Here is a 54,234-nt window from a genome sequence, read left to right on the forward strand (position 1 = left end):
GTCAGGTCCTCGACGAGGCCTGACAGGAACGCCGGCATTCCGCAGGCAACGATCCCGAGAATGCTGCCGGCGATCGTCGGATAGCGCCGGGACAGGATCAGCGCGGCAATGACGACGCCCGCGAGGATCCCGATGCCCCCGACCCGCGGCACGGGCCGCACGTGGAATTTCTGCACACCGGCCAGATCGCTGTCGATCGAGAATTTCTCGTGAAGGTGCGCATAGCGCACGATGAACAGCGTGACGAGCAGGGAAACGATGAAGCCGGACGCGAAGCTGAGCATGGGATCGCTCGAAAAATGGACAGCGGATTATACAAAACCGCGCGGGTTCCCCTCCTGCCATCGCCAGTGGTCGGCACACATTTCTTCGATGCCGAGCGCGGCACGCCAGCCGATGATGTCGGCCGCGGCCTGCGGGTTCGCGTAGCACTCGGCGATGTCGCCCGGGCGGCGGGCGACGAGCTCGTACGGCACCGGGCGGCCCGACGCCTTCTCGAACGCGCGCACGACTTCCAGCACGCTGTAGCCCTGGCCCGTGCCGAGGTTCACGACGAAGCTCGCGTCGCGCTTCGCGAGCGCGTCGAGCGCGGCGATGTGCCCCTTCGCGAGATCGACGACATGGATGTAGTCGCGCACGCCGGTGCCGTCCGGCGTCGGGTAGTCGGAGCCGAACACGCGCAGCTTTTCCAGCTTGCCGACCGCGACCTGCGCGACATACGGCATCAGGTTGTTCGGGATGCCGGCCGGGTCCTCGCCGATCAGCCCGCTCGCGTGCGCGCCGACCGGGTTGAAGTAGCGCAGCGTCGCGATCCGCCACGTCGGGTCCGAGGTTTCGAGATCGCGCAGGATCTGCTCGGCGATCAGCTTCGACTGGCCATACGGGTTCGTCGCGGACAGCGGGAACGATTCGTCGATCGGCGAGCGCTCGGGCACGCCGTATACGGTTGCGGACGAGCTGAACACGAACTGCTTGACGTTGCGCTCGCGCATGACCTTGAGCACGGCAAGCAGGCCACCGATGTTGTTCTGGTAGTACTCGAGCGGCTTCTCCACCGATTCGCCGACGGCCTTGAGCGCGGCGAAATGGATCGTGCCGGTGATCGGGTGTGCGTCGAACACCTTCGCGAGCGCGGCTTCGTCGCACACGTCGACCTGGTGGAACGCGGGCGTCTTGCCCGTTATCCGCTCGATGCGGCGCACGGATTCGGCCTTGCTGTTGACGAGGTTGTCGACGATCACGACGTCGTAGCCGTTGCCGAGCAGTTCGACGGTCGTGTGCGAGCCGATATAGCCCGCTCCGCCGGTGACGAGGATGGTGCCTTTCGCGGTCATTGCTGATGCGCTCCTTCAGAGGGTGATACCGGTTAACGAATGGATAGTACGCCGGTAGCGTTCGACGACCTGCTGTTCGTCGAATTCCGCCGTGACCTTCTGCCGGCCGCGCGCGCCCATCGCGTCGCGGCCGGCCGTTCCGAGTTCGATCATGCGGAGCAACTGCTCCGCGAGGCTCGCGCTGTCGCGCACGCGGCACAGAAAGCCCGTTTCGCCGTCGGCGACGACGTCGCGGCAACCCGGCACGTCGGTCGCGACGATCGGGCGGCCCATCGCCGATGCTTCCATCAGCGTGCGCGGCACGCCTTCGCGGTACGACGGCAGCACGACGCAGTCGGCCGCCGCGATATGCGGGCGCACGTCGTGCGCTTCGCCGAGATATTCGATCACGCCTTCGCCGGCCCACGCATCGACATCCGCGCGGCCGATTGCGCTTGGATTGTCGACGCCGAGCGGTCCGAGCAACTGGAAGCGCGCATTCGGCAAGCGCGCGCGCACGATGCGCGCGGCCTCCACGTATTCGCGCACGCCCTTGTCCCACAGCAGCCGGCCGATCAGGATGAAGACGGGTGCGTCGCCGGCGGGCAGCGGCACGGGCGCGAACTGTTCGAGATCGACGCCTTCGCCGTGCAGCAGCCGCGCGCGATCGGGATGCGCGAGCAACTGCTCGTCGGTGAAGGTCGCGAGATCGTCGCGGTTCAGGAACCACACTTCACGCGGGAAGCGGAACGCGAACCGGTACAGGCGCTTCGCGACGCTTGCCGCGCGGCTCTTCTGGATGAAGACGTAGCCGAGCCCGGTCGTCACCGCGATCGACGGCACGCGCGCGAGCCACGCGGCGACCGAGCCGTAGATGTTCGGCTTGATCGTGTAATGGAACACGAGATCGGGCTTCAGCGCGCGGTAGTGACGCACCAGCGCGGCGAGCGTGCCGAGATCCTCGCGCGGGCTCGTGCCTTTCGATGCAACCGCCAGCGCCACGTAGCGGCAGCCCATCTGCTCGAGCAGCGGCACCGTGCGGTCGTGCGGCGCAATGACGATGACCTCGGCGCCGCGCGCGACGAGCGCCCGGATCAGCCCGTGGCGATACGTGTAGATCGCCCAGGCCGTGTTGCAGACGAGCGCGATGCGCAGCGGGGAGGTGGCGGACATGAAAAAAAGAATAAATAAAGCGTCGTAAATGCCGGATACGCCGAATGGGCGTCACGCGGACGGCCGCGCGGCGAACAGCGTCTGCTTGATCCGCTGCAACGTCCGGTACGGCGTCACGAAATGCAGCAGGTTCTTGGCGAGGCCGGCCCAGTCGTACGGGTTCAGCGCGTTGAAGTGGCTCAGCAGCAGTGTGAGCGTCGACACCAGCTGGCGCCGGCGCTTGGTCGCACTGATCCCGCCCTCGTTCAGTTCGTAATAGAGACCCAGTTCCGGCAGGTTCGCGCAATCGTAGCGTTGCATTAACCGTAAAAAAAGATCGAGATCCTCGGCCGCACGGTATTTCGCCCGATAGTTCCCCACTTCCCGCACGGCGTCGATGCGCAGCATCACCGACGGATGCACGAGCGGCGAGCGCAGGAAGCGCGTGCGGCGCAGCGTGCGCGGATCGGCGGGCGGCGTCAGCATGAAGCGCGGCTCGCCGGCACGCGACACGACTTGCGTCCACATGCCGACACAGGCCACGCGCGGGTGGGCGCCGAGGTACGCGCGCTCTTTCGCGAGGCGCTGCGGCGCGGCGAGATCGCCCGCGTCGATGCGCGCGGCATAGCGGAAGCCGCGCGCGGCGAGCGCGTCGATGCCGGCGGCGAGCGCACGCTCGATACCGCCGTTCTGCGGCATGCGCAGCACGTCGATCGTGAGGCCGGGCAGGTCGGGCGCGACGATCGGCGGCGTGCTGCCGTCATCGACGATCAGCACGTGCACGGGCGTGTCCTCGCGAAACGAGGCGAGGGTCCGAACGACGTCGTCGTGCCCGTTGTAGGCCGGCATCAGCACGGCCACGTCGTCGAGCGGGGTCGGGCAATCAGGGGACGTCATGGTCGCAGCTTGAAACGGATGTAATAAAAATTGACGGCGGCGGCGGCCAGGTAGCCGGCCGCCAGCCCGACGAGCGCGCCGTACAGGCCGAGCCGCGGGATCGCGAACAGGTTGACGAGCGCCGCGATCGCGAGCGCGAGCAGCCATTTCGACAGCAACACGAATTTTGCTTGATATTTGAGAACGATAAGATTGCCTATCGCCTCGATGCCGGCGGGCACCGACAGCCAGACCGCCCAGCGGAAGATGTCGACCGAGGCCTCGTAGCCGTGGCCGAACACCTTGCCGACGATCAGCGGGGCGGCGGCGTCGAGCACGAGCGCGCCGGCCGTCATCAGGCAGGCCGTCATCGCGATCAGCCGGACGATGTTGCGGCGCAGCCGCGCGACGTCCTGCACGCGGTAGACGAAGGCGGGCGCGATCGTCTGCGCGAGCATCAGCGCGAGCGTGATCCAGTTCTCGTTGAGCTGCTGCGCGGCCGAGTAGCGGCCGAGATCGGCGAACGAAACATGACGCTCGAGCATCAGGCGGTCGAGCTTCAGGAACAGGTACATGCAGATGAGGCCGAGCCAGAACACCGTGCCGGCCGTTGCAAAGTGCCTGAACAGCGGTTTGTCGAACGTCCAGCCGAGCGCGCCGCCGTTGCGATGCCGGTAGTACAGCAGCAGCGCGAAGCCGATTGCGGCGGCCTCGAGCGCCCACAGCCACGCGAAGCGGGCGGGGCCTGCGGCCGCGCGGACCAGCAGCCAGACGAGCAGCGCCTTCACCAGCGCCGTGACCATGCTGGTGACGAGCTGCGGCTTGCTGTAGGTCATGCTCTGCAGCCACGCGTTGATGACGCCGACGAACGGCTCGCGGAACACCATCGTGACCGCGAGGCCCGCGAGCATCGCGCCGACCAGCGGATCGAAGGCGCCCGCGGCGATCGCGATCCAGGTCGCGACGAGTGCGGCGACGGAGACGGCGATGCGCAGCGCGAATGCGCTGCCGAGCACCGCGCCGAGCTGGGCGGGCGGGCGCTGGACGATGGTCGGGACGAGGATTTCCGCGCCGCACACCCAAGTGAGCGGCGCCAGTACCAGGAGGAGCGTATTCGCATACTGCCATTTGCCGAACACATCTGGCCCGAAATAACGGGCCAGCAGGCCGCTGATCGCGATCGCGACGCCGATCTGCGTGAGCCGTTCGAGCCCCAGCCAGACGAGATTCGCGACGGCCTTCGCGACGTCCGGATTGCCGAAGCGCTTCAGCATGCGCGGCAGCGGCGTGCGCGCGAGGCGGCCGGCAGGGCGCCCGGGGGCTGCAGGTTGGCGGCGACGGGACAGCTAGGCATTAAAATGGGCGGTATGCGAGTCATCAAAACCCGCGATTATAAGTGGGATCGGGGTCGCTCCCGCCGTTCGGCGCCAGCGGTTTCGCTCCGTGCCGGGCCAGCATGTATCATGCGCGGCACCGGCGCGCGGCGGCCAGGCAAGCCAGACAATTTTCCATGCACGCAACTGAGAGAAGTGAATCGATGATCTCCCAATCCATCTTCAAGGCTTATGACATTCGTGGCGTGGTCGGCAAGACGCTCGACACCGACACCGCACGCGGGATCGGCCGGGCATTCGGCAGCGAAGTGCGTGCGCAGGGCGGCGATGCGGTCGTCGTCGCGCGCGACGGCCGCCTGTCCGGGCCGGACCTCGTCGGCGCGCTGGCCGACGGTCTGCGTGCGGCGGGCGTCGACGTCGTCGACGTCGGCATGGTGCCCACGCCGGTCGGTTATTTCGCGGCGAACGTCCCGCTCGCGCTGAAGGGCGGCGAGCGCCGCGTCGATTCGTGCATCGTCGTCACGGGCAGCCACAACCCGCCCGACTACAACGGCTTCAAGATGGTGCTGCGCGGCGCCGCGATCTACGGCGAGCAGATCCAGGCGCTGTACCAGCGCATCGTCGACGAGCGTTTCGAGACGGGCAGCGGCACGTACGAACAGTTCGACGTGGCCGATCAATACATCGCGCGCATCGTCGGCGACATCAAGCCGGCCCGCCCGATGAAGCTCGTCGTCGACGCCGGCAACGGCGTGGCCGGCCCGCTGGCGACGCGCCTGTTCAAGGCGCTCGGCTGCGAGCTCGTCGAGCGCTTCACCGACATCGACGGCACGTTCCCGAACCACCACCCGGATCCTGCCCACCCGGAAAACCTGCAGGACGTGATCCAGGCGCTGAAGGACACCGACGCCGAGATCGGCTTCGCGTTCGACGGCGACGGCGACCGCCTCGGCGTCGTCACGAAGGACGGCAAGATCATCTATCCGGACCGCCAGCTGATGCTGTTCGCGGAAGAAGTGCTGTCGCGCAACCCGGGCGCGCAGATCATCTACGACGTGAAGTGCACGCGCCACCTCGCGCAATGGGTGAAGTCGAAGGGCGGCGAGCCGCTGATGTGGAAGACGGGCCACTCGCTCGTGAAGGCGAAGCTGCGCGAGACGGGTGCGCCGCTCGCCGGTGAAATGAGCGGCCACGTGTTCTTCAAGGATCGCTGGTACGGCTTCGACGACGGTCTCTACACGGGCGCGCGCCTGCTCGAGATCCTCGCGAAGACGGCCGATCCGAGCGCGCTGCTGAACGGGCTGCCGGACGCGATGAGCACGCCTGAACTGCAGCTGTGGCTCGACGAAGGCGAGAACTTCCGCCTGATCGACAAGCTGCAGAAAGAGGCGAAGTTCGACGGCGCCGAGGAAGTCGTGACGATCGACGGCCTGCGGGTCGAGTATCCGGACGGCTTCGGCCTCGCGCGTTCGTCGAACACGACGCCGGTCGTCGTGATGCGTTTCGAGTCGGAGACGCAGGAAGGGCTCAAGCGCATCCAGGAGGACTTCCGCCGCGTGCTGACGGCCGCGAAGCCGGACGTCAAGCTGCCGTTCTGAGCATCGGCGGCCTCGGGCCGCCACCGGCGCGACGGTGAGTCCGATCGTCGCGCCATCCCCGAAAAGCGGCGCACGCCAAGGGCGTGCGGCCGCTTTTTGTCTGTCTGGCCCGCCGGGCGAGATAAAATCCCCCCTTTATGCTTGTCGCCGGCTGCCTGCCGGCGTTTTTTCAGCGTGCAAAAGATCCTGATCGTGCGCGTGTCGTCGCTGGGCGACGTCGTGCACAACATGCCGGTGATCGCCGATATCCGGCGCCGCCACCCCGATGCGCAGATCGACTGGCTCGTCGAGGAAAGCTTCGTCGACCTGGTCAAGCTCGTCGACGGCGTGCGCAACGTGCTGCCGTTCTCGCTGCGCCGCTGGCGCAAGAAGCCGTTCTCGGGCGCCACGTGGCGCGAGATCCGCGCGTTTCGCCAGCGCCTCGCGGCCGAGCAGTACGACCTCGTGATCGACTGCCAGGGCCTCATCAAGACGGCCTGGGTTGCCAGCTGGGCGCACGGCCCGCTCGTCGGGCTCGGCAATCGCACCGACGGCGCCGGCTACGAGTGGCCCGTGCGCTTCTTCTATCGCAAGCGCGTGCCGATCGCGCCGCGCACGCACGTCGTCGAGCGCTCGCGGCAACTCGTCGCGGCCGCGCTGGGCGACCCGGCGCCGACGCCGGCCGACCCGGTCGAGTTCGGCCTCGACACGCGCGCGGCGGCGCTCGCAGTGGCCGCGCTCGGCCTGAACCTGCCGGTGCCGTACGTGGTGTTCGTCCATGCGACGTCGCGTGCCGACAAGCAGTGGCCGGACGCCGCGTGGATCGAGCTCGGCCAGGCCCTCGTGCGGCGCGGCGCGTCGCTCGTGCTGCCGTGGGGCAACGACGCGGAGCGCGCGACCAGCGAGCGGCTGGCGCAGGCGTTCGGCGCGGCGGCGATCGTGCCGCCGAAGCTGTCGCTGCCGGCCGTGGTCGGCCTGATCGACGGCGCGGATGCGATCGTCGGGGTTGATACAGGTCTGGTTCACATCGCGGCCGCGCTGAAGCGTCCGACGGTCGAACTGTACAATTTCGCGACGGCCTGGCGGACCGGCGGCTACTGGTCGCCGAACGTCGTCAATCTCGGCACGGCGGGGCAACCCCCGTCGATCGCGCAGGTGAAGTCGGCGCTCGCGGGCTTCGGTCTCCTGTAACGCAGTCACACGCGCGAACCCACGCGAACCGAACATGAGCGAATCCCAGATCATCGAAGTCCCGTCCGCCGATTGGAGCGGACACAACCTGTCGGCGCCGCGCGAGCAGCTGCTGGCCGCCGTCGAGGAAGGCAAGGTGCTGTATTTCCCGCACCTGCGCTTCGCGATCGAGGGCGGCGAGGAAGCGTTGCTCGATCCGGCGCTCGCCGACCCGAAACGCAAGAACATCAGCCTCGCGCCGAACGGCGGTGCGCTCGCCGGCGTGCTCGGCGACAGCGTCACGCAGTCGGCGGTGCGCGCGCTCGTCGCGCGCTTCCAGCAGCAGGCCGGCACGCTCGTCGACGGCCTCTTTCCCGAATACCGCGGCAAGCTGCGCGTCGCGCCGACGAGCCTGCGGCTGATGCAGGTCGAGACGCGCCAGACGTCGTGGCGCAAGGACGACAGCCGGCTGCACGTCGACGCGTTTCCGTCGCGGCCGAACTACGGCGAGCGCATCCTGCGCGTGTTCACGAACGTGAACCCGGCCGGCGTGCCGCGCGTGTGGCGCGTCGGCGAGCCGTTCGAGGACGTCGCGAAGCGCTTCCTGCCGCACATCAAGCCGCAGCTGCCGGGCGCCGCATGGCTGCTGAACCTGCTGCACGTGACGAAATCGCCGCGCAGCGCGTACGACCACCTGATGCTGAACCTGCACGACAGCATGAAGGCCGATCTCGACTACCAGAAGACTTGTCCACAGCAAACGATGCCGTTTCCGCCGGGCAGCGTGTGGATATGTTTCTCCGATCAGACTTCGCACGCTGTGATGTCCGGCCAGTTCATGCTCGAACAGACCTTCTTCCTGCCGGTCGACGCGATGGTGCGCCGCGAATGCGCGCCGCTCGGCATTCTCGAACGCCTGAAGGGCAGGGCGCTGGTTTGAGCGCGCCTCTTCTCCGTTGCAACATGAGGATCGCCGCATGCTGAGGGTGATCTACCGCGCGCTGTGGTGGCTCGTCGCACCGATCGCCGTCATCCGGCTTTATGTGCGCTCGCGCAAGGAGCGCGGCTATCGCGAACACATCGGCGAACGCTTCGGCCACGTGGCCGGCCGCTCGCGCGATGACCGTGCGCCGCTGATCTGGGTGCATGCGGTATCGGTCGGCGAGACGCGCGCGGCGCAGCCGCTGATCGACGCGCTGATGCACGTCCGTCCCGATGCGCGCATCCTGCTCACGCACATGACGCCGAGCGGCCGCGCGACCGGCGAACAGATCTTCGGCGATCGCGTGCTGCGCTGCTACCTGCCGTACGACATGCCTGGCGCGGTGCGACGTTTCCTGCGCGCGTGGCGGCCGACGCTCGGCCTCGTGATGGAAACCGAGGTATGGCCCACACTGATCGACGAGTGCCGGCGTGCTGACGTGCCGCTGGTGCTGACCAATGCGCGCATGTCCGCGCGTTCGTTCCGGCGGGCATCGAAGTTCGGCGCGGCGACGCATGACGTGTTCGGCGGCTTCTCGCGCGTGCTCGCGCAGAGCCCGGCCGATGCGGAGCGGCTGACGTCGCTCGGCGCACGCAACGTGACCGTGCTCGGCAACCTGAAGTTCGACATGACGACACCGCCGGAACTCGCGGCGCGCGGCCATGCGTGGCGCGAGGCGATCGGCACGCGGCCCGTGTGGGTCGCCGCGAGCACGCGCGAGAACGAGGAGGCGCTGGTGCTCGACGCATTCGCGGCGATGCGCACGCCCGGCGCGCTGCTGGTGCTCGTGCCGCGTCATCCGCAACGTTTCGCCGAGGTCGAGGCGCTCGTCGAGCGCAGCGGGCTCAAGTGCGTGCGACGCTCGGTGTGGGCGGCAGACACGGCCGCGCTCGCGTCTGGCCAGCCGGCTGCCGAGCCGCTGCCGGATGACGTGACAGTGCTGCTCGGCGATTCGATGGGCGAGCTCGGTGCGTATTACGCGGCGGCCGACATCGCGTTCATCGGCGGCAGCCTGCTGCCGCTCGGCGGCCAGAACCTGATCGAAGCGTGCGCAGTCGGCGTGCCGGTGCTGATCGGCAAGCACGTGTTCAACTTCACGCAGGCGACCGCCGACGCGGTCGCGGCCGGCGCGGCGCTGCAGGTCGAGGATCCGCTCGATCTCGCGCACGTGCTCGACGCGCTGTTCGACGACAAGGCGCGGCGCATCGCAATGGGCGCGGCCGGCGCGGCGTTTGCATCGCGTCATCGCGGCGCGACCGCACGCACGGTCGACGTGCTCGCGGCACTGTTGCCGCCCGCCGAACGCGGCGTGCGCGCGCTGCAGGACACGCAGGACCCTTCCGACGACTAGGCGAAGGCGGCGCCATGCCGCCACGAGCAGGCGTGGCGGCACCGGATGATGCCGCCGCGTCGCTCAGACCGTCAGCAATCCCTTCTTCTCGATGAACGCGATCACGTCCGCGACGCCTTCGAGCGCCTTCAGGTTCGTCATCACGTAAGGCCGCTCGCCGCGCATCTTCTTCGTGTCGGACGCCATCACGTCGAGGTTCGCGCCGACCAGCGGCGCGAGATCCGTCTTGTTGATCACGAGCAGGTCGGACTTCGTGATGCCGGGGCCGCCCTTGCGCGGAATCTTCTCGCCGCCCGCGACGTCGATCACGTAGATCGTCAGGTCCGACAACTCGGGGCTGAAGGTCGCCGCGAGGTTGTCGCCGCCGGATTCGATGAACACGATGTCGGCGTCGGGGAAGCGCGACAGCATCCGGTCGACGGCCTCGAGGTTGATCGACGCATCCTCGCGGATCGCCGTGTGCGGGCAGCCGCCCGTCTCGACGCCCATGATGCGTTCTTCGGGCAGCGCGCCCGCGACCGTCAGCAGCCGCTGGTCTTCCTTCGTATAGATGTCGTTGGTGATCGCGACGAGGTCGTATTTGTCGCGCATCGCCTTGCACAGCATTTCGAGCAGCGTGGTCTTGCCGGAGCCGACGGGGCCGCCGATGCCGACGCGCAGCGGCGGCAGTTTCTTCGTGCGGCGGGCGGAGGAGGGAGCAGGTGCGTTCATGGCGGGTAGCGTCGGATTCAGGAGCGGAACAACCGCGAGTACTGGGTTTCGTGCCGCGCGGACAGGATGCCGAGCTGCGGCGCGAACGTGTTGACGGCGTCGGGCGGCGTCGCGAGCGCGCGGCGGACGGCCGCGTCGATCGCGCCGCGCAGCGCGACGATGATGCGTTGCCCGGCGAGCTGGCCGAGCGGCACGGCCTTCAGCGCGGCGGACGTCTGGTTCTCGACCCAGCCGAATGCGTACGCGGCGAGCACCGCATCAGCGCTCGCGTCGTGCGCGGCGGCCGCGTACGCGAATGCGGTGGGCAGCGCGATCGGTGTGATCGCCGCGAGCGTCGCGCGGCGCCCGGCATCACCCCATTCGAGCGACGCGCAGAGCTGCGCGAGCGACCAGCCCATCTGTTCGGTCTCGCGGCGCAGTTCCGCCGATTCGCGGCTCGCGATGAACCACGCATTCTCGGCGACGAGCGCCGGCGCGTCGTGCGCGTGCCAGCGCGCGAGCTGGTGCGCGAGGAATGGCAGCTCGCCGTGCGCGAGCACGTCGGTCAGGCCGCTCGCGATCCAGTCGCGCGCGGTATCCGCGTCGTGGATCAGGTTCGCGTCGAGCGCCGCTTCGAGCCCCTGCGAATAGCTGAACGCGCCGATCGGCAGCGCCGGCGATGCAAGGTGCAGCAGCGCGACGAGTTCAGTGGTGGTCATGGCCGTGGCCGTGCGCGCATCCGGGACCTTGCTGATGGTCGTGGTCGTGGTCGTGCGAATGCGAATGCGCGTGGCCGTGATGCTCGCCGAACACCTGCTGCGCGAGCGCGTAATCCTCGGCGAACGTCGCGTCGTGCCCGTGCTTGTGGCCGCCGCCGTACGCGCCGGCTTCCGGCTGGAACGGTGCAAGGGTCTCCTCGACCTGCGTGCCGAGCCGGCGCAGCATGTCTGCGAGCACCGGGTCGGCTTCGAGCTTCAGGTAGCCGTCGCCGATCTCGACCGGCGTGTGACGGTTGCCGAGGTGATACGCGGCGCGCATCAGGGTGAGCGGGTCGGCCGCGCGCACGCGCAGCACGGTCTCCGGCGCCGCGGCGATACGCACGAGCGCGCCGTCGTCGGCGACGAGCACGTCGCCGTCGCGCAGGATCGTGCCGCGCGGCAGCAGGACCGCGACGTCCTCGCCGGTGTCGAGTGTCGCCGCGAGGCGGCTCTTGCAGCGGGCGTCGTAGGCGAGCGTGAGCGTCGGCGCGCGCGCGACGAGCGACGCGGCGAGTTTCACGTTCGGGGCAATGCGTTTGTCGAGGGTGCGCATGAATCGAAAACCGGCAATCAGGTCAGAACAGGAAATAGCGCTGCGCCATCGGCAGCACCGTGGCCGGCTCGCAGGTGAGCAACTGGCCGTCGGCGATCACGTCGTAGGTTTCGGGGTCGACGCTGATCGACGGGCGCCACGCGTTGTGGATCATGTCGGCCTTCGTCACGTTGCGGCAGTTGCGCACCGGCACGATCCGCTTCGCGAGCCCGTAGCGTTCCGCGATGCCCGCATCGGCGGCCATCTGCGACACGAAGGTCAGCGACGTGCGCGCGAGCGCGCCGCCGCGGGTGGCGAACATCTCGCGATAGTGGACCGGCTGCGGCGTCGGAATCGATGCGTTCGGGTCGCCCATCTGCGCCATCGCGATCATCCCGCCCTTCAGGATCATCGACGGCTTGATCCCGAAGAACGCCGGCTCCCACAGCACGAGGTCGGCCCACTTGCCCGGCTCGATCGAGCCGACTTCGTGCGCGATGCCGTGCGTGAGCGCCGGGTTGATTGTGTACTTCGCGACGTAGCGCTTCGCGCGGAAGTTGTCGTTGCGCGTGCTGTCTTCCGGTAACGCGCCGCGCTGCACCTTCATCTTGTGCGCGGTCTGCCAGGTGCGGATGATCACCTCGCCGACGCGGCCCATCGCCTGCGAATCGGACGATAGCATCGACAGCGCGCCGAGATCGTGCAGGATGTCCTCGGCCGCGATCGTCTCGCGGCGGATCCGCGATTCGGCGAACGCGAGGTCCTCGGCGATCGACGGATCGAGGTGATGGCACACCATCAGCATGTCGAGATGCTCGTCGAGCGTGTTGATCGTGTACGGGCGTGTCGGGTTGGTCGACGACGGCAGCACGTTCGACTCGCCGCACACCTTCAGGATGTCGGGCGCATGGCCGCCGCCCGCGCCTTCGGTGTGGTACGTGTGGATCGTGCGGCCCTTGAACGCGGCGACCGTCGATTCGACGAAGCCGCCTTCGTTCAGCGTGTCGGTGTGGATCGCGACCTGCGTATCGGTGTCGTCGGCGACGGACAGGCAGTTGTCGATCGCCGCGGGCGTCGTGCCCCAGTCCTCGTGCAGCTTCAAGCCGATCGCGCCGGCCGCGATCTGCTCGACGAGCGGCTGCGGCAGGCTCGCATTGCCCTTGCCGAGAAAGCCGAGGTTGATCGGCCAGCCGTCGGCGGCCTGCAGCATCCGCTCCATGTGCCACGGGCCCGGCGTGCAGGTCGTCGCGTTGGTGCCGGTGGCCGGCCCCGTGCCGCCGCCGAGCATCGTCGTGACGCCCGAGGCGAGCGCCTCGTCGATCTGCTGCGGGCTGATGAAGTGGATGTGCGTGTCGATGCCGCCGGCCGTCACGATCAGCCCTTCGCCGGCGATCACTTCGGTCGCGGCGCCGATCGCGATCGTCACGCCCGGCTGGATGTCCGGGTTGCCGGCCTTGCCGATCGCGGCGATGCGGCCGTGCTTGATCGCGATGTCGGCCTTCACGATGCCCCAGTGATCGAGGATCACCGCGTTCGTGATGATCGTGTCGGGCACGTCGGCGGCCACGCGCTGCGACTGGCCCATCCCGTCGCGGATCACTTTCCCGCCGCCGAATTTCACTTCCTCGCCGTAGGTCGTGAAATCGCGTTCGATCTCGATCAGCAATTCGGTATCGGCGAGCCGGACGCGGTCGCCCGTCGTCGGCCCGAACATTTCCGCGTACGCGCGGCGGCTCAAGCGTAGTGTCATGGTGCTGTTCCTGAAGAGCGGGGCGCGGCTTACAGCGGCCCCATCACCTTGCCCTGAAAACCGTAGACGGCGCGATCGCCCGCGAGCGCCACCAGCTCGACGGTGCGCGTCTGGCCCGGCTCGAAGCGCACCGCGGTGCCGGCCGCGATGTTCAGGCGAAAGCCGCGCGCGGCCGCGCGATCGAACGACAATGCGTCGTTGACTTCGAAGAAGTGGTAGTGCGAGCCGACCTGCACCGGGCGGTCGCCGGTGTTCGCGACGACGAGCGTCAGCGTCGCGCGGCCCGCGTTCAGTTCGTGTTCGCCGTCGTCGGTGAGGATTTCGCCGGGGATCATGCGGGGCCTCACGGAATCGGGTGATGGACGGTCACGAGCTTCGTGCCGTCGGGGAAGGTCGCCTCGACCTGGATGTCCGGAATCATCTCCGGCACGCCGTCCATCACGTCGTCGCGCGTGAGCAGCGTCGTGCCGTAGTGCATCACCTCGGCGACCGTCTTGCCGTCGCGCGCGGCTTCCATCAGCGCGGCGGTGATGAAGGCGACCGCCTCCGGATAGTTGAGCTTCAGGCCGCGTGCGCGACGGCGCTCGGCCAGCAGCGCCGCCGTGAAGATCAGCAGCTTGTCCTTCTCGCGGGGAGTCAGTTTCATGAAGGCAAACGTTCAGGAAAACGTAATTTTTATCGGTGCGCGCGCAATGGGGCGAACGCGCGGTTCATCGTAGCACCGCGCTGTTTTGCGTGCGTCGTGTATCGGTTATGTAAGGAGCAAGGCGCGTGCCATGTGCATCAGACGCAGTGCGATGCGCGCTCGTGGTGCGCGATGCATGCGCAGCGTGCAGCACCGACTGCGGCGCTGCGCCGAAACGGTGCGTGGTGTGCCGTGCTCAGGTTTGCCAGAGGCGCAGCGGCCGTGCGTCGACGCCGTGCACGATCGGCCGTAGGTGCAGCCAGCAGTCGGTGAAGTGCCGTTGCAGCGCTTCCATCGACGTCGACAGCGCGCGAACCAGTACGACGCCCGGCGTCACGCAGGTCGCGCCGGCGCGCAGCGTGGCATCGAACGGCATCCGCGCGGCGAGCGACTCGGCGAGCGCCGCGTCGCACGCGGCGCCGGCGGCCCACAGCGTGCCGTACGCCGGAAAGCCGGCCAGACCCTGCAGCGCGCCGCGCAGCGGGTCGTGCGCATCGAGCAGCGCGCGTTCGGTCCACAGCGGCGGGCCGTCGGCAGCGACGAGCGCCGACGTCGACGCGATGCGGCCCGCCGACCAGGTTTCGCCGGCCGCTTGCCGGCCGAGCTGCGTCGCGTCCCAGCCGATCGCGCTGGCGCCCGCGCCGAGCTTGACCGTGAAATCGAGCGAAGCATGCGCCGCGTCGAAGAACAGGTTGTTCTGCGGCAGCCAGTCGAGTTTCGCGTGTTCGCCGACCGTGATGCCGATGCGCTGCGTCGCGTCCAGTCCGTTCGACTTGTACCACTTGGTCGCGCCGGGTGTCGTCAGCACCGCGTGCGTGCCGTCGCCGAGCGCGATGTCGATGTCGAGCCGGTCGCCGCCCGCGACGCCGCCGGGCGGGTGGACGATCACCGCGTGGCAGATCGCGTCGCCTTCCGGATACAGCGGCCGCTGCACGCGCAACGGGCCGTCGTGCAGCCGGTGCGCGAGCGTCGTGCGCGCGCCGTGCCGCTCGAAGCCGAGTTCGAGGCGGCCGCGCCACGACTTGGCGACGGCGGGGCGGGACAGCGGGGCATGGGAATCGGGGGCGGACATCGGCGGGAAGCAGGGGACGGGCGCGGGGAACGAGGATGCTACCGCAACAATATACGCTTCGGTACCCGCGTTGCAGCGCTTGGCAACGCCGGTCCCGCGCCGTGCCGCTTCGCCGGCGCGCGCCCGACATGTGCCGTTCGACGAGGCGCCGAATCGATGGCCGGGGGCGACGCCGCGCCGAGCCACCTTCCCGGCTACACCGCGATCAGCTCACGCACGCCGTTCGCTTCCATCTCGTGCGCGTCGCCGCCCGCTACGATCTCGCCGCGGCTCATCACCCAGTAGCGGTCGGCGATCGATTGGGCGAATTCGTAATACTGTTCGACGAGCAGCACGGTCATCTTCGATTCGTCGACGAGCTGGCGCAGCGTGCGGCCGATGTCCTGGATGATCGACGGCTGGATACCTTCGGTCGGCTCGTCGAGGATCAGCAGCTGCGGCTCGCTCATCAGCGCGCGGCCGATCGCGAGCTGCTGCTGCTGGCCGCCCGACAGGTCGCCGCCGCGTCGCGCGCGCATGTCCTTCAGCACCGGGAACAGGTCGTAGATGCGGTCGGGCACTTTCGACGGCGCCTTGCGGCTCGCCGCGCCGACGAGCAGGTTTTCCTCGACCGTGAGCCGCGGAAAGATATCGCGGCCCTGCGGCACGTAGGCGAGCCCGGCCGCGACGCGCGCATACGGCGGCATCGCGCCGAGCGCCGTGCCGCGCCACGACACGCTGCCGCTCTTCGCGGCGACGACGCCCATCAGGCAGCGCAGCAGCGTGCTCTTGCCGACGCCGTTGCGGCCGAGCAGCACGGTGAGCTTGCCGTCCTCGGCGGCGAGGTTCACGTTGCGCAGGATATGGCTGCCGCCGTAGTACTGGTTCAGTGCATCGATCTTCAGCATCGCATCATCGTCCAAGGTAAGACTCGATCACCGCGTCGTCGCGCTTGACCTGGTCGAGCGTGCCTTGCGCGAGCACCGCGCCTTCGGCCATCACCGTCACGCGGCCCGTGTCGCCCGCGAGTGCCGCGACGAATTCCATGTCGTGCTCGACGACCATCATCGAGCAGGTGCCGCGCAGCGTGTTCAGCAGTTCGGCGAGTTCCATCGTCTCGTGGTCGGTCATCCCGGCCGCCGGCTCGTCGAGCAGCAGCAGCGCGGGGCGCTGCATCAGCAGCATGCCGATCTCGAGCCGCTGCTTCTGCCCGTGCGACAGCTCGCCGGCCGCGCGAAAGGCCTGGCTTTCGAGGCCGATCAGCGCGAGCGTCTCCTCGATCTTCGTCTGCGCAGTGCGATCAAGCTTTGCACGCAGCGACGCGAGCCAGCCCTTGTCGGTCTGCATCGCGAGCTCGAGGTTCTCCCACACCGGATGTTGTTCGAACACGGTCGGCTTCTGGAACTTGCGGCCGATGCCCGCGCGTGCGATCTCGGGCTCGTTCATCCGCGCGAGGTCGATCGTCTGGCCGAGAAACACCTTGCCCGCGTCGGGACGTGTCTTGCCGGTGATCACGTCCATCATCGTCGTCTTGCCCGCACCGTTCGGGCCGATCACGCAGCGCAGCTCGCCCGCGTCGATCGCAAGCGACAGCTTCTTCAGCGCGCGGAAGCCGTCGAAGCTCACCTCGATATCCTCGAGGTAGAGGATCGTGCCGTGCGACGTGTCGATGCCGGGCGGCACCACGCGCCCCATCGACGCGGTGCCGCTGACAGCAAGCAGCTCGTCTTCGGGCGGCGGCGGCGTGAACTGATAGAGGGCCGTTCCGTTCATGCGCGTTTCCCCTTCGCGAGCACGGTTTCGACGAGGCCCATGATCCCGCGCGGCAGCAAGAGCGGCACGAGCACGAAGATCAGGCCGAGGAAGAACAGCCAGTATTCGGCGAAGTACGCGGTAAACAGGCTCTTCGCGCCGTTCACCGCGAACGCGCCGACGATCGGCCCGATCAGCGTGCCGCGCCCGCCCACCGCGACCCAGATCGCCATCTCGATCGAGTTGCCGGGCGACATCTCGCCGGGGTTGATGATGCCGACCTGCGGCACGTACAGCGCGCCCGCGATGCCGCACAGCACGGCCGACACGGTCCACACGAACAGCTTGTACGCGAGCGGGCTGTAGCCGAGGAACATCAGCCGCGTCTCGCCGTCGCGCACCGCGGTGACGACGCGCCCGAGCTTGCTCGTGACGATCGCGCGCGCGGCGATGAACGCGAGCACGAGCGTCGCGAACGTCAGCAGCAACAGCACCGTGCGCGTGCCGGGCGACGTGATCGCGAAGCCGGCGATGCGCTTGAAATCGGTGAAGCCGTTGTTGCCGCCGAAGCCCGTCTCGTTGCGATAGAACAGCAGCATCGCGGCGAACGTCATGGCCTGCGTGATGATCGACAGGTACACGCCCTTCACGCGCGAGCGGAACGTGAAGAAGCCGAACACCCACGCGAGCACGGCCGGCACGAGCACGACGAGCGCGAGCGCCCACGCGAGATGCTGCGTGCCGCTCCAGTACCACGGCAACTGGTGCCAGTCGAGGAACACCATGAAGTCGGGCAGGTCGCTGCCGTACTTGCCGTCGCGGCCGATCTCGCGCATCAGGTACATGCCGATCGCATAGCCGCCGAGCGCGAAGAACAGCCCGTGGCCGAGGCTCAGGATCCCGCAGTAGCCCCACACGAGATCGAGCGCGAGCGCGGCGATCGCGTAGCACATCAGCTTGCCGGTGAGCGTCATCGCGTACGCGGACAGATGGAACGCGCTCGACTCGGGCGCGACGAGCGCGGCGAGCGGCACGCCGATGCCGATCGCGAGGCACAGCGCGATCAGCGCGAGCCACGCGCGCCGCGACAGCAGCGCGGGGCGGGGCGGCAGGCCGAGCGCGAAGCGCTCTTCCGCGCGGGCGGCGGCAGCGGGCTTCGGCGCATCGGCGGCCGGGTTCGACAGGGAATGGGTGAATGAAGTCACGTCAAGCCTCCGCACTGCGGCCCTTCGGGGCGAACATGCCCTGCGGACGTTTCTGGATGAACAGCACGATCATCACGAGCACCGCGATCTTCGCGAGCACGGCGCCCCAGAACGGCTCGATCGCCTTGCTCGCGAGGCCGAGCCCGAAGCCGCCGAGCACGGTGCCGGCGATCTGCCCGACCCCGCCGAGCACGACGGCCATGAACGAATCGATGATGTAGTTCTGGCCGAGGTCGGGGCCCACGTTGCCGATCTGCGACAGCGCGCAACCGCCGAGGCCCGCGATGCCCGCGCCGAACGCGAATGCATACGCGTCGACGCGCGCGGTTTTCACGCCGACGCACGCGGCCATCCGGCGGTTCTGCGTGACCGCGTGCACGAACAGGCCGAGCCGCGTCTTCGTCAGCACGGCCCATGCGACGAATACGACTGCGAGCGCGAAGGCGAGGATCGCGAGCCGGTTGTACGGCAGGATCAGGTTCTGCATCACGGTCACGCCGCCGCTCATCCACGACGGGTTCACGACCTGCACGTTCTGCGCGCCGAACAGCATCCGCGTTGCCTGGATCAGGATCAGGCTCACGCCGAAGGTGGCGAGCAGCGTCTCGAGCGGGCGGCCGTACAGGTGTCGCAGCACGAGCCGTTCGAGCACGATGCCGACGAGCGCGGCCGTCACGAACGACACCGGCACCGCGACGAGCGGATACCAGTCGAACGCGCTGGGCGCGTAGCGCTGGATCAGCGTCTGCACGACATAGGTTGCGTACGCACCGATCATCAGGAATTCGCCGTGCGCCATGTTGATCACGCCGATCAGCCCGTACGTGATCGCGAGGCCGAGCGCGGCGAGCAGCAGCACGCTGCCGAGCGACAGGCCCGCGAACAGCGTGCCGACGATCTCGCCGCGGCGCTGCAACGCGTGCAGCGTGTCGAGACCCTGCTGCGCAGCGTCGCGCACGCGCGCGTCGGGCTCCGCGTAGCTGCCGTCGGCGTTCTTCGCGACGAGCGGGCGCAACTGCTCGATCATGTCGAGGTCCTGGCGCGCGGCCACCACCTGCACGGCTTCGAGGCGCTTCGCCGGATCGGCATCGTGCAGCGCGGCAATCGCCCACAACGCATCGAGGCGGCGCTTCAGCGCGGGATCGGTTTCCTTCGCACGCGCGCGGTCGATCATCGGCTTGAGTGCCGGGTCGGGCGATTTCAGCAACGCATCGATCGCGTCACGGCGTGCGGCGACGTCGGGCGACGCGAGCGCGAGCCCCGACAGCGCGCCCGCGATCTTCGTGCGCAACAGGTTGTTCAGCATCACGGGCTGCGCGTCGCCGGCCGGCGTCGCGGCCTGCGTGAGCGCATCGTGCGCGGTGTCGCCGGTCTGGATCAGCAGGCGGCCGTCGCCGGTGGCGAGCGCGTCGCCGGTCGACAGCGCGTTGAGCAGCGCGACGGCGCGCGGATCGGAGTCGGCGGCGAGCCGTTCGATCGCGGCCGTCTTCGCGTCGAAGTCGTCGCCGGCGAGCGCGGCGGTATCGGTGGCCGTCAGCGCGAACGCGGCGCGCGGCAACCCGCCCGCGAGGGCAGCGCACGCGACGATCGCGGCGGCGGCTCGGCGAAAGCGTGTAGGCATCGGGAAATCCTGTCGGGCGTGGGGAAGCGGATGCGGGCGGCGACGCGCGGGCGCGTGCGGTTCATCACGGCAAGCGCGGCCGGCGCATCGGGTTCGGCGTCGGCGTGCGAGCGGCACGTCGCGTGTGAAGCGCGACGTGCCGCCCTGCATCAGGCGAGCGCCGCGCGCTGCCGGCGCAGGAACGCCGGGATCGACGTGACGATGTCCGGCTTGCCCTGGTTGCCCGCGATGAACGGGCTCCACGGTTGCGCGCGTACCGCGGTCTTGGTCTTCCACACCACGTTGAACTGCCCGTCGCCGCGAATTTCGCCGATCATCACCGGCTTGTGCAGGTGATGGTTGCCGTCCATCGCGAGCGTGAAGCCCGACGGTGCGGCCACCGTCTGGCCGATCATCGCGACGCGCACCTTGTCGACGTCGGTGCTCTTCGCCTTCTCGACGGCCTGCTTCCACATGTGGATGCCGACGTAGGTCGCTTCCATCGGGTCGTTGGTCACACGCTTCGCGCCGCCCGGCAGGTTGTTCGCCTTCACCCACGCGGCGAACTGGTCCTTGAACTTCGTGTTGGTCGGATTCTTCACCGACATGAAGTAGTTCCACGCGGCGAGGTGGCCGACGAGCGGCTTCGTGTCGATCCCGCGCAGCTCTTCCTCGCCGACCGAGAACGCGACGACCGGCACGTCGGTCGCCTTGATCCCCTGGTTGCCGAGCTCCTTGTAGAACGGTACGTTCGAGTCGCCGTTGATCGTCGAGATCACGGTCGTCTTGCCGCCTTGCGAGAAGTTCTTGATGTTCGCGACGATGGTCTGATAGTCGCTATGGCCGAACGGCGTGTAGACCTCCTGAATATCGGCGTCCTTCACGCCCTTCGATTTCAGGAACGCGCGCAGGATCTTGTTGGTCGTGCGCGGATACACGTAGTCGGTGCCGAGCAGGAAGAAGCGCTTCGCGCCGCCGCCTTCCGCGCCCATCAGGTACTCGACGGCCGGGATCGCCTGCTGGTTCGGCGCGGCGCCCGTATAGAACACGTTGCGCGACATTTCCTCGCCTTCGTACTGCACCGGGTAGTAGAGGAGGCCGTTCAGTTCCTCGAACACCGGCAGCACCGACTTGCGCGACACCGACGTCCAGCAGCCGAACACGCACGCGACCTTGTCCTGCGTGAGCAGCTGGCGCGCCTTCTCCGCGAACAGCGGCCAGTTCGACGCGGGATCGACCACCACGGGCTCGAGCTTGCGGCCCATCACGCCGCCGCTCTTGTTGATGTCGGCGATCGTCATCAATGCGGTGTCCTTCAGCGACGTCTCCGAGATCGCCATCGTGCCCGACAGCGAGTGCAGGATGCCGACCTTGATCGGGCCGGTGCCCGCGTCAGCCGCGTGTACGAACGGGCTCTTGCCCGCGAGCGCGAGTGCGCCGGCCATCGAACCGAACTTCAACAGACTGCGACGTTTCATCGGGATCCCCTTGTCGTGTTGGATATGCGTGCGCCTTGAAGGCGTCGGCCAACGAGTAACGCAAGGCATGTGCCAGTCGTGCGGATGCACGTCCGGCGTGCCTGCGCGGGACGGTGCGGGGCGTCGGGACGGTGCGCATGACGCGTCGTGCAGCATGCGCGGTCCGTCGCGGTGCAGGTTCACGGGCGCAAATGGTGCACGGTCGGGGCTCCCCGTTCCGGTGCCTGCACCTGCACGCGGTGCGGGAATCGTCGTGCACCATGACTTCGCACCACGCGGGCAGGGTGCGGGCGCGGCGCAGCGTCGTTGAGATGATTAACCGGAGCGGAAAAGAGAAACGGGCACGCGATGCGTGCCCGTTCGGGGGATCAGTACGACCGTCGGCAGGGTGCCGATCGGCGAGGCGGCGCGTGATGCGCCGCGGGCAGGATCAGTAACGCGGTACGGACGGATCGATGTCGCGCGACCACGCGTCGATCCCGCCTTGCAGGTTGTACAGCTTCGTGAAGCCGCGCGATTCGAGGAACATCGCGACCTGCGCGCTGCGCATCCCGTGATGGCACACGCAGACGATTTCCGCTTCGTCGTCGAGCTCTTCGCTGCGCGCGGGAATCTGCTGCATCGGGATCGACACGCTGCCGGCGATATGCGCGGTCGCGATTTCCCACGGTTCGCGCACGTCGAGCACGACCGGCGCGGGGCGCGCCTTGTCGCCGAGCCATTCCGCGAGCATCGCGGCCGTCAGGATCTGCATGGTGGCTCCGCCGCTCAGAACTTGAAGCGCGACGGCTCGATCGCGTTGACGAGGTGGTCGATGTACGTTTCGAACACGTCGGCGACGCGGTACTGCTTGTCGTCGATGCGCGTGATGATCTGCGCCTTCATCACCGGACGGCCGCCGACGAATGCCGCGAGGCGGCCGCCGACCTTCAGCTGTTCGAGCATTTCCTGCGGCACGACGGGCAGGCCGCCCGCGACGCAGATCACGTCATACGGCGCCTTGCCGGCCCAGCCGCGCGAACCGTCGCCGAGCACGACTTCCGCGTTGGTCACGCCGTCGTTGCGCAGGTTGTCTTCCGCGAACTTCGCGTTGGTCGGGTCGATCTCTACGGCCGTCACGTGCTGCGCGCGGTGCGCGAACAGTGCGGCGAGATAGCCCGAGCCGGCGCCGATCACGAGCACGTTCTCGTGCTTCTTGACCGTCAGCTCCTGCAGCACGCGCGCTTCGACGCGCGGGAACAGCATCTTGCTGTTGCCGCCGGGCAGCGGCAGTTCGAGGTCGGCGAACGCGAGATCGCGGTATTCGGCCGGAACGTAGTTTTCACGCTTGACGATCGACAGCAGGCCCAGGACGTCGAGATCCAGCACGTCCCACGGCCGGATCTGTTGTTCGATCATGTTGAAACGCGCGTTTTCGATATTCATGGTGTGGTCACGCAGCCTCGTCGGCCATCAGCGGGGATAGAGAAACTTCGTGATTGTACCAAACGGGGCGGCCGCGAAGCCTTCAGGCGGCCTGCAACAGACCTTTACCCCTTGCTCTTCTTGATCTGCGCCTCGAACGCGAGGTCGAGCTTGCTCGCCTTGCGCGGTTTTTTGGGGCCGAATTCGTCGACGAACTTGACGAACTCGTCGAGCGGCAGCGGCTCGCAGCGCTTCTCGGCGGTGCCGCCGGAGCGGTCGACGAGATAGAACAGGCCGCCCGCCATCGCGACGGCCGCGAATTGCGGGTTGCCGGAGCGGGTCTTCAGGCGTTCGACCGCGTGGGTCGCTTTGGTGGTGCGCATCGTGCGGAATCTGGCGGGGCGTAAGCCCCACACTGTATCAAACCGGCCGGCCGCGTGCGGCCGGCCGGGCCCGTCGGGCTCAGACCGTGCGCGAGTAGCGCTGCTGCGGCGTCTGGCCGAGATACGCGTCGAATGCCATCGCGATGTTGCGCACGACCATCCGGCCGGCCGGATGGATCGTCAGGCGGTCGGCCGCGATCGTCAGCAGCCCGTCGCGCTCGAACGGGCGCAGCGCGTCGAGTTCGCGCGCGAAATGATCGGCGAAGCGGATGCCGTGCGCGGCCTCGACGTGCGAGAACGGCAGGTCGAGGTTGCACATCAGCTGCGTGATCACGTCGCGGCGCAGCCGGTCGTCGGGCGTGAGCCGCACGCCGCGCGCGATCGGCAGCCGGCCCGCGTCGAGCGCGGCGCCATAGGCGGGCAGGTCCTTCGCGTTCTGCGCGTAGACGTCGCCGACCTTGCCGATCGACGACACGCCGAACCCGACGAGATCGGTATCCGCGCGCGTGCTGTAGCCCTGGAAATTGCGCTGCAGCGTGCCGTTCTTCTGCGCCCGCACGAGCTCGTCGGACGGCCGCGCGAAGTGGTCCATCCCGATGTACACGTAGCCGGCCGACGTCAGCATGTCGATCGCGAGGCCGAGCAGCGCGATGCGCGTTTCCGGCGGCGGCAGCGTCGCGTCGTCGATCTGCCGCTGCATCTTGAACAGGTGCGGCATGTGCGCGTAGCCGAACACCGACAGCCGGTCGGGTGCGAGTTCGATGATCGTTTCCAGCGTGCGCGCGAACACGGGCACGGTCTGGTGCGGCAGCCCGTAGATCAGGTCGACGCTCACCGAGTGAAAGCCCGTCGTGCGCGCGGCGGAGAGCAGGTCGGCCGTCATCGCCAGCGGCTGGATGCGGTTGATCGCCTGCTGCACGACCGGATCGAAATCCTGCACGCCGAGGCTCAGCCGGTTGAAGCCGATGTTGCGCAGGTGGACGAGCGTCGCGGGCGTGACCGTGCGCGGGTCGATCTCGATCGAGAATTCGGCGTCGGCATCCGGCGCGAGCATGAAGTGCTCGCGGGTGGCCGCCATCAGCTCGGCTGTTTCGTCGCCGGACAGGAAGGTGGGCGTGCCGCCGCCCCAATGCAACTGCGTGACCGGGCGCGCGGGATCGAACAATGCGGCCTGCAGCGCCATCTCGCGCTTGAGCTGGTCGAGATACGGGCGCGCGCGGCGGCGGTTGTTGGTCGCGATCTTGTTGCAGCCGCAGTAGAAGCACGCGGTGTTGCAGAACGGGATGTGGAAGTACAGCGACAGTTCGCTCGACGACGCGCCGGGGTCGCTTGCCGCGCGCGCATAGTCGGCCGGGTCGAAATCGTCGCGGAACTGCAGCGCGGTGGGGTACGACGTATAGCGCGGCCCGTTCGCGCCGTATTTCGCGAGCAAATCGGGACGGAACAATGTGTCGGCAGAACCGGAACGCATGATGGTCTCGCGCTTTTTTAGATGCTTTCGAGTATATAAACGCGCGATTCGGCTGCATTGTGTAATAACGTCGCAGCCGGCGATGGCACAATGCGGGGTGGGGCTGCCGGCACCGCGTCCGGTTGCCGCACCGTTTTTTGTTGTTCGTTCGAGAGAGCCGAGTGTCCGTCGAGTTGCCTGTCCGCCCGGCGTCAGCCGTCCCGCCGCCGCATGCGTGCCGCGAGGGCTGCGGCGCGTGCTGCATCGCGCCGTCGATTTCCAGCCCGATTCCGGGCATGCCCGACGGCAAGCCGGCCGGCGTGCGCTGCGTGCAGCTCGGCGACGACCTGCGCTGCCGGATCTTCGGCCGCCCCGAGCGGCCCGCGTGCTGTTCCGGGCTGCAGCCGGCCGCGGACATGTGCGGCGCGTCGCGCGACGACGCGCTCGCGTGGCTCACGCGTCTCGAGGCCGCGACGCGGCCGTCGCAACCAGGAGAGTGTTCAGCATGACCGCATCTTGCGCGCCCGGCCGGCGCCGTTTTCTCGCCGCAACCGTCGGCGCCATCGGCGTGACGCTCTCGCTTGCCGCGTGCGCGTCGACGTTCCCGTTCATCCCCGATCACTACACGTTCTCGCGCGGTGACGTGCAGAAAGCCGTCGCGCGCAAGTTCCCGTACCAGAAGACGGTCGCGCAGGTCGTCGACGTATCGCTCGCAAACCCGGCCGTCAACCTGCTGCCCGACCAGAACCGCGTGGCCGTGCAGCTCGACGCGCACTTCGTGAGCCCGTTCCTGCGCGCGCCCGTCAGCGGCAAGTTCACCGTGTCGGGCCAGCTGGCTTACGACGCGCCGAGCCGCTCGGTCGTGCTGAGGTCGCCGGCCGTCGACAGCCTCGCGCTCGACGGCGATGCGCAGATGTACGCGCAGCAGGTCGGCGCGGCCGCCGGCCTGCTCGCGACGCAATTGCTGACCAACTATCCGATCTACACGTTCAAGCCCGAACAACTGCAATTTGCCGGGGTGAACTACGAACCCGGTACAATTACGATTCTTACAAACGGCATACGCGTGGCAATCGTCGAAAAATGACGACGCACCGCGCTCGGCCGGAGGGGGGCCGCGCGTGGAAGAGTGGCCCATTCATTCGACCATTTCGGAGTTGGGCCACGGATGGACTGGATCCTGATCTGCAAGGCTTTGATCCTCGGCGTCGTCGAGGGGCTGACGGAATTCCTGCCGGTGTCGAGCACCGGTCACCTGATCGTCGCGGGCAGCTTCCTGAATTTCAACGATTCGCACGCGAAGACATTCGACGTCGTGATCCAGTTCGGCGCGATTCTCGCGGTGTGCTGGGAATACCGGCAGCGGATCGCGTCCATCGTGTCCGGGCTCCCGAGCCGGCCCGACGCGCGGCGCTTCACGCTGAACGTCGTGATCGCGACGATTCCCGCGATCGCGCTCGGCCTCCTGTTCGAGAAGAAGATCAAGGCCGTGCTGTTCTCGCCGGTCCCCGTCGCGTTCGCGCTCGTCGTGGGCGGCGCGATCATCCTGTGGGCCGAGGCACGGCAGCGCGAACGCAGCGAGCCGCCGCGCGTGGTGTCGGTCGATGCGCTGACGCCGCTCGATGCGCTGAAGGTCGGCATCGCGCAGTGTTTTGCGCTGATTCCCGGCATGTCGCGCTCGGGCTCGACGATCATCGGCGGGATGCTGTTCGGCCTCGACCGGCGGGTCGCCACCGAATTCTCGTTCTTCCTCGCGATCCCGATCATCTTCGGCGCGACGCTCTATGAAACCGTCAAGGACTGGCAGGCGTTCACCGTCGATTCGCTCGGCCTGTTCGCGCTCGGGCTCGTCGCGGCATTCGTCAGCGCGTTCGTGTGCGTTCGCTGGCTGCTGCGCTACGTCGCGACGCACGATTTCACGGTGTTCGCGTGGTACCGGATCGCGTTCGGGCTGTTCGTGCTGCTGGTCGGGTACAGCGGCTGGCTGAACTGGGCGTGACGCGAACACGAAGGCCGGCGCACCTCGCATGAAAAAAGCCCGATCGGCATAGGCCGGTCGGGCTTTTTCTTGTCCGGAGCGGGGCGGCGTGCGCCGCCTCGGCGGGCGGGCTCAGCCTGCGCGCTTGCGGAACACCAGGTCCCACACGCCGTGGCCGAGCCGCAGCCCGCGCCGTTCGAACTTCGTCACCGGGCGGTAGTCGGGGCGCGGCGCGTAGTCGGCGGCCGTGTTTTCGAGCGTCGGCTCCGCGCCGAGCACGTCGAGCATCTGTTCCGCGTAGTTCTGCCAGTCGGTCGCGCAGTGAATGTACGCACCGGGCTTCAGGCGCGACGCGAGATGCGCGACGAGCGGCGGCTGGATCAGCCGGCGCTTGTGGTGGCGCGCCTTGTGCCACGGGTCGGGGAAGAAGATGTGGACGCCGTCGAGGCTTTCCGGCGCGAGCATGTGCTCGAGCACTTCGACCGCGTCGTGCTGGATGATGCGGATGTTCGCCAGACCCTGTTCGCCGATCAGCTTCAGCAGCGCGCCGACGCCCGGCTCGTGCACCTCGACGCCGAGGAAGTCGTCGCCGGGGCGGTTCGCGGCGATTTCCGCGGTCGATGCGCCCATGCCGAAGCCGATCTCGAGGATGCGCGGTGCGCTGCGGCCGAACACGGCATTCCAGTCGGGCACTTCCGGCGCATACGGCACCACGAAGCGCGGGCCGAGTTCGTCCATCGCGCGGCGCTGGCCGGTCGACACGCGGCCGGCGCGCGTCACGAAGCTGCGGATGCGGCGGTGGTGCAGCGGATTGACTGCGTCGGCGCCTTCGGCGGCTTCATCGGGAATGGCGTCGTCGTGCGGCGGCAGGCCGGCTTCGTTCGGATCGTCGTGCATCATCGGTGACAGAGAAAGGCTCGGTTGCGGGCGAGGGCCCGTTGCGCGCAGCAGTGCGCCGGGTGAACCGGCACATGGTACAAAAAAGCCGCCTTCGACGAGGCGGCTCATGCGCAGGCTGCGATGCAGCCGGAAAGTGGAGCGGGCGATGGGAATCGAACCCACGTCATCAGCTTGGGAAGCTGAGGTAATGGCCATTATACGACGCCCGCAGAACGCGCAATTCTACAGGGGTTCGGGTGGGGATGGCAAGGGGGAGGTTTGGGGCTGTGGCATCGAAACTGGCATGGCTCGATGCTGGAGCGGTGGCATCGCCCGTACGACGTCCGGTGGTCCACATTGAAGGGGCCAGCTTCAGGATTCGGCGTATGATCGTACGACCTATAGCCATGAGTGGCGGGCGATGATGTTAACTAGCGTCCCAATCCAAATATCGACATACGCGCAATCCGAAATTGATCGATTTCGTGCCCTAGCTGAGCATTGGACGAGTGCCGCGCAGCACGTCATTGTGTCGTACTTGACTATCGAGGATGCAGGCACAAAGCGGCTTCATTGGGCGATAGTTCGATACGTCTACGAGACGGTTCGGCCGACGTTGCTCGAGCCTTCCGTTGTGGAACTGGACGAGGTTACTGTAGGGCGATTGTCAATCGATTTGTCGAGTACAAATTTCGACCTTGATCGAATCCTTCGTGCGGGGGAGATCGAGATCGGCGGCCAGTTCTACGTGCTTCCACAGGCTGACGGGAATTCGTTGAGCGCGACTTTTTTTGCGGACAATCACCCTCAAGTTCAACCAAGTCAGGCAAGGTCGCCCGCGCTGATGTTGTCAACCGGCCGATCGCCAACTTTGGATCAGCGATTGCTTGGAGACTTTGAACATCGGGTGCGATCTCTCGACACTCCGTACGACGGCATGGCCGACTTGTTGAATGAGCATCTGCTACCTATCACTGTTGTGCAACGTACGGATGCGGCCATAGAAATACTGCTCGAGAGACCGGCCGAGACCGTCCTGGGAGATTCGTTGATCAGCGACAGCAAGCTATCGGCCAAGATCGTGGCTAGCCCCCGTATTGATCCATCCTTGCTCAAGATCGGCGTAAAGTTCGCTCCAGAAACACAGAGAGCTATGCGGTTGTCGATAGACGGGGCTAAGCTCCGTTGGACCGCCCAGGATGATGGCCTGATTTTCGCTCGCGTCGAGCAAGACATTGGTGATGCTGCGGTATGCCAAGTCTTTCTAAGCTACGCAGGGCATCATGTTTCACGTTGGTGGATCGGTGACCCGACTCGGTTGCCAAGTCAGCGTTCGGCATTTCTTGCGCAATTCGACAAGGATCTTACGAAGCTTCGTGAAGAACTGCTGTCGCGCGAATCTCGTGGTCACTCGTTCGAGCGGGTTTTGGCACTCGTCTTGGAAGAGCTCGGATTCGACTGTATGTATCTTGGCGAGGTATCTCACTTGCAGGAAGCGCCCGATATTTACTGTGAGACTCCGACTCGAAGAGTCGCAGTGATCGAGTGCGCGGCTGCCGTCACTAACTCATCCGAGAAGCTTTCGAAGCTACATCAGCGTGTGCTACGTATAAAGAACGGCTTTGCCACACAGCGACTCGGAAACGTTCAGGTAAACGGGGTTCTCATCACAAAGCACGGAGACGCGGAGATCGAGCCGTTTATCGAAGAAACAGAGCGGTTCGGATTGTGCATCGTTGGTCTTTCTGCGTTGACTCGTCTTGCGGACGGATTGCGATTCAAAGTTCAGCCCGATGCGCTGTACGATGAGCTTTTCACGCCTGTCCAGCGACCTTCGGATCTGTTTGCTCAAGTTGGTTCAGCTTCATAGGATATGTCACAGTTTTTCTAGTAATCGCTCCTGTATCGCTGCGTAGCTTCCGGCGGGATCTTAGGTTGTGAGCCGTTCGAATTCGGTATCGGGTAAACGAGGCGGAGAGGTTGCAAAGGAATGTGCAATACTGGGTGGGCAGTATTAAATTCCAAATGATCAATGCTCGGGGGTTGGCATGAAAAGTAAAGTCACGGGACCGAAAGCTGCACACAGTGCGTCTCAAGTTCTCTCGAACGGCTCCACTGGTAAAAATTCTAAAACTGCTGCGGGTAGTGCTCTCTCGCAGGTGGCCGCCCCAAAGAAAGTCACATCATCAAGCGCCGCATCCAGTGCTTCGCAAGTACTTCGTGATGGTCGAACGAGCGCGGCTTCAAAGAGTGCGGCCGGTTCGGCGCTTTCGCAGCGGCAAACGACTAGAAAGAAATGAGCGGTGTGGAGGCGAGCATGCTCACGCCGGTGAAATATTGGCGCGTGCCTTGTAGCCTCGACGCTGGGAATTCACGTCCAGCGACGGAATTCGTATTGCCGGAGGCACTGGCGAACCAGTCATCACCTCCTCGAATTGGCCACGGAATTACGATTGCCGCCTACGACGAAGCAGAGCAGATGGGACTGTTCAGATGGCTTGGCGTCGTGACCGGAGGGTGCGGTGGAATACGAACGGTCGAGTGGAGACCTTCCAATGCCGCGATTTGGGTAGACACCGGATTCGGTCGCAAAAAATGGAAGGAGGGGGGCTTTGGCTTCGCTTCGACGAAAATTGCTGGTTATGGACTGCACGAACTTTGGAGCGAAGCGTTTGGCGGTATGGATCTTCGTGACCATGCGCCGGTTGTCACCAGACCTGCCGGTCCGAGAAAGGCGATAGGGTGCAGTGAAATCCCCTCGGAGCAACTGATTCCGATCGAGGTCATCGGGGAGCCAACAGCAGGTCCAAGAGCAGGGGTCGTCTACGTCCTCAAGTCAGCCTATGGCTATAAGGTAGGTCGGACTCGAAATGTGCCCGCACGGATGAGGGCTTTCGGTGTTCATCTGCCTATCGTCTATACCATTCCACTTTGTGCATGGTTCGATGACTGCCATGAGGCAGAGCGTCGTTATCACAATATGTTTGCTACCAAACGGATAAATGGTGAATGGTTTGACCTCGCAGATAGTGATGTGGAAAAAATTAGGATGAGAGCCTAAGCCGTCAGCAATGCATTTCCCCGGCGAACTGAATGGCAGTAGGCAGGTATGCTGCGTCGTTGGTGCAATCTGTTGTATTGGCTCCGGAACTGCCGTGTTAGGTGTTGCATGAACGATGCCCAACACCCCAGCGACTATTCTTTGCTCCATTGTCCAGATTCGCGATCTGGATGCCGCAGTCCTGAAGATTTCGGCAACAATCTCCCGTAAGAAATTTCACTCGCATATTATTGCTTCGCGGCGACGTAACGTCTATTTAGGTACTCTTATGAAGAGGTTGGGAAATTCGTTGCCACATAACTTCATGAGGGAATTGTAGATTTCTTGATCCTGCTGTGGACTGTTGGAATGAGTGCAGAGGGCGAGATAAATGTTCTTCTGTTCGTGTACCATCGAACAGATTCGCGATCTGGCTATGGCAGTTCGCGAAGGCTTCGGCCCCGGCTTCTCGCGAGCAGCTCTCATTGACTGCATCCTGCTGCTTCTCGAAGACATTCCGGGAGTCAAGGCAGGTAACGTGGAGGAGAGACTTATCGAACTGGCGTGGGCGATTTACATTGGCCTCCCGCTCGAATCCTGAGATTTCTACTCCCGCACCGGCGCTCGATCAAGCAACGGTAGCCGACGCTGGCAAACAATTGACGGAAAAACAGAACCCACGATGCTGAATACCCTGACCATGACCTCTGAGCAGGAGCTGGATGCGCGCGCCAAAGCGTTTTACCTGCTCAAGAAATGGACAAGCGTTACGTTCCTCGATCATGCAGTTGATCTGTTCAGGGATTTTCTTCACGCGTACGCCAGGCAATTGGATACGCCGAGCCCCAATCAGGCGGAATTGGAGGCTGCGTATGTCAGCGATTTCCTGAATGCGTTGGTGAGGATGGGTCAAGGCATTGAGGCATTGCGGCAAGGTGCCGACAAGCGATCGGCTTACGGTGCGATCATCACCGGTAGCGAGAAGGGGGGCGAGCTTTTGTTCGGGCGGAGTGCGCACGAGATCGGTCGAACATACGACCCGTTTTTCCACGCGCTTGGCGTGAGGGATACGAGATATTCGGATTTCGAATATGCAACGGGCTATGCGGAAGGGGCGTGGATTGAAGAGTTGAGCTGTCTGGCGCTCAAGTGCTCGGTCGGATTCGGTTATATCGGGATGCTTGCATACGGAACACGTGAGGATGGCGGAACCCGCGTTTTCGAGCACTGGACCTATGAATCCATGTTCGAAAATGCACCCCTTCCGGCTTGGCGGTATTGGCCACCCGGTCGCACCTATCCCGCATCGCTTCCGCCCTGTCCGCCCAAGAACGAATCCGCAAGCGGCGAGATTTACAGCGATCAGGAGATTCCAGTCGAGGGTATCTGGGAGCCATGGTTACCGTCCGGCAAGGTGGGCTGTCCGAACTACTTCCTTAGAGGCAGTGTTGCCCACAAGTACCTGCTGGAAGGGTCCAACGACGAACAGGTGGTGCGCTGGCGGCTGTTGTGGGAAGACAAGCGTTACCAGGATGGCAGCATTCCGGCGGAGGAGGAAACTTACTTCCCCAAACCTGTCGCGCAACCGAGGCTACGGGTGCTGCCCGGAGAGCCTTGTCCGCGCACCGGTTACTGGCAAAGCCCGGCGGTGAAGGATTCGGTTCATGTCGAGGCCGGAGCGCCCATGCCCGGGCCGCAGCGCACAGCGTGGGGGACGGTCATTTGGCACTATGCCGATCCTCAACCGGACAATTGAATAACTGCCGAAGCGGACTGCCCGCCCGCAGGCCCGTGTCGAAAATAGACGAGTCCGCGTCGGAAGCATACAAGTCCCCACGGCGCTTTCGAACTAACGTGGCAGGCCTCTCATACGATCGTTAGTCTGGAGCCGACATGTCCGATTTCATCACCGTTCTGCGCGAAACCTGCCCGACCCCCGTCCTTGATGCGACCAAGTGGAAGCGCATCGGCGGCGATCCGCACACCGTGAACCTGAACGCCTACCTCTCGAAGGACGGCAGCAAGATCATGGGCACCTGGATCTGCACGCCGGGCAAGTTCGAGGTGAACTACGAAAAATGGGAGTACTGCCACTTCCTCGACGGCTACTGCATCATCACGCCGGAAGGCGAGGAGGCGGTGCACCTGAAGGCCGGCGACGTGTTCGTGATCGAACCCGGCATGAAAGGCACGTGGGAAGTGGTGGAAACGGTGCGCAAGTACTTCGTCTTTGCCTGAGCGGGCCGGTCGATTCGCTCCACGCATCCCTTCGTCGCTCGATCCCTTCCCGGTTCCCGGAGCCGGGAGGGCACTCAGATGATGCCGGCTCCATAGAACGCGTTCCGGTTCGGAAACAGCTCGCCGAGTGTGGCCGCGTGTCTTTCACCGAGGCGAGCAGGCGCACACGTCAAGCGTCGTTCCCGAAAGGGCCGGAAGTGCTGAGCGTGCCGATTGCATGGCCTGACGTCGCGCCCGGTACGGCCGCCGGATACCCATTGCCACTCGCCTGCGCCATTGCGCGGCGCCGGTGTTAATCTTCCGTCCATCCCCGCTGCCGCCCCCGACCCCAAAGGCCTCCCATGGAAAGCTGGACGATCGGCATCCTGCTCGGCATGACCACGATCCTCGTGCACACCGCGGCGATGGTCGGCCTGGCGGTCGTCGCGCGCCGGCTTCGCGAAGCGCTCGACGTGCGCCGCGACGACATCCACCAACAACTGCGCCAGGTGACGGGCATCATCGCGCTGATCTGCATCGCGCTCGGGCTGCTGCATACGCTGGAGGCGATCGCGTGGGGCGCGACCTTCGTGCAGGTCGGTGCGATCGGTTCATTCAGCGATGCGCTGTTCTTCTCGATCGACACGATGTCGACGCGCGGCGCGTCGGGCATCGTGCCCGCCGCGAACTGGAGAATGCTCGGCGCGATTGAATCGTCGTGCGGCGTGCTGCTGTTCGGGATGTCCACTGCATTCATCTTCGCCGTGATCCAGGCAGACTTTTCCACGATCACGCAGCGGCTGCAGCGGGATCGTCCGCCACGGTAGTGCTCGCCTGCAGCCTGCAGCGACAGCGCCTATGATGCAGCGGTTCGCCCATCGTGCCGGCCGCATCGCGTATTTCGTACGCCAGCGCCTCGGCCGCCACCTTCGGAACCCCGACCATGCGCATCACCGCGATCCACGAACAAGCGATTCCCGTGTCCCGCTATGCCGATTCGGCGATCCCGTCCGGCGGCCTGACGACGAGTGTCGTCGCGGTCACCACCGACGTCGTGCGTGATGGCCGCCCGGTGACGGGCTACGGCTACGCGTCGATCGGCCGTTTCGCGCAGGGCGGGTTGATTCGCGAACGGTTCGCGCCGCGCCTGCTGGCCGCGGCCGATACGCTCGCCGACGAAGCCGGCACGAACCTCGACCCGTTCCGCGCATGGCGCGCGATGATGGCCGGCGAGAAGCCGGGTGGACACGGTGAACGGTGTGTCGCAGTCGGCACGCTCGACATGGCGATCTGGGATGCTGCCGCGAAGATCGCCGATGTGCCGCTCGCTCGCTTTCTCGCCGACCGACTTGAACGCACGGCCGCCCCACGCGTGCGTGTGTACGCGGGCGGCGGCTACCGTTATCCGCATGACGATCTCGCACGTCTGTCGGACGAAATGCGACGTATCGCCGATCTCGGCTACACGCACGCGAAGATCAAGATCGGCGGCGCGGACTTCGACCAGGACCGCAGGCGCATCGAAGCGGCCGCCACGCAATTGGCCGACAGTTCGCACCTCGCGGTCGACGCGATGAACACGTACGACGCGACGACCGTCGGCGCGGCCGCCGCGATGCTCGCGCCGTTCGATCTCTGGTGGTTCGAGGACATCTGCGATCCACTCGACCTGCCGCTCCAGGCGGACATCGCCACGCGCTACGCACCGCCGATCGCGGCCGGCGAGGCGCTGTTCTCGCTCGCGGAAGCGAAGCTGCTCGACCGCTACGGCGGCCTGCGCCCCGAGCGCGACGTGCTCGTGTTCGATCCGGTGCATGGCTACGGGCTGCCGGGCTATCTACAGATCGTCGAACACTTCGCATCGCGCGGCTGGCGGCGCGATGCGTTCTGGCCGCATGGCGGCCACCTGTTCTCGCTGCACGTCGTCGCGGCGCTCGGGCTCGGCGGTGCGGAAGTCAGTCCGTTCGCGTTTCATCCGTTCAGCGGACTGGCCGATGGCGCAAGCGTCGACGCCGGATACGCACGCGTGCCGCAGGCGCCGGGCATCGGCTTCGAGCTGCATGCCGGTGCGCGCGACGTGTTTCGCGCGTTATCGAGCCGCTGACGCCTGTAGTGCGTCGATCGCGAAACGCACCGCGAAGCCGAGCATCATCGCCGCGACGAAGCAATCGAGCACACGCCATGCGAGCGTGCGGGCGAACCATGCACGGCATGCGCGTGCGCCATACGTGAGCATCAGGAACCACGCGAGCGAAGCGGTCATCGCGCCGATCGCAAACGGTGCGCGTGCGGCCGGCGAGTGGCTCACGATCACGGTGCCGAGCAGCAGCACGGTGTCGATCCACGCATACGGATTGAGCAGCGAGACGGCGGCGGTCGCGAGCACGGTGCGCGAGCGCGTGGGTTCGCTGCCCGTGCGCGGACCGTCGACGTGCTCCGGCTGTCGTCGCTGGATCGCCGAGCGCAGCGCGAGCAGGCCATAGCCGGCGAGATACGCGATGCCGGCCCACAGCGCGGCCGATACGACGCCGGGATGTCGCGACAGCAACGACGACAACCCGTGCGCGCCGAGCGCGATCAGTAGCGCGTCGCTGCCTGCGCAGACGAGGGCGATGGAAAGCAGATGGGGGCTCGAGATCGAGCGCTTGATGACGAAAGCGTCCTTGGGGCCGACGGACGTGAACAGTCCGGCGCCAAGCAGCAGGCCTTCGACGAAGGCAGAGGTGTCGAGCACGAGCGGGCCGACAACCTCTTAAGCTGAACCGGTGATGGTTACGATGAACGAAACCTTAAGGGGCGCCCGAGCGCATTGTCAATGCCCTTTCGGGTGCCCGGCCGCCCACTCGGGCCGCTGCCCGAGCGTGTCGAACAGCCGGACGATCTCCGCTTTCACCTTCTGCACCGCGTTGCTGACGAGCGCCGTATCGTGCCAGCACAGCGACAGGTCGCGCGCGAACAGCCGGTGCGCGACCGTCGACAGCTTGAGCTTGCGTTCCTCGATCTCGACGTGCGCGGCCGTCCACGGCAGGATCGTCACGCCGAGCTGCGCCATCACGGCCGCGAACAGCAGCCCGGTCGAGCTCGCCTCGAAGCTGATCTCGTACGACAGCCCGGCCTCGCGCATCGCCCAGTCAACGCGGTTGCGGATCGTGTTCGGCGCGCTCGGCAGCACGAGCGGCATCCGCGCGATCGCGTCGAGCGGCACGGGATCGTCCGGCACCGGGAACCCGGGCCACGTGATCAGGTACAGCGTTTCCGTCAGCAGCCGGTGGACCGCGATGCCGCGTGTGTCGACCGCGTCGACGACGATCGCGAGATCGAGCCGCGTGCGTTCGAGCAGCGTGTCGAGATCGGCGCTCGGCGCCTCGATCAGCTCCAGCATGATGCCCGGGTAGCGGTCGCGCACCGCGCGGGCGAGCGGGATGGCCAGCACGCGCGCGGTGCTCGACGGCATCCCGACCGTCACGCGGCCCTGCGGCGTGTCGGCGTCGCGGCGCAGCAGCTCGCGCGTGCCGTCGGCCTGGCGGAGTAACTCGAGCGCGTGCTGGTACAGCGTGCGGCCGGCGGCGGTCGGCGCGACGCCGCGCACGCTGCGTTCGAGCAGCTGCATTCCGAGATCCTGTTCGAGATTGCGCATCTGCTGGCTGACCGCCGGCTGCGCGACATGCAGCGCCTCGCTCGCATGCGTGACGTTGCCGCATTCGACGACCTTCACGAAATAGCGCAACTGCCTCAAGTCCATCGTCGCCCCTCCCGGTTCGAGCCATAAGCGAATCCGATCGAGCAAGATGAATATCATATTTTTCCCCGATCGATGGTGTTTCTATACTCGTCTCACAAAAGAGCCAGCCTCCCGGCCATCCCGGACCGGACGCGGCAAAAGCGCCGGCCCCGCCGGCAAGGAGACGAAGATGTTCAAGGCGATCGACGCGCCGGCGGCCGGCGCGAAGCCGCGGCGCACGCCGCTCACGCGCGAGCAGGTCAAGGGCTTCTGGGCCGTGTATGCGGGCTGGGTGCTCGACGGCGTGGATTCGGTGATCTACGCGCTGGTGCTGATTCCGGCGCTGACCGAGCTGCTGCCGGCGTCCGGCATCGCGGCGACGCCCGCGAATCTCGGGATGTACGGCTCGATCCTGTTCGCGCTGTTCCTGATCGGCTGGGGGCTGTCGTTCATCTGGGGGCCGCTCGCCGACCGCTTCGGCCGCGTGCGCACGCTCGCCGCGAGCATCCTGATCTACTCGGTGTTCACCGGCGCAGCCGCGTTCGTGCACGACGTGTGGGCGCTGGCCGCGTGCCGGCTGATCGCCGGGATCGGCGTCGGCGGCGAATGGGCGCTCGCGGGCACCTACGTCGCCGAGAGCTGGCCGGAAGACCGCCGCAAGATGGGCGCCGGCTACCTGCAGACGGGCTACTACTTCGGCTTCTTCATCGCGGCGTGCCTGAACTACACGATCGGCGCGACGTACGGCTGGCGCGCGATGTTCCTGTGCGGCCTCGCGCCTGCGCTGCTCGCGGTGTTCACCGTGATGCGCGTGAAGGAGCCCGGCCAGTGGCGCCGGCATGATGCACGCGACGGCGACGTGGCCGACGCACGGCGCGCGCATCCGCTGCGCGAGATCTTCGCGCCGGCCTTCCTGCGTCGCACGCTGACGAGCGCAAGCCTTGTCGGCGTCGCGATCGTCGGGCTGTGGGCCGGTTCCGTGTACGAGGCGAGCGCGGTCAGCACGCTGGCGGCGCGTGCGGGCATCGATCACATCGGCGCGATGCGGCTTGCATCGATCGGCGCGGCGATCCTGTCGTGCGCGACGATCGCCGGCTGCCTGGTTGCGCCGTGGCTCTCCGAGCGGCTCGGCCGGCGCACGGCGCTCGGCGTGTATTTCGCGGGCATGGCCGCATCGATCGTGTTCGCGTTCGGCTGGGCGTTCTACCAGCCGAACGGGCTCGCGGCGTTCATGGTGTCGCTCGCGTTCCTCGGTTTCTTCGGCGGCAATTTCGCGATCTTCTCGCTGTGGCTGCCCGAGCAGTACCCGACGCGCGTGCGGGCCACCGCGTTCGCGTTCAACGCGTCGGTCGGCCGCTTCATCGGCGCAGGCGTGAACTTCCTGCTCGGCGCCGCGATACACGGTTACGGATCGCTCGGCGTGCCGGTCGCATGGACCGCAGCCGTGTTCGGGCTCGGCATCCTGATCCTGCCGTTCGCGGTCGAAACGCGTCACCAGACGCTGCCCGAATGAGCGGCACGCCGCGAACGCTCGGCATCCAGCCACACCCAATCATCAATATCAGGAGTCCGGAATGCAGGCATTACAAGGAATCAGGGTCGTCGATCTGAGCCGCGCGCTGTCGGGGCCGTTCTGCTCGATGGTGCTCGCCGATCTCGGCGCCGACGTGATCAAGGTCGAGTCGGGGCCGCACGGAGACATGAGCCGCGCATGGGGGCCGTTCGATCGCGGCGTGAGCACGTACTACCTGTCCTGCAACCGCAACAAGCGCGGCATCTGCGTGGATTTCCGGCAGCCGGCCGGCCTCGACGTCGTGCGCCGGCTGATCGCGCAGGCCGACGTCGTGATCGAGAATTTCAAGGCGGGCACGATGGACGCGATGGGGCTCGGCTATGCCGCGCTGAGTGCGCACGATCCGCGGCTCGTGATGGGCAGCGTCACCGCGTTCGGCCCGCGCGGCCCGTTGCGCGACTGGCCGGGCTTCGACCAGATCGCGCAGGGCTATGCGGGGCTGATGAGCCTCACCGGTTTTCCCGACGGCGAGCCGACGCGCACGGGCACCGCGATCGGCGATCTCAGCTCGGGGATGTGGGTCGCGACCGGCGTGATGGCGGCGCTGTACGAGCGTGAGCGCACGGGGCGCGGACAGCACGTCGGCACGTCGCTGCTCGAAAGCCTCGTTTCGCTGCTGAGCGTGCACGGGCAACGCTACCTGAGCCTCGGCGACGTGCCGCGGCGCACCGGCAATGCGCATGCGGTGATCGCGCCGTATGGCGTGTTCGAGACGGCCGACGGGCCGCTCAACCTCGCGCCGATCACGACCGACATGTGGCTGCGGCTATGCCAGTTGCTGGACCTCCCCGAGCTGCCGAGCGATCCGCGCTTCGCGACCAACGATGCGCGCGTCGCGCACCGCGACGAACTGAAAGCGTTGCTCGAAAGCCGGCTGCGCACGCGCGGCAAGCGCGAATGGACGCAGCGTTTCGTCGACGCCGGACTGCCGGCCGGTCCGATCAACACGCTCGACGAAGTGTTCGCCGATCCGCAGCTCGCGCATTGCGGGCTGGTCGAGCCCGTCGCGCATCCGACGCTCGGCACGCTGCGCCAGGTCGTCACGCCGCTCGGCGGGATGGGCGACGAGATACCGGCGCCGCGCACGCGCCATGCGCCGCCGCTGCTCGGCGAGCATACGGTCGACGTACTGCGCGAAGCCGGCTACGGCGACGATGCGATCGACGCGCTGCTGGCCGAGCGCGCGATCTTCCAGGCGCAAGCCGTGGCGGAGGCCGTGCAATGACCGACACGACGAAACACGAAGGGGCGTCGAGCGTGACGGTCGACAGGGTCGGCGAACGGATCGCGCGCGTGCGGTTTGCGAATCCGGCGCGACGGCATGCGCTCGACGCGCCGTTGCTCGATGCGCTCGTCGCGCGCCTCGACGCGCTGGCCGAACACCGTCCGCCGCCCGTCGTGATCCTGTCGAACGACGGCAGCGGCGACGTGTGGAGCGCGGGGCACGACCTGCGCGAACTGGCCGACGATCGCGATCCGCTCGCATACGGCAAGCCGCTCGAACGGGCGCTGCGGCGCGTGCGGACCTATCCGGGCGCGGTGATCGCGGCGGTGTCGGGTTCGGCGTGGGGCGGGGCGGTCGATCTCGTGATGAGCTGCGACCTGGTGGTCGCGGCGCGCGATGCGCGTTTCGCGATGACGCCCGCGAACATCGGCCTGCCGTATTCGACGAGCGGCCTGCTGCGCTTCTACGACAACCTGCCGATCCACGTGCTGAAGGAGATGTTCTTCTGCGCGCAGCCGCTCGATGCGGAGCGCGCCGCGCATCACGGGCTCGTGAACCGGCTGGCCGACGCGGGTGGTGTCGACGATGCGGCGCTCGACGTCGCGCGCACGATCGCCGCGAAGGCGCCGCTCGCGGTGCACGCCGTGAAGGAGCAATTGCGCGTGCTGCAGGACGCGCGGCCGTTGCCGGTCGATGCGTTCGAACGGATCGCCGAGTTGCGCCGGCAGGCTTGCGACGGAGGCGACTTCGACGAAGGGCTGCGCGCGTTCGCGGAGCGGCGCGCGCCGGTGTTTCGCGGCGTCTAGGCGATGGGTTGTGCGAGCGGGGTGCGCAAGCGATGAAAAGCGTGCGGACGCGCTCGTGTCGTTGTGCAGGTATCGGTTGCGTCGTTCGCGGCCGCCATCGTGTGCCGCGTTGCCGTGCATCACATGCCGAGCGCGTGCACGCCGACGAGCAACAGCGCGCCGATCGCGATCAGCAGCAGCGCGTGAATGCGCGTGTAAATCACGCACAGCGTCGATGCAACCGCGATCGCGCGCGCGGCCCAGCCGCCGTCGAGCGCCTGCAGCAGCACCCACACCGACGCGAGGATCATGCCGGCCGCGACCGGGCGCAGGCCGGCCTCGAGCGCGATCTGCCAGCGCGCACCCTGGTGCCGCCGCCACAGATGCGCGACCCCATAGATCAGGAATGCCGTCGGGCCGAACAGCGCGAGCGTCGCGATCACCGCGCCCCAGAAGCCGGCCACCTGCCAGCCGATCAGTGTGGCCAGCAGCGAGCCGGGGCCCGGCGCCATCCGCGCGATCGCGAAGTCGTTCACGAATTGCGTGGCGGTCATCCAGTGATGCACGTCGACGACCTGCCGCTGGATGTCGGCGATGATCGCCTGTCCGCCGCCGATCGTTGCGATCGACAGCGGCGCGAACACGCCGAACAGCGCGGCGTAGCGTTGCGATGCGGTCATCGCGTGTCGCTCCCGGCTGGCGTCGCGGCCGCGCGCCGATATTCGAGCGCGACGCTCAGCGTGCCGCCGACCAGCACGGTCCACACGAGCGGCCAGTGCAGCACGGCCACCGACACGAAGGTGAGCGCCATCACCGCGAACGGCAGCGCGCGGCGCGGCAATCGACGCACCGCCGTGATCGCCATCGAGATCGACAGCCCGATCGCCGCGGCTGCCGCGCCGGCGAGCGCGACATGCGTGAGCGGAAAGCGCGTGAAGGTCGAGAATGCAATGCCGAACAGCACGATCAGCACGGCGGGCGGCGCGAGGATGCCGGTGAAGCCGGCCACCGCGCCGCGCCATCCGGCGAGCCGGTAGCCGATCCAGATCGCGAGGTTCTTCACGTTGACGCCCGGCAGCGCCTGCGACAGCGCGAGGCCGTTGAGGAACGCCTCCTCGTCGAGCCAGCGCCGCTCGTACACGAAGTCGCGCATCATCCGCCCGCTGAGCCCGCCGCCGAAGCTGGTCAGGCCGATCTGCGAGAACGCGATGAACAGCGCGAGGACGCCGGGCGGCGGTGCGTCGCCTGCAGGCGGTGCAGGTGAGGTGGCGGCGGAGGGCGGGGGCATCGGGCGGGCGGCGCGTGGCGGTTGGGCGGTCGCCCATGTTAGCAAGCGGACCCTGTCAGCACGCTGACATGGGCTCGGCGGCAATGCGATGAAAGCGTGCTGCTGAATCGACGGACGTGTGCAGGCACATCGGACACATCAGGCACGTCAGCGCATCAGGCACATCCGCGCAGCCGCAAGTCCGCATATCCGCCACATCGGCCACTTCCACCACTCGGCCACTTCCGCCACTCGGCGCCGCTACGCGCGCACGACCGTCACGCCCGCCGCCTCGATCGGCTTCGTCAGCGCGGCGTCGGTTTCCTTTTCGACCACCACGGTTTGCGCCAGCGTGAGCTCACCGATGACGAACTGTGACGCCGCGCGCAGCTTCGACTGCGACGCGAGCACGACCGTCTCGGCCGCCCGTTCGGCGAGCGCGCGCTTGATCGCCGCTTCCTCGAAATCGCCGGTGCTGAGCCCCGCGACCGGATGCACACCCGTGACGCCCATGAAGTACAGGTCCGCATGGATGCGCGCAATGCCTTCCATCGCCGCCGCGCCGACGGCCACGATCGAATGCTTGTAGAGCCGCCCGCCGATCAGGATCACGTCGATCGACGGATGCGCGGCGAGCGCGACCGCGACACTCGGGCTGTGCGTGACGATCGTCGCGCGCAGGTCGGCCGGCAACTGGCTGACGAGCAGCGCCGAGGTCGTGCCGCCGTCGACGATCGCCACCTGTCCGGGCGCGATCATCTCCGCGGCCCGCCGCGCGATGCGCCGCTTCTCCGCCGTCTCGAGCGCCTCGCGCTGCGCGAACGGCGCAACGGCGGGCGATGCCGGCAGCGCACCGCCATGCACGCGCTGCAGCAGGCCTTCGGCCGCAAGCTCGCGCAAGTCGCGGCGAACGGTATCTTCGGACACGCCGAATTGCGCGCTCAGTTCGGCCGCCAGCACCTGGCCGTCGTGCGCGAGTATGTCGAGGATCGCTTTCTTGCGTTGAGTCGTCAGCATCGTGTTTGCACGAATTTTCTTGAAGTTGCACGAATATGCACGTTACCATGGGCGCCGTCTTTTGTCGAACCGGAGGCTGCGATGGCTGCAACGCGGGACCGTGTCCGCATCGTCGATACGACGGTGCTGTCCGATGACTGGTATGTGCTGAAGAAGGTGACGTTCGATTTCCTGCGCCGCGACGGAACGTGGCAGCGCCTGAGCCGCGAGACCTACGATCGCGGCCATGGCGCGACCATCCTGCTGCGCAACGCCGGGACGGGCGACGTGCTGCTGACGCGGCAGTTCCGGATGCCGGCGTTCGTCAGCGGGCACGACGGCATGCTGCTCGAGGCCGCCGCCGGCCTGCTCGACGACGCGACGCCCGAAGCCCGCATCCGCGCGGAGGCCGAGGAGGAGACCGGCTATCGCGTGCGCGGCGTGCGCAAGGTGTTCGAGGCGTTCATGAGCCCCGGTTCGGTGACGGAGAAGCTGCATTTCTTCGTCGGCGAATACGATGCGTCGCTGCGCACCGGCGACGGCGGCGGCGTCGCGGAAGAGGGCGAGGATCTCGAGGTCGTCGAGATGCCGCTGCAGGCGGCGCTGGACGCCGTCGAACGCGGCGAGATCGTCGATGCGAAGACGATCATGCTGCTCCAGTACGTCGCGCTGCGGGAAGCCGCCGGCGCGCGCACGGCATGACGCCGCTGCTCGTGCTGGTCGCCGGCCCCTATCGCAGCGGCACGGATGGCGACCCCGCGCGCATCGCCGCGAACCTGCACCGCTTGGAGCAGGCGGCGCTTGCCGTGTATCGCCGCGGACACGTGCCGATGATCGGCGAATGGGTGTCGCTGCCGCTCGCCGTCGCGGCCGGGTCGCGACAGGTCGGCGACGCGATCAGCGAGACGTTCCTGTATCCGGCCGCGCATCGGTTGCTGCGCCGCTGCGATGCCGTGCTGCGCATCGACGGCGCGTCGCGCGGGGCGGACATGGACGTCGGTCTCGCACGGCAGCTCGGCAAGCCGGTCTATTTCGCGGCCGACGACATTCCGATCGCGCTGGACGATTCGGATAGCTGAACAGGCGGGGACGCGGCCAGGGGGCGCACCGCCGGCCGCCCCCTGCATCGGCCGGCTGACCGCATCCCTCGTGGCCGGGCGAGCATCGGGTCAAGCCGTTGCATTGCGCATGCCGCGGCGCGTGCGAACCGGCGTATGATCGCGACGCCACCCGCGCACCGCCCGACGCTACCTCCGTCCCATCATGCCGCTTTCCGATTCCGCTGCTGCTGCCGCCGCGCAACTGCCCGCCGATCTCGTCGCTTCCGCCGTCGCCGCGCTCGCGCGTGCCGACGCATTGCTCGTGACGGCCGGCGCCGGCATGGGCGTCGATTCCGGGCTGCCCGATTTTCGCGGCACGGACGGCTTCTGGCGTGCGTATCCGGCGCTGCGCCACGAGCGTTTCGAATTCAACGAGATCGCGTCGCCGCACGCATTCCGGGCACGCGCGCCGCTCGCGTGGGGCTTCTACGGGCACCGTCTCGCGCTTTACCGCGCGACGGTGCCGCATGCGGGCTTCGCGATCCTGCGTCGCTGGATCGACGCGATGCCGAACGGCGGCTTCGTGCTGACGAGCAACGTCGACGGCCAGTTCCAGAAAGCCGGCTTCGATCCGGCGCGGATCGTCGAGATCCACGGTTCGATCCACGCGATGCAGTGCCTGCGCCTCTGTTCGGACGACACGTGGGAAGCGGCGCCGTTCGTGCCGGACGTTGACGAGGCCACCTGCCGCCTCGTCGGCGACCTGCCGCGCTGCCCGCACTGCGGCGGCCTCGCGCGGCCGAACATCCTGATGTTCGGCGACACCGGCTGGCTCGGTGCGCGCTACGACGCGCAGGAACGCGCGCTGGAAGACTGGATCGCGCAGGCCGGGCGCGTCGCCGTGGTCGAGATCGGCGCGGGCACCGCGATCCCGACCGTGCGCCTGCTGAGCGAACGGCTCGGCGCCGACGTGATCCGCATCAACGCGCGCGAAGCGCATGCGCGCCGTGCGGACGTGATCGGCTTGAAGGGCGGTGCACGCGCAACGCTGAGCGTGCTTGATCGTGCCTGGCACGGCGACTGAGCGCCGCGCCACTGGCCGACCGGCGACGACCGCGCAGTTACGGCTGCGCGACGAGCGCCTGCACGAGCGCCGGCGCGACGGGTGAACCGAGTCCCGTCACGTAGTCGTAGCCGCCCGCCGCGTTGCAGACGCTGCCGCAATTGCCGTTGGACCCGATCGTCACGTCGTGAAAGTCGCTGCCGTAGGCGGTTTTGCCGACCGTATAAAGCGCGTCGTAGGTACCGCTCAACGATTTCTTGCCGGCTGCCGTGCGCAGCGAATTGGCGATCGCGACGAGCGCCGACCATTGCGGCGCGCCTGCGCTCGTACCACCGACCTGGAACCAGCCGGCCTGCCCCTGATAGGTGACCGAGTCGTACACGGCGAAACCGCTGGACGGATTCGCGTCGTAGCTGACGTCGGGCACGCCGCGCTTGCCGGCCACCGGAATCGGCCACGCGGTCTGTCCGGCCGGCTCGGCCTCGGTCGTGCTCACGCCGCCGCCGCTGCCGCTCCATGCGGCTTCGCCGACATAGTTGCCGGCCGCATCGGACGACAGCGTCGTGCCGCCGACCGACACCACGTAGGGCGATGCCGCCGGGTACTCGGTCCCGGTGCCGCTGTCGCCGGACGACGCGACGAACGTGACGCCCGGGACGTTGAAGTGGCTGTCGGAGCCGGTCTCGCTGCTGAACTCATTGCCGCCGAAACTCATCGACACGACCGACGCGCCGCGTTTCACCGCGACGTCGACCGCGGCCAGCAGGTCGCTGAAGCTGGCGGATGCAGCCTCGACGAGCACGATTTTCGCCTTCGGCGCGATCGCATGCACCCATTCGACGTCGAGCGATATCTCGAGCGACCAGCCCGAATCCGTCCTGGGCCGCGTACCGCGTGCGTATACCTTGGTGAAACAGCCGTTCGACGACGTGCAGGCCGGCAGCGAGAATGCGTTGCTGAACACGCCGAGATCGGACTCGATCTTCGGGTCGTCGTAGGCGTCGACGATCGCGATGGTCGTCCCGTCGCCCTGGTTGGCAATCGAGTCGAAGCCGTATGCATGTCGGGTGAGTGCCGGCGTGAGGCCGGCGATCGCGGCCGTGCTCGCACGCGGCTTCGTGTGGAACGGCGGCCGTGCGAAGCCTTTCGGTGCACGATTGCCCTCGACGTAGGACGGTGGCCCGTTGCCGTCGGCGAGCGCGACGCCCGATGCGAGCAGCGACGCGCACAGCGCCGGAATCAACATGGATGACAGGCGGATATTGTTCATTTTTCGAGTCTCCATGTCGATGGAGTGGATTGGCAAAATAATTCTACGAAATCGACTGCGTCAATTGCATGGAATATCGGCCGGATTCGGGAATGTCTGATGAGGGAAAATACGTGGAGCACGCATTTTCAAGCGCTAACCCCCGCCGAATTGAATCGCTTTATCGATTTTTGAAAAGCCGATAAATATTCGGCCGATTCAAAATGGATTCGTAATGTCAGATGTAATTGTTTGGAAAATATCGACGTGCGGTGGACGCTTGGAAATAATGAAACGCGTTGCGCCATTGCGTCACGATCCGACGCTCGCGGGCCCGGGCCGCCGGCATTGCCGGCGTGGCGCGATTCCGCATACAGTTCAGCGTAGGCCGCGTTGGCCACGCGGCGGCATCAGTGAGGAGTGCCCTTGTTCTATTCGATCGTCGCGATCTTCGTCGGCGCCGGGCTCGGCGCGTTGCTGCGCTGGTTCCTGAGCCTCGCGCTCAATGAATTCTTTCCCGCCGTGCCGCTCGGCACGCTCGCCGCGAACCTGATCGGCGGCTACGTGATCGGTATCGCCGCCGTCGTGTTCACGACCCGCGTCGGGCTGCCGCCCGAATGGCGGCTGTTCGTGATCACGGGCTTTCTCGGCGGCCTCACGACGTTCTCGACCTATTCGGTCGAAGTGATGACGCATGCGATGCAGGGCGAATTCGGATGGGCGTTTGCGGTGGCTGCCCTACACTTGACTGGATCGTTCGCGCTGACGGCGCTCGGCATGTGGACCGCGCGCGCGTGGCTCGCGGCGGCCTGAGCGTGCCGCCCTCGGAGGGTGCGATGGACAAGGTCTTCCTGCGCTTCTATGTGCACGAGAAGCATCGGCTGCACTGGAAGCCGCTGTGGGAATGGCTGCTGGAGGAGGCGAACCGGATGGGCGTCGCGGGCGGCTCCGCGTTTCGCGCGATGGCCGGGTTCGGCCAGCATCGCGTGCTGCACGAGGACCGCTTCTTCGAACTGCAGGGGTCGCTCGCGATCGAGATCGAATTCATCGTCACCGAGGACGAGGCGCAGCGCTTGCTCGACCGGTTGTCGCACGAGAAGGTGCGCGTGTGCTACGCGATGATGCCGGCGCGCTTCGGCGTGATCGACACGCTCGGCGGACCGCCGGCGCAGGGGCCGGCGGCGTAGGGTGCGGCGTTCGCGTCAGATGCCGAACATCGTCAGCGACACGGCGGCGCGCGTGACGACCATCAGCAGCACCTGCACGATCACGAACAGCAGGATCGGCGACAGGTCGATGCCGCCGAGGTTCGGGATGATGCGGCGCAGCGGGTTCAGGAACGGCGCGGTGAGCTGGTAGAGGATCGGCATCGCCGGCGAACGCGGGTTGAGCCACGACAGCAGCGCCATCAGGATCGTCATCCAGATCACGAGATTGAGCGCCCACTTCACGACGGTGAGCAGCGCGACCACGACGAGCGTCGCGATCACCGAGGCCGGGTCGAAGCCGGCCATCACGACCATCAGCACGACGTAGACGAGCGCGGTGAGCAGCGCGGCGACGACGCTGGCCCAGTCGATGCCGCGCACGCCCGCGATGACGCGGCGCAGCGGCAGCACGAGCCAGTTGGTTGCCTGCAGCACGGCCTGCGTGACGGGGTTGTACGGTGGCACGCGGACGGCCTGCATCCAGACGCGCAGGATCAGCGCGGCGCCGAACAGCGTGAAGACGGTATTGAGCAGAAAACGGGCGATCTCGCCGAACATCGTTGGCATCCTTTTTTAGTCAGTAGCGTGCGGCCGCCAACGCCGGATGGCGGCGCATCGGCCGACACATTATCACGCCTCGTCTTGCGACGGGGAGGGGTGTGCGGCGGTGCGCGCGAGCGACGTTTCGACGGCTTCGGCGAGCGCCGGCAGCGACGCCGGCGGCGTGGCGCGCTGCGCCGCGAGCGCGATCGCGCGGCGGGTCAGCAGCGCGTACAGCGCCGCGTGATCGCCGCCGCGCGTTTCAAGCAGTGCCAACTGGCGTTCGACGATGCCCGTGTCGCCGCGCGACACCGGGCCGGAGAGCGCGTTCGCGAGCCCCTTGTCGCGTGCGGTTTCGATCGTGCCGGCCAGCATCGGCAGCAGCGCGCGCAGCGCGGCGTCCTCGTCGAACCCGAGGCCGCGCCACAGCTCGACCGCTTCCGCCAGCCCGCACAGCGCGAAGCTCGCCGCGTAGTGCGCGGCCGCGTGATAGAGCATCCGGCCGCCGGCCGGAATCGACAGCGGATGGCAGCCGAGTGCGGCAGCAAGTCGCAGCAGCGTCGCATGCAACACGCCGTCGGCTTCGATCGTGACCGAGCAGCCGTCGATGCGGGCGAGGTCGGCGTCGGTGCCGCCGAACAGGTAGAGCGGATGGAATCCGCCGGTGGCCGCGCCTTGCCGTTTCGCTGGATCGAGCAGGGCGACCGCCGACGCGCCGCTGCAGTGAACGACGGCCTGCTGCGCGGCGCGCGACGCGTCGAAGCGCAGCGCCGCGGCGGCCGACGCGAGATGGTCGTCGGGCACCGTCAGGAGGATCAGGTCGGCGGCGTCGGCGACCTGCTGCGGCGTGTCGACCGCGTGGCAGCCGTCGATGCGCGCGGCGAGCGCCGCGGCCGACGCGGGCGTACGGCTCGCGATCGCGACGACCGGAAAGCCGGCCTGCGCGAAGCGCTGCGCGACGCAGCGCGCGAGACGGCCGGCGCCGATGAAGCCGAGGCGGGGTGTGTCGGGGAGGGACATGGCAGCGGGTGTAAGCGAAAACGAAGCAACCGCCAGTATCGCAGGAATGACCGCGGGGCCGCGAAAGGGCGGTTTCCGCGCGAGCACGTGACTTGGCTTGTCGGTAGGCGGCGCGATATCGATGCGTGTATCACCGTCCGGCACCCGGTCGATTCATGATTGAGGAACCCGACCCCGAAACATATCGGCCCCTATCCGGCTTGAAATGTCGGCATCTTGTCTCAAATTTGTAATCGTTCATTACGGTTGCGTGCCCGCTGCGCGCGCCGTATCCGGTAAGACTGACCGGCCATGATGTTGCGACTCGACCCGTCGGACGGAATCGCGCGACCCGCAAGGGTTTCCGCCGGTGCTCCGAGCCACGCCGCACGGCGGCTCCGGCCGCCTGCAATTGCAATTTGCAACAAATGCACGGTACGCGAGGGGCGGGTTTTCGCTACATTGCTTCCATGCGACGTGCACGCCCGCCGTTGCCGACAGGGGCGCATAAAATACCGCTCCAGCAGGAGAATCGAAGTGAAAAAGCTCATTCCGTTCATCGCCGCCGCCGCGCTGGGTCTGGGTGCCGCAAGCGCTGCACAGGCTCACGTGTCGATCGGGGTCGGCATCGGTATTCCGGTCGCGCCCGCGTATCCCGTCTATGCACCGCCGCCGCCCGTGTACTACGCGCCGCCGCCTCCGCCCGTCTATTACGCACCGGCGCCGGCCTACTACGCACCGCCGCCCGCCGTGGTCGTCGGCGGCTACTATGGCCGACCGTACTGGCACCGTGGCTACTATGGTGGCGGCTGGGGCCATCACGGCTACTGGCGTCGCTGATTCGTGCCGCGCGGCCTAGCCGCGCATGGCAAAACGGCGCAACGTCCCGCGAGGGGCGCTGCGCCGTTTTTTCTTTGGAGCCGCCGCCCGGCCTCGGGGAGCGACCCGGGCAGGCCGGCTGCGATTACACCGCGTGCACGATCAGGTCGCGGTAGCCGCCGACGATCACGCTGTACGAGAAATAAGCGAACAGCAGCGCCGACGCGATGTGACACGCGCGCATCAGCCCGGCGCCCGCGCGCTTGCGCCCCTGGCTCGCGAGCGTACACATGAAGAGCGTCCACGCGAGGCCGCCGAGGAAAAAGCCCGACAGGAACACCGACGCGGTGGCCGGCGTCGTCGCGCCGGCTTTCGCGATCAGCGCGCCGCCGACCGCCGCGAACCACAGGATCGCGCTCGGCGACGACATCGCGAGCAGCATCCCGCGCAGGAAACTGCGCCGTGCGCTGGCGCGCGGCTGCGGCGTGTCCTCGGCATCGTCGCCGGTTGCCTTGGCCGGCGTGAGCGCTTCGTGCGCCATCTTCCACGTGAGGAACAGCAGCACGGCGCCGCCGCCGATCCACACGATCCAGCGCACCGGCTCGAACTGCAGCAGCACGGCCATCCCCGCGAGCGCGAGCGCCGCATAGACGAGATCGCCGACGCACGAGCCGATGCCGAGCCAGAAGCCCGGCCGGAAGCCGTGCGACAGCGTCAGCGACAGCATCGCGACATTGACGAGGCCGATGTCGAGACACAACGACAGCGACAAAAAGAAGCCGTCGGACAGCATGGAGGCGGGCGGAAAGGTCATCGTCGTTGGTCTGGTAGCGATGGCAGTCCAATAGGCCGGCAGGCGCCGGCCGCATGGCGTCAGAGGCCGATCTCCTGCCAGAGCCGGTCGACGCGCGCCTTCACGGCCGCATCCATCTCGATCGGGCGACCCCATTCGCGGTTGGTCTCGCCGGGCCATTTGTTGGTCGCGTCGAGGCCCATCTTCGAACCGAGGCCGGCCACCGGCGACGCGAAATCGAGATAGTCGATCGGCGTGCTGTCGACCATCACGGTGTCGCGCACGGGGTCGACGCGCGTCGTGATCGCCCAGATCACTTCCTTCCAGTCGCGGATGTTCACGTCTTCGTCGACGACCACGATGAACTTCGTATACATGAACTGCCGCAGGAAGCTCCACACGCCGAACATCACGCGCTTCGCGTGGCCCGCGTAGCTCTTCTTCATCTGGACGATGGCCATCCGGTAGCTGCAACCTTCGGGCGGCAGGTAGAAGTCGGTGATCTCGGTGAACTGCTTCTGCAACAGCGGCACGAACACCTCGTTGAGCGCGACGCCGAGCACGGCCGGCTCGTCAGGCGGCTTGCCCGTGTAGGTCGAGTGGTAGATCGCGTCGCGGCGCATCGTGATGCGCTCGACGGTGAACACCGGGAACCACTCCTGCTCGTTGTAATAGCCGGTGTGGTCGCCGTACGGGCCTTCGAGCGCGTGCTCGTACTTGGCCGATGCATTGCCGGTGGGGCGCGGCGGTGCGCCGGCCGGAGCGGGGGCGGGCGAGCCTTCCTGCGGATAAATGAAGCCTTCGAGCACGATCTCCGCGCGCGCGGGTACCTGCAGCGTGTCGACGCCGGGCGTCAGGCACTTCGCCAGCTCCGTGCGGCTGCCGCGCAGCAGGCCGGCGAACTGGTACTCGGACAGCGAATCGGGCACGGGCGTCACCGCGCCGAGCGTCGTGGCCGGATCGGCGCCGAGCACGACCGCGACCGGATACGGCTTGCCGGGGTTCCGCAGTGCGAATTCGCGGAAGTCGAGCGCGCCGCCGCGATGCGCGAGCCAGCGCATGATCAGCTTGTTGCGGCCGATCAGCTGCTGGCGGTAGATCCCGAGGTTCTGCCGCGACTTGTTCGGCCCGCGCGTGACCGTGAGGCCCCACGTGACGAGCGGCCCTGCGTCGCCGGGCCAGCAGGTCTGGATCGGCAGCCGGTTCAGGTCGACGTCGTCGCCTTCCCAGACGATCTCCTGGCACGGCGGCGACGAGACCGATTTCGGCGCCATGTCCCACACGGCCTTCGCGAGCGACAGCAGCTTGCCGGCGTCCTTCAGGCTCTTCGGCGGATCGGGTTCCTTCAACGCGGACAGCAGGCGCCCGAGATCGCGCAGCGAATCGAGCGCGGCGTCGTCGCCCGCATCGACGCCCATCCCGAGCGCGACGCGGCGCGGCGTTCCGAACAGGTTGCCGAGCACCGGGAAGTCGTAGCCGGTCGGCGCGTTGAACAGCAGCGCAGGGCCGCCGGCCCGCAGCACGCGGTCGCACAGCTCGGTCATTTCGAGCACGGGCGACACGGGCTGCGTGACGCGCCGCAGTTCGCCGAGCGCCTCGAGGCGCTGGATGAAATCGCGTAAGTCTTTGTATTTCATGAAGAAGGTCCGGGCCACCCGCCAGGCGGGCAGCGATGGGTGGGCGCAGCGGCCGGCTGCGACCCCGAATCGACCGACGATTTTACCCGCGCTGCCGCATGCCCGCCCGGCGGAGAAAAAAGTCGACCGCGCGCAAACCCCCTACGGCACGGGGCTTGCGATCTGAAGAGTGCTGGTAAATTACTTTTTGTTATAATTTCAAGGTTTTATAGTGTTGACGATCTATAAAACCCTGCTAGAATCCGCTCACATTGGCTGCAGGGTAAAAGGCTTCGAGCCGCCAATCACCGATCTTTGACGCAGCGCGTCACCGTCCGCCGAATCCTGCACGGCGTATCCGACGGCCTTAGTCGTAGTCTCAGCCAGCGCCACCAGACGCTGGTTTTTTGCGTGGGTGCCACCGCGTATGCCCGCCTCGCCCAGTGTGCGAAGGTGCCGGCCCTCTTACACCGTGGCCTCGAACGGTACTTATACCGTTTCCCCGATGCTTGCACGCCCCAACCAAAGCGTGCGGCGTCGTGATTCCGCGGCGCGTTACCTGTCTCGCCATCGAGCTGAGCGAGCCGCACGAGTCATGTTCATGGGAGATGATCTGAATGAACGCTTGGTTATCGTGGCGTCCTAGTGAGCAGCATGCGCAATTCGTGCGCAGCATGCTGCGTCGCGGGACGCGTGTCAGTCACCATCTATTCAGCGTTGTCGGCTGTCTCGCTGTCGCAGTTGCGCTTGCACTGTGGCTGCTGCCAACCGTCCGCGGCACGCTCGCCGCGAAGCTGATGCCGGTCGTATCCGCGGCCGTGCAAGCGGGCCCGGCCCGTCTGCTGACCGGCCATCCGCTGCCGAACTTCGCGCCCGCCGGCGTGCAGCCGCAGCAGGAAGACAACAGCCCCGAAACGGACGCGCTTGCGGTCGGCCTCGACGTCGCACCGGAAGCCGCAGCCGCGCAGGGCGATGCGTCCGATCCGGCCCGCAACGGCCCGTCGCCCGTCGCGCTGGCGAAGCTGATCCCGACCCAGCGTGTGGCGGCCGATGCGCGTGACGACCGTGCGCTCGCATCGAATCGCGAACAGGCGCTCGTCGCGACCTACCTGTCGCGCCGTTATCGCGTTGCACAGGAGCCGCTCGGCCAGCTCGTCAAGGCTGCGTTCCAGACCGGCCGTGACGTCGGCCTCGATCCGCTGCTGCTGCTGTCCGTGATGGCGATCGAATCGGGCTTCAACCCGTACGCCGAAAGCGGCGTCGGTGCGAAGGGCCTGATGCAGGTCATGTCGAAGGTCCATTCCGACAAGTTCGAGTATTTCGGCGGCACCGATACCGCACTGCAGCCGCTCGCGAACCTCCAGGTCGGCGCGCTCGTGCTGAAGGACTGCATCGCACGTGGCGGCTCGCTCGCGAACGGCCTGCGCCTGTACAACGGCTCGACGAACCCCGACGACAACGGCTACGGTTCGAAGGTGATGGCCGAGCGCGGTCGCCTGCGTGACGTCGCGCGTGGTCGTAGCGTACCGGTCAATGCGCCGCAGGCGCCGGCGAAGCCGATCGTCACGGCCGCCGCCGTGACGGCATCGGCAGGCGGTGCGAAGCGCGTGCATGCGACGCTCGAAACGTCGGCGAAGTCGACGGCATCGAAGGAAGCCGCCCCGCAGGACGACGCGAGCGTCGATACCGCGAAACAGTCGCACGGCGATCGTTCGGAGCTCGGCGCGTAACTGACGTACGGCTCCAGCCGGCAGGACATGAAAAAGGCACCCGATCCGGGTGCCTTTTTCGCTTTTGCGGGGGGCGGAACGGCCGCCGCACCGGCCGCGTGTCAGTGCTGCCCGAACAGCGTCGCGAGCCGGTCGACCGCTTCCTCGAGCCGCGAGTAGGCCGTCGCATAGGACAGGCGGATATAGTCACGCGGTGCATGGACACCGAAATCCATGCCGGGCACCAGCACGACGCCCGCGTCGTGCAGCATCGCCGTCGTGAGCGCGGCGCTGTCGCCGGCTGCCGGGTGGGCGACGCCGCCGCAGTGCGCATACACATAGAACGCGCCGTCCGGCATCACGGGCACCGTGAAGCCGAGCCGTTCGAGCGCCGGTGCGATGAAGTCGCGGCGGCGCTTGAATTCGAGCCGGCGCGCTTCGTAGATGTCGAGCGCGGCCGGCTCGAAGCACGCGAGCGCCGCATGCTGCGCGAGCGCGGACGGGCAGATGAACAGGTTCTGCGCCAGCTTCTCGAACGTGCCGACCAGCGCGGGCGGCACGACCAGCCAGCCGAGCCGCCAGCCCGTCATGCTGAAATACTTGGAGAAGCTGTTCACGGTGACGACGTCGTCGCCGAACGACAGTGCCGACACGGGCGCCGCGTCGTAGCTGAGCCCCTGGTAGATCTCGTCGACGATCGTGAAGCCGCCGCGTGCGCGCACGGCTTCGACGATCCGCTTCAGTTCGTCGGGTTCGAGCGACGTACCGGTCGGGTTCGACGGCGACGCGAGCAGCACGCCGCGCGTGCGATCGCCCCAGCGCGTACGGACGTCATCCTCGGTGAGCTGGAAGCGCGCATCCGGGCCGCTCGGCACGAGCACCGCGCGGCCTTCGGCCGCCGCGACGAAGTGCCGGTTGCACGGATACGACGGGTCGGGCATCAGCACCTCGTCGTCACGCCCGACGAGCGCGAGGCATGCGAGCAGCAGCGCGGCCGACGCGCCTGCCGTCACGACGATCCGTT

General features: G+C 67.0%; 58 protein-coding genes and 1 tRNA gene (2 of these 59 running past the window's edge). 25 read left to right on the forward strand and 34 right to left on the reverse strand.

Going from position 1 to position 54,234, the window contains the following annotated elements; genetic code table 11:
• The 5 genes in view from CFB82_RS04720 to CFB82_RS04740 are tightly spaced (at most 51 nt apart) and all read right to left on the reverse strand, a layout consistent with a single transcriptional unit that may run on beyond the window.
• On the reverse strand, positions 1 to 284 hold the 5' end (the start) of the coding sequence (locus CFB82_RS04720; protein WP_089445073.1) for an MraY family glycosyltransferase. The gene continues 823 nt to the left of window position 1, outside the view; the window shows 284 of its 1,107 coding nt (coding positions 1–284); it begins with the start codon at positions 282 to 284; its stop codon lies beyond the left edge, outside the window.
• A 27-nt stretch (positions 285 to 311) separates the two neighbouring features.
• Positions 312 to 1,334: a UDP-glucose 4-epimerase GalE gene (gene galE / locus CFB82_RS04725; protein ID WP_089445074.1), complete on the reverse strand. Its 1,023-nt coding sequence runs from the start codon at positions 1,332 to 1,334 to the stop codon at positions 312 to 314.
• 15 nt (positions 1,335 to 1,349) lie between these two features.
• Entirely contained in the window at positions 1,350 to 2,486 is a 1,137-nt protein-coding gene (locus CFB82_RS04730; protein ID WP_089445075.1) for a glycosyltransferase family 4 protein, read from the reverse strand.
• Between the two features lie 51 nt (positions 2,487 to 2,537).
• Entirely contained in the window at positions 2,538 to 3,362 is an 825-nt protein-coding gene (locus CFB82_RS04735) for a glycosyltransferase (protein ID WP_089445076.1), read from the reverse strand.
• Positions 3,359 to 4,615, reverse strand: coding sequence for a lipopolysaccharide biosynthesis protein (locus tag CFB82_RS04740; protein WP_039361066.1), 1,257 nt, complete (start codon positions 4,613 to 4,615; stop codon positions 3,359 to 3,361). The genes CFB82_RS04735 and CFB82_RS04740 overlap by 4 nt, the downstream gene beginning before the upstream one ends.
• Positions 4,616 to 4,878: 263 nt before the next feature.
• Here CFB82_RS04740 and CFB82_RS04750 point away from each other — a divergent pair, with 263 nt between their 5' ends.
• The 4 genes from CFB82_RS04750 to waaA all read left to right on the forward strand — a co-directional run bounded on the left by CFB82_RS04750 (position 4,879) and on the right by waaA (position 9,755).
• Entirely contained in the window at positions 4,879 to 6,273 is a 1,395-nt protein-coding gene (locus CFB82_RS04750) for a phosphomannomutase/phosphoglucomutase (RefSeq protein WP_089483543.1), read from the forward strand.
• 174 nt (positions 6,274 to 6,447) lie between these two features.
• On the forward strand, positions 6,448 to 7,443 hold the full coding sequence (waaC, locus tag CFB82_RS04755) for a lipopolysaccharide heptosyltransferase I (protein ID WP_089483638.1): 996 nt from the start codon (positions 6,448 to 6,450) through the stop codon (positions 7,441 to 7,443).
• A 34-nt stretch (positions 7,444 to 7,477) separates the two neighbouring features.
• Positions 7,478 to 8,362 carry a Kdo hydroxylase family protein gene (locus tag CFB82_RS04760; RefSeq protein ID WP_089483544.1) on the forward strand — a complete coding sequence of 295 codons (885 nt, stop codon included), beginning with the start codon at positions 7,478 to 7,480 and terminating at the stop codon, positions 8,360 to 8,362.
• Between the two features lie 37 nt (positions 8,363 to 8,399).
• Entirely contained in the window at positions 8,400 to 9,755 is a 1,356-nt protein-coding gene (gene waaA, locus CFB82_RS04765) for a lipid IV(A) 3-deoxy-D-manno-octulosonic acid transferase (protein ID WP_069247326.1), read from the forward strand.
• Between the two features lie 63 nt (positions 9,756 to 9,818).
• Here waaA and ureG read toward each other — a convergent pair whose 3' ends face one another.
• The 16 genes from ureG to hemN all read right to left on the reverse strand — a co-directional run bounded on the left by ureG (position 9,819) and on the right by hemN (position 24,514).
• Positions 9,819 to 10,466, reverse strand: a complete 648-nt coding sequence (gene ureG / locus CFB82_RS04770; protein ID WP_046196649.1) for an urease accessory protein UreG — start codon at positions 10,464 to 10,466, stop codon at positions 9,819 to 9,821.
• Positions 10,467 to 10,483: 17 nt separating this feature from the next.
• Positions 10,484 to 11,164, reverse strand: a complete 681-nt coding sequence (locus tag CFB82_RS04775) for an urease accessory protein UreF (RefSeq protein ID WP_069247327.1) — start codon at positions 11,162 to 11,164, stop codon at positions 10,484 to 10,486.
• Positions 11,151 to 11,756 carry an urease accessory protein UreE gene (gene ureE / locus CFB82_RS04780; protein ID WP_089483545.1) on the reverse strand — a complete coding sequence of 202 codons (606 nt, stop codon included), beginning with the start codon at positions 11,754 to 11,756 and terminating at the stop codon, positions 11,151 to 11,153. Before ureE ends, CFB82_RS04775 begins: the two co-directional genes overlap by 14 nt.
• Before the next feature lie 22 nt (positions 11,757 to 11,778).
• Positions 11,779 to 13,485 (reverse strand): urease subunit alpha, encoded by a 1,707-nt coding sequence (ureC, locus tag CFB82_RS04785; protein WP_069247329.1) that lies wholly within the window; start codon positions 13,483 to 13,485, stop codon positions 11,779 to 11,781.
• Positions 13,486 to 13,514: 29 nt separating this feature from the next.
• Positions 13,515 to 13,820, reverse strand: coding sequence for an urease subunit beta (locus CFB82_RS04790; protein ID WP_046545089.1), 306 nt, complete (start codon positions 13,818 to 13,820; stop codon positions 13,515 to 13,517).
• An 8-nt stretch (positions 13,821 to 13,828) separates the two neighbouring features.
• Complete coding sequence (gene ureA / locus CFB82_RS04795) at positions 13,829 to 14,131, reverse strand: urease subunit gamma (RefSeq protein WP_006406310.1); 303 nt, start codon at positions 14,129 to 14,131, stop codon at positions 13,829 to 13,831.
• A gap of 235 nt (positions 14,132 to 14,366) precedes the next feature.
• Positions 14,367 to 15,242 (reverse strand): urease accessory protein UreD, encoded by an 876-nt coding sequence (locus CFB82_RS04800; RefSeq protein WP_069247330.1) that lies wholly within the window; start codon positions 15,240 to 15,242, stop codon positions 14,367 to 14,369.
• A gap of 194 nt (positions 15,243 to 15,436) precedes the next feature.
• Positions 15,437 to 16,129 (reverse strand): urea ABC transporter ATP-binding subunit UrtE, encoded by a 693-nt coding sequence (urtE, locus tag CFB82_RS04805; RefSeq protein ID WP_069249232.1) that lies wholly within the window; start codon positions 16,127 to 16,129, stop codon positions 15,437 to 15,439.
• A 4-nt stretch (positions 16,130 to 16,133) separates the two neighbouring features.
• On the reverse strand, positions 16,134 to 16,994 hold the full coding sequence (gene urtD, locus CFB82_RS04810; protein ID WP_069247331.1) for an urea ABC transporter ATP-binding protein UrtD: 861 nt from the start codon (positions 16,992 to 16,994) through the stop codon (positions 16,134 to 16,136).
• Complete coding sequence (gene urtC, locus CFB82_RS04815; protein WP_069247332.1) at positions 16,991 to 18,178, reverse strand: urea ABC transporter permease subunit UrtC; 1,188 nt, start codon at positions 18,176 to 18,178, stop codon at positions 16,991 to 16,993. The genes urtD and urtC overlap by 4 nt, the downstream gene beginning before the upstream one ends.
• A 1-nt stretch (position 18,179) precedes the next feature.
• A complete protein-coding gene (gene urtB, locus CFB82_RS04820) occupies positions 18,180 to 19,799 on the reverse strand; it encodes an urea ABC transporter permease subunit UrtB (protein ID WP_089483546.1) in 1,620 nt (539 codons plus the stop codon).
• 149 nt (positions 19,800 to 19,948) lie between these two features.
• Positions 19,949 to 21,256: an urea ABC transporter substrate-binding protein gene (urtA, locus tag CFB82_RS04825; protein ID WP_069247333.1), complete on the reverse strand. Its 1,308-nt coding sequence runs from the start codon at positions 21,254 to 21,256 to the stop codon at positions 19,949 to 19,951.
• A 430-nt stretch (positions 21,257 to 21,686) separates the two neighbouring features.
• The gene (locus CFB82_RS04830) at positions 21,687 to 22,010 is read right to left on the reverse strand and encodes a rhodanese-like domain-containing protein (protein WP_069247334.1); all 324 of its coding nucleotides are present in this window, start codon (positions 22,008 to 22,010) and stop codon (positions 21,687 to 21,689) included.
• Positions 22,011 to 22,024: 14 nt separating this feature from the next.
• Positions 22,025 to 22,681, reverse strand: coding sequence for a protein-L-isoaspartate O-methyltransferase family protein (locus tag CFB82_RS04835; RefSeq protein WP_069247335.1), 657 nt, complete (start codon positions 22,679 to 22,681; stop codon positions 22,025 to 22,027).
• Between the two features lie 104 nt (positions 22,682 to 22,785).
• Positions 22,786 to 23,043, reverse strand: coding sequence for a hypothetical protein (locus tag CFB82_RS04840; RefSeq protein ID WP_006488573.1), 258 nt, complete (start codon positions 23,041 to 23,043; stop codon positions 22,786 to 22,788).
• Positions 23,044 to 23,122: 79 nt separating this feature from the next.
• Positions 23,123 to 24,514 carry an oxygen-independent coproporphyrinogen III oxidase gene (hemN, locus tag CFB82_RS04845; protein WP_069247336.1) on the reverse strand — a complete coding sequence of 464 codons (1,392 nt, stop codon included), beginning with the start codon at positions 24,512 to 24,514 and terminating at the stop codon, positions 23,123 to 23,125.
• A gap of 173 nt (positions 24,515 to 24,687) precedes the next feature.
• Between hemN and CFB82_RS04850 the strand changes: the two genes are divergently transcribed.
• From CFB82_RS04850 to CFB82_RS04860, 3 genes are all read left to right on the forward strand, one after another.
• A complete protein-coding gene (locus CFB82_RS04850; RefSeq protein WP_069249234.1) occupies positions 24,688 to 25,002 on the forward strand; it encodes a YkgJ family cysteine cluster protein in 315 nt (104 codons plus the stop codon).
• On the forward strand, positions 24,999 to 25,580 hold the full coding sequence (locus CFB82_RS04855) for a DUF1439 domain-containing protein (RefSeq protein WP_046545096.1): 582 nt from the start codon (positions 24,999 to 25,001) through the stop codon (positions 25,578 to 25,580). Before CFB82_RS04850 ends, CFB82_RS04855 begins: the two co-directional genes overlap by 4 nt.
• 81 nt (positions 25,581 to 25,661) lie before the next feature.
• Positions 25,662 to 26,492 carry an undecaprenyl-diphosphate phosphatase gene (locus CFB82_RS04860; protein WP_046545097.1) on the forward strand — a complete coding sequence of 277 codons (831 nt, stop codon included), beginning with the start codon at positions 25,662 to 25,664 and terminating at the stop codon, positions 26,490 to 26,492.
• A gap of 111 nt (positions 26,493 to 26,603) precedes the next feature.
• On the opposite strand, the gene trmB is transcribed toward CFB82_RS04860, so the two are convergent.
• Together trmB and CFB82_RS04870 are read right to left on the reverse strand one after the other, a co-directional pair.
• Positions 26,604 to 27,371 carry a tRNA (guanosine(46)-N7)-methyltransferase TrmB gene (gene trmB / locus CFB82_RS04865; RefSeq protein WP_069247337.1) on the reverse strand — a complete coding sequence of 256 codons (768 nt, stop codon included), beginning with the start codon at positions 27,369 to 27,371 and terminating at the stop codon, positions 26,604 to 26,606.
• A 134-nt stretch (positions 27,372 to 27,505) separates the two neighbouring features.
• Positions 27,506 to 27,580, reverse strand: a tRNA-Gly gene (locus CFB82_RS04870).
• A 404-nt stretch (positions 27,581 to 27,984) separates the two neighbouring features.
• Between CFB82_RS04870 and CFB82_RS04875 the strand changes: the two genes are divergently transcribed.
• The 7 genes from CFB82_RS04875 (at position 27,985) to CFB82_RS04910 (ending at position 34,711) form a co-directional block, all read left to right on the forward strand.
• Positions 27,985 to 29,220, forward strand: coding sequence for a hypothetical protein (locus CFB82_RS04875; protein WP_143750874.1), 1,236 nt, complete (start codon positions 27,985 to 27,987; stop codon positions 29,218 to 29,220).
• A gap of 447 nt (positions 29,221 to 29,667) precedes the next feature.
• Positions 29,668 to 30,411, forward strand: a complete 744-nt coding sequence (locus CFB82_RS04885) for a GIY-YIG nuclease family protein (RefSeq protein ID WP_179255375.1) — start codon at positions 29,668 to 29,670, stop codon at positions 30,409 to 30,411.
• Positions 30,412 to 30,781: 370 nt separating this feature from the next.
• A complete protein-coding gene (locus CFB82_RS04890) occupies positions 30,782 to 30,991 on the forward strand; it encodes a hypothetical protein (RefSeq protein WP_069247339.1) in 210 nt (69 codons plus the stop codon).
• 81 nt (positions 30,992 to 31,072) lie between these two features.
• Positions 31,073 to 32,146: an Imm72 family immunity protein gene (locus CFB82_RS04895; RefSeq protein ID WP_069247340.1), complete on the forward strand. Its 1,074-nt coding sequence runs from the start codon at positions 31,073 to 31,075 to the stop codon at positions 32,144 to 32,146.
• Positions 32,147 to 32,283: 137 nt separating this feature from the next.
• Complete coding sequence (locus tag CFB82_RS04900) at positions 32,284 to 32,628, forward strand: cupin domain-containing protein (protein WP_006752094.1); 345 nt, start codon at positions 32,284 to 32,286, stop codon at positions 32,626 to 32,628.
• Positions 32,629 to 32,969: 341 nt separating this feature from the next.
• On the forward strand, positions 32,970 to 33,434 hold the full coding sequence (locus CFB82_RS04905; RefSeq protein WP_069247341.1) for an ion channel: 465 nt from the start codon (positions 32,970 to 32,972) through the stop codon (positions 33,432 to 33,434).
• Positions 33,435 to 33,550: 116 nt separating this feature from the next.
• On the forward strand, positions 33,551 to 34,711 hold the full coding sequence (locus CFB82_RS04910; protein WP_069247342.1) for a mandelate racemase/muconate lactonizing enzyme family protein: 1,161 nt from the start codon (positions 33,551 to 33,553) through the stop codon (positions 34,709 to 34,711).
• On the opposite strand, the gene CFB82_RS04915 is transcribed toward CFB82_RS04910, so the two are convergent.
• Together CFB82_RS04915 and CFB82_RS04920 are read right to left on the reverse strand one after the other, a co-directional pair.
• Positions 34,697 to 35,341 carry a LysE/ArgO family amino acid transporter gene (locus tag CFB82_RS04915; RefSeq protein ID WP_069247343.1) on the reverse strand — a complete coding sequence of 215 codons (645 nt, stop codon included), beginning with the start codon at positions 35,339 to 35,341 and terminating at the stop codon, positions 34,697 to 34,699. The two genes, CFB82_RS04910 and CFB82_RS04915, sit on opposite strands and share 15 nt — an antisense overlap.
• Before the next feature lie 78 nt (positions 35,342 to 35,419).
• Positions 35,420 to 36,349, reverse strand: coding sequence for a LysR substrate-binding domain-containing protein (locus CFB82_RS04920; protein WP_069247344.1), 930 nt, complete (start codon positions 36,347 to 36,349; stop codon positions 35,420 to 35,422).
• A 169-nt stretch (positions 36,350 to 36,518) separates the two neighbouring features.
• Between CFB82_RS04920 and CFB82_RS04925 the strand changes: the two genes are divergently transcribed.
• The 3 genes from CFB82_RS04925 to scpB all read left to right on the forward strand — a co-directional run bounded on the left by CFB82_RS04925 (position 36,519) and on the right by scpB (position 39,932).
• Entirely contained in the window at positions 36,519 to 37,841 is a 1,323-nt protein-coding gene (locus tag CFB82_RS04925; protein WP_069247345.1) for an MFS transporter, read from the forward strand.
• Positions 37,842 to 37,902: 61 nt separating this feature from the next.
• Positions 37,903 to 39,126, forward strand: a complete 1,224-nt coding sequence (locus CFB82_RS04930) for a CaiB/BaiF CoA transferase family protein (protein ID WP_069247346.1) — start codon at positions 37,903 to 37,905, stop codon at positions 39,124 to 39,126.
• Positions 39,123 to 39,932, forward strand: coding sequence for a methylmalonyl-CoA decarboxylase (scpB, locus tag CFB82_RS04935; protein ID WP_069247347.1), 810 nt, complete (start codon positions 39,123 to 39,125; stop codon positions 39,930 to 39,932). The genes CFB82_RS04930 and scpB overlap by 4 nt, the downstream gene beginning before the upstream one ends.
• A gap of 119 nt (positions 39,933 to 40,051) precedes the next feature.
• Here scpB and CFB82_RS04940 read toward each other — a convergent pair whose 3' ends face one another.
• From CFB82_RS04940 to CFB82_RS04950, 3 genes are all read right to left on the reverse strand, one after another.
• Positions 40,052 to 40,591, reverse strand: a complete 540-nt coding sequence (locus tag CFB82_RS04940; RefSeq protein ID WP_069247348.1) for a chromate transporter — start codon at positions 40,589 to 40,591, stop codon at positions 40,052 to 40,054.
• Positions 40,588 to 41,199: a chromate transporter gene (locus tag CFB82_RS04945; RefSeq protein ID WP_089483547.1), complete on the reverse strand. Its 612-nt coding sequence runs from the start codon at positions 41,197 to 41,199 to the stop codon at positions 40,588 to 40,590. Before CFB82_RS04945 ends, CFB82_RS04940 begins: the two co-directional genes overlap by 4 nt.
• Positions 41,200 to 41,439: 240 nt before the next feature.
• Positions 41,440 to 42,195: a DeoR/GlpR family DNA-binding transcription regulator gene (locus CFB82_RS04950; protein ID WP_069247349.1), complete on the reverse strand. Its 756-nt coding sequence runs from the start codon at positions 42,193 to 42,195 to the stop codon at positions 41,440 to 41,442.
• 81 nt (positions 42,196 to 42,276) lie between these two features.
• On the opposite strand from CFB82_RS04950, the gene CFB82_RS04955 reads away from it, so the two are divergent.
• The 3 genes from CFB82_RS04955 to CFB82_RS04965 all read left to right on the forward strand — a co-directional run bounded on the left by CFB82_RS04955 (position 42,277) and on the right by CFB82_RS04965 (position 44,298).
• On the forward strand, positions 42,277 to 42,876 hold the full coding sequence (locus CFB82_RS04955) for an NUDIX domain-containing protein (RefSeq protein WP_069247350.1): 600 nt from the start codon (positions 42,277 to 42,279) through the stop codon (positions 42,874 to 42,876).
• Entirely contained in the window at positions 42,873 to 43,253 is a 381-nt protein-coding gene (locus CFB82_RS04960) for a DUF4406 domain-containing protein (RefSeq protein WP_069247351.1), read from the forward strand. The genes CFB82_RS04955 and CFB82_RS04960 overlap by 4 nt, the downstream gene beginning before the upstream one ends.
• 184 nt (positions 43,254 to 43,437) lie before the next feature.
• Complete coding sequence (locus CFB82_RS04965; protein ID WP_069247352.1) at positions 43,438 to 44,298, forward strand: SIR2 family NAD-dependent protein deacylase; 861 nt, start codon at positions 43,438 to 43,440, stop codon at positions 44,296 to 44,298.
• A 37-nt stretch (positions 44,299 to 44,335) separates the two neighbouring features.
• Here CFB82_RS04965 and CFB82_RS04970 read toward each other — a convergent pair whose 3' ends face one another.
• Positions 44,336 to 45,547: a S53 family peptidase gene (locus CFB82_RS04970; RefSeq protein ID WP_069247353.1), complete on the reverse strand. Its 1,212-nt coding sequence runs from the start codon at positions 45,545 to 45,547 to the stop codon at positions 44,336 to 44,338.
• A gap of 405 nt (positions 45,548 to 45,952) precedes the next feature.
• Here CFB82_RS04970 and crcB point away from each other — a divergent pair, with 405 nt between their 5' ends.
• Both crcB and CFB82_RS04980 read left to right on the forward strand, forming a co-directional pair.
• On the forward strand, positions 45,953 to 46,339 hold the full coding sequence (gene crcB / locus CFB82_RS04975) for a fluoride efflux transporter CrcB (RefSeq protein WP_069247354.1): 387 nt from the start codon (positions 45,953 to 45,955) through the stop codon (positions 46,337 to 46,339).
• A gap of 23 nt (positions 46,340 to 46,362) precedes the next feature.
• Entirely contained in the window at positions 46,363 to 46,713 is a 351-nt protein-coding gene (locus tag CFB82_RS04980) for a DUF190 domain-containing protein (protein ID WP_069249235.1), read from the forward strand.
• Between the two features lie 15 nt (positions 46,714 to 46,728).
• Here the strand turns inward: CFB82_RS04980 and CFB82_RS04985 are convergent, their stop codons facing one another.
• Positions 46,729 to 47,292, reverse strand: coding sequence for a YggT family protein (locus CFB82_RS04985; protein ID WP_069247355.1), 564 nt, complete (start codon positions 47,290 to 47,292; stop codon positions 46,729 to 46,731).
• Between the two features lie 72 nt (positions 47,293 to 47,364).
• Positions 47,365 to 48,294, reverse strand: a complete 930-nt coding sequence (locus CFB82_RS04990; RefSeq protein ID WP_069247356.1) for a Rossmann-like and DUF2520 domain-containing protein — start codon at positions 48,292 to 48,294, stop codon at positions 47,365 to 47,367.
• A gap of 516 nt (positions 48,295 to 48,810) precedes the next feature.
• Here CFB82_RS04990 and CFB82_RS05000 point away from each other — a divergent pair.
• Positions 48,811 to 49,113, forward strand: coding sequence for a hypothetical protein (locus tag CFB82_RS05000; protein ID WP_069247357.1), 303 nt, complete (start codon positions 48,811 to 48,813; stop codon positions 49,111 to 49,113).
• 124 nt (positions 49,114 to 49,237) lie between these two features.
• On the opposite strand, the gene CFB82_RS05005 is transcribed toward CFB82_RS05000, so the two are convergent.
• Complete coding sequence (locus tag CFB82_RS05005) at positions 49,238 to 49,906, reverse strand: LysE family translocator (protein ID WP_069247358.1); 669 nt, start codon at positions 49,904 to 49,906, stop codon at positions 49,238 to 49,240.
• 59 nt (positions 49,907 to 49,965) lie between these two features.
• A complete protein-coding gene (gene ubiD, locus CFB82_RS05010; RefSeq protein ID WP_089483548.1) occupies positions 49,966 to 51,522 on the reverse strand; it encodes a 4-hydroxy-3-polyprenylbenzoate decarboxylase in 1,557 nt (518 codons plus the stop codon).
• Here ubiD and CFB82_RS41940 point away from each other — a divergent pair.
• Positions 51,494 to 51,688, forward strand: a complete 195-nt coding sequence (locus tag CFB82_RS41940) for a hypothetical protein (protein ID WP_143750875.1) — start codon at positions 51,494 to 51,496, stop codon at positions 51,686 to 51,688. The two genes, ubiD and CFB82_RS41940, sit on opposite strands and share 29 nt — an antisense overlap.
• 430 nt (positions 51,689 to 52,118) lie before the next feature.
• Positions 52,119 to 53,231, forward strand: a complete 1,113-nt coding sequence (locus CFB82_RS05015; RefSeq protein WP_069247360.1) for a lytic transglycosylase domain-containing protein — start codon at positions 52,119 to 52,121, stop codon at positions 53,229 to 53,231.
• 101 nt (positions 53,232 to 53,332) lie between these two features.
• On the opposite strand, the gene CFB82_RS05020 is transcribed toward CFB82_RS05015, so the two are convergent.
• Positions 53,333 to 54,234, reverse strand: partial view of a pyridoxal phosphate-dependent aminotransferase gene (locus CFB82_RS05020; protein ID WP_039371039.1) — the 3' portion only. Its footprint extends 295 nt past the window's final position; the window shows 902 of its 1,197 coding nt (coding positions 296–1,197); the start codon falls outside the window, past its right edge; its stop codon occupies positions 53,333 to 53,335.

The organism is Burkholderia sp. HI2714 (assembly GCF_002223085.1).
Classification (GTDB): Bacteria; Pseudomonadota; Gammaproteobacteria; order Burkholderiales; family Burkholderiaceae; genus Burkholderia; species Burkholderia lata_D.

What these genes read in the sequence shown, in the direction of transcription:
- galE (WP_089445074.1), bottom strand. Translation starts at nt 1,334, where the DNA reads ATGACCGCGAAAGGCACCATCCTCGTCACCGGCGGAGCGGGCTATATC.
- CFB82_RS04730 (WP_089445075.1), bottom strand. Translation starts at nt 2,486, where the DNA reads ATGTCCGCCACCTCCCCGCTGCGCATCGCGCTCGTCTGCAACACGGCC.
- CFB82_RS04735 (WP_089445076.1), bottom strand. Translation starts at nt 3,362, where the DNA reads ATGACGTCCCCTGATTGCCCGACCCCGCTCGACGACGTGGCCGTGCTG.
- CFB82_RS04740 (WP_039361066.1), bottom strand. Translation starts at nt 4,615, where the DNA reads ATGCTGAAGCGCTTCGGCAATCCGGACGTCGCGAAGGCCGTCGCGAAT.
- CFB82_RS04750 (WP_089483543.1), top strand. Translation starts at nt 4,879, where the DNA reads ATGATCTCCCAATCCATCTTCAAGGCTTATGACATTCGTGGCGTGGTC.
- CFB82_RS04760 (WP_089483544.1), top strand. Translation starts at nt 7,478, where the DNA reads ATGAGCGAATCCCAGATCATCGAAGTCCCGTCCGCCGATTGGAGCGGA.
- waaA (WP_069247326.1), top strand. Translation starts at nt 8,400, where the DNA reads ATGCTGAGGGTGATCTACCGCGCGCTGTGGTGGCTCGTCGCACCGATC.
- ureG (WP_046196649.1), bottom strand. Translation starts at nt 10,466, where the DNA reads ATGAACGCACCTGCTCCCTCCTCCGCCCGCCGCACGAAGAAACTGCCG.
- CFB82_RS04775 (WP_069247327.1), bottom strand. Translation starts at nt 11,164, where the DNA reads ATGACCACCACTGAACTCGTCGCGCTGCTGCACCTTGCATCGCCGGCG.
- ureE (WP_089483545.1), bottom strand. Translation starts at nt 11,756, where the DNA reads ATGCGCACCCTCGACAAACGCATTGCCCCGAACGTGAAACTCGCCGCG.
- ureC (WP_069247329.1), bottom strand. Translation starts at nt 13,485, where the DNA reads ATGACACTACGCTTGAGCCGCCGCGCGTACGCGGAAATGTTCGGGCCG.
- CFB82_RS04790 (WP_046545089.1), bottom strand. Translation starts at nt 13,820, where the DNA reads ATGATCCCCGGCGAAATCCTCACCGACGACGGCGAACACGAACTGAAC.
- ureA (WP_006406310.1), bottom strand. Translation starts at nt 14,131, where the DNA reads ATGAAACTGACTCCCCGCGAGAAGGACAAGCTGCTGATCTTCACGGCG.
- CFB82_RS04800 (WP_069247330.1), bottom strand. Translation starts at nt 15,242, where the DNA reads ATGTCCGCCCCCGATTCCCATGCCCCGCTGTCCCGCCCCGCCGTCGCC.
- urtE (WP_069249232.1), bottom strand. Translation starts at nt 16,129, where the DNA reads ATGCTGAAGATCGATGCACTGAACCAGTACTACGGCGGCAGCCATATC.
- urtD (WP_069247331.1), bottom strand. Translation starts at nt 16,994, where the DNA reads ATGAACGGAACGGCCCTCTATCAGTTCACGCCGCCGCCGCCCGAAGAC.
- urtB (WP_089483546.1), bottom strand. Translation starts at nt 19,799, where the DNA reads ATGCCTACACGCTTTCGCCGAGCCGCCGCCGCGATCGTCGCGTGCGCT.
- urtA (WP_069247333.1), bottom strand. Translation starts at nt 21,256, where the DNA reads ATGAAACGTCGCAGTCTGTTGAAGTTCGGTTCGATGGCCGGCGCACTC.
- CFB82_RS04830 (WP_069247334.1), bottom strand. Translation starts at nt 22,010, where the DNA reads ATGCAGATCCTGACGGCCGCGATGCTCGCGGAATGGCTCGGCGACAAG.
- CFB82_RS04835 (WP_069247335.1), bottom strand. Translation starts at nt 22,681, where the DNA reads ATGAATATCGAAAACGCGCGTTTCAACATGATCGAACAACAGATCCGG.
- CFB82_RS04840 (WP_006488573.1), bottom strand. Translation starts at nt 23,043, where the DNA reads ATGCGCACCACCAAAGCGACCCACGCGGTCGAACGCCTGAAGACCCGC.
- hemN (WP_069247336.1), bottom strand. Translation starts at nt 24,514, where the DNA reads ATGCGTTCCGGTTCTGCCGACACATTGTTCCGTCCCGATTTGCTCGCG.
- CFB82_RS04855 (WP_046545096.1), top strand. Translation starts at nt 24,999, where the DNA reads ATGACCGCATCTTGCGCGCCCGGCCGGCGCCGTTTTCTCGCCGCAACC.
- CFB82_RS04860 (WP_046545097.1), top strand. Translation starts at nt 25,662, where the DNA reads ATGGACTGGATCCTGATCTGCAAGGCTTTGATCCTCGGCGTCGTCGAG.
- trmB (WP_069247337.1), bottom strand. Translation starts at nt 27,371, where the DNA reads ATGATGCACGACGATCCGAACGAAGCCGGCCTGCCGCCGCACGACGAC.
- CFB82_RS04885 (WP_179255375.1), top strand. Translation starts at nt 29,668, where the DNA reads ATGCTCACGCCGGTGAAATATTGGCGCGTGCCTTGTAGCCTCGACGCT.
- CFB82_RS04890 (WP_069247339.1), top strand. Translation starts at nt 30,782, where the DNA reads ATGTTCTTCTGTTCGTGTACCATCGAACAGATTCGCGATCTGGCTATG.
- CFB82_RS04895 (WP_069247340.1), top strand. Translation starts at nt 31,073, where the DNA reads ATGCTGAATACCCTGACCATGACCTCTGAGCAGGAGCTGGATGCGCGC.
- CFB82_RS04900 (WP_006752094.1), top strand. Translation starts at nt 32,284, where the DNA reads ATGTCCGATTTCATCACCGTTCTGCGCGAAACCTGCCCGACCCCCGTC.
- CFB82_RS04905 (WP_069247341.1), top strand. Translation starts at nt 32,970, where the DNA reads ATGGAAAGCTGGACGATCGGCATCCTGCTCGGCATGACCACGATCCTC.
- CFB82_RS04910 (WP_069247342.1), top strand. Translation starts at nt 33,551, where the DNA reads ATGCGCATCACCGCGATCCACGAACAAGCGATTCCCGTGTCCCGCTAT.
- CFB82_RS04920 (WP_069247344.1), bottom strand. Translation starts at nt 36,349, where the DNA reads ATGGACTTGAGGCAGTTGCGCTATTTCGTGAAGGTCGTCGAATGCGGC.
- CFB82_RS04925 (WP_069247345.1), top strand. Translation starts at nt 36,519, where the DNA reads ATGTTCAAGGCGATCGACGCGCCGGCGGCCGGCGCGAAGCCGCGGCGC.
- CFB82_RS04930 (WP_069247346.1), top strand. Translation starts at nt 37,903, where the DNA reads ATGCAGGCATTACAAGGAATCAGGGTCGTCGATCTGAGCCGCGCGCTG.
- scpB (WP_069247347.1), top strand. Translation starts at nt 39,123, where the DNA reads ATGACCGACACGACGAAACACGAAGGGGCGTCGAGCGTGACGGTCGAC.
- CFB82_RS04940 (WP_069247348.1), bottom strand. Translation starts at nt 40,591, where the DNA reads ATGACCGCATCGCAACGCTACGCCGCGCTGTTCGGCGTGTTCGCGCCG.
- CFB82_RS04945 (WP_089483547.1), bottom strand. Translation starts at nt 41,199, where the DNA reads ATGCCCCCGCCCTCCGCCGCCACCTCACCTGCACCGCCTGCAGGCGAC.
- CFB82_RS04950 (WP_069247349.1), bottom strand. Translation starts at nt 42,195, where the DNA reads ATGCTGACGACTCAACGCAAGAAAGCGATCCTCGACATACTCGCGCAC.
- CFB82_RS04955 (WP_069247350.1), top strand. Translation starts at nt 42,277, where the DNA reads ATGGCTGCAACGCGGGACCGTGTCCGCATCGTCGATACGACGGTGCTG.
- CFB82_RS04960 (WP_069247351.1), top strand. Translation starts at nt 42,873, where the DNA reads ATGACGCCGCTGCTCGTGCTGGTCGCCGGCCCCTATCGCAGCGGCACG.
- CFB82_RS04965 (WP_069247352.1), top strand. Translation starts at nt 43,438, where the DNA reads ATGCCGCTTTCCGATTCCGCTGCTGCTGCCGCCGCGCAACTGCCCGCC.
- CFB82_RS04970 (WP_069247353.1), bottom strand. Translation starts at nt 45,547, where the DNA reads ATGAACAATATCCGCCTGTCATCCATGTTGATTCCGGCGCTGTGCGCG.
- CFB82_RS04980 (WP_069249235.1), top strand. Translation starts at nt 46,363, where the DNA reads ATGGACAAGGTCTTCCTGCGCTTCTATGTGCACGAGAAGCATCGGCTG.
- CFB82_RS04985 (WP_069247355.1), bottom strand. Translation starts at nt 47,292, where the DNA reads ATGTTCGGCGAGATCGCCCGTTTTCTGCTCAATACCGTCTTCACGCTG.
- CFB82_RS04990 (WP_069247356.1), bottom strand. Translation starts at nt 48,294, where the DNA reads ATGTCCCTCCCCGACACACCCCGCCTCGGCTTCATCGGCGCCGGCCGT.
- CFB82_RS05005 (WP_069247358.1), bottom strand. Translation starts at nt 49,906, where the DNA reads ATGACCTTTCCGCCCGCCTCCATGCTGTCCGACGGCTTCTTTTTGTCG.
- CFB82_RS41940 (WP_143750875.1), top strand. Translation starts at nt 51,494, where the DNA reads ATGAAATCGCGTAAGTCTTTGTATTTCATGAAGAAGGTCCGGGCCACC.
- ubiD (WP_089483548.1), bottom strand. Translation starts at nt 51,522, where the DNA reads ATGAAATACAAAGACTTACGCGATTTCATCCAGCGCCTCGAGGCGCTC.
- CFB82_RS05015 (WP_069247360.1), top strand. Translation starts at nt 52,119, where the DNA reads ATGAACGCTTGGTTATCGTGGCGTCCTAGTGAGCAGCATGCGCAATTC.